Origin of the sequence: Streptomyces sp. NPDC006743 (assembly GCF_040703815.1) — a bacterium.
Lineage (GTDB): Bacteria > Actinomycetota > Actinomycetes > Streptomycetales > Streptomycetaceae > Streptomyces.
Genome location: NZ_JBEYJA010000009.1, coordinates 171,845 through 216,274, shown reverse-complemented (window position 1 = coordinate 216,274; position 44,430 = coordinate 171,845). Strand labels below are relative to the sequence as shown.

At 71.8% G+C, this 44,430-nt stretch carries 43 protein-coding genes, 1 pseudogene and 1 riboswitch (1 of these 45 running past the window's edge); of the genes and pseudogenes, 22 read left to right on the top strand and 22 right to left on the bottom strand.

The features are described from left to right. Positions 1-235 (top strand): annotated as a pseudogene (locus ABZ719_RS11270) (IS110 family transposase); the annotation flags it as partial. A gap of 94 nt (positions 236-329) precedes the next feature. Here ABZ719_RS11270 and ABZ719_RS11265 read toward each other — a convergent pair. After that, positions 330-746 (bottom strand): Fur family transcriptional regulator, encoded by a 417-nt coding sequence (locus ABZ719_RS11265; RefSeq protein WP_037851986.1) that lies wholly within the window; start codon positions 744-746, stop codon positions 330-332. Between the two features lie 142 nt (positions 747-888). On the opposite strand from ABZ719_RS11265, the gene ABZ719_RS11260 reads away from it, so the two are divergent. Then, entirely contained in the window at positions 889-2,340 is a 1,452-nt protein-coding gene (locus ABZ719_RS11260) for a catalase (RefSeq protein ID WP_366724941.1), read from the top strand. Between the two features lie 91 nt (positions 2,341-2,431). On the opposite strand, the gene ABZ719_RS11255 is transcribed toward ABZ719_RS11260, so the two are convergent. Next, positions 2,432-2,833, bottom strand: coding sequence for a CBS domain-containing protein (locus ABZ719_RS11255; protein ID WP_366724953.1), 402 nt, complete (start codon positions 2,831-2,833; stop codon positions 2,432-2,434). Positions 2,834-3,023: 190 nt separating this feature from the next. Next, complete coding sequence (gene hisN, locus ABZ719_RS11250) at positions 3,024-3,824, bottom strand: histidinol-phosphatase (RefSeq protein WP_366724940.1); 801 nt, start codon at positions 3,822-3,824, stop codon at positions 3,024-3,026. A gap of 144 nt (positions 3,825-3,968) precedes the next feature. On the opposite strand from hisN, the gene ABZ719_RS11245 reads away from it, so the two are divergent. Beyond that, positions 3,969-4,577 (top strand): helix-turn-helix domain-containing protein, encoded by a 609-nt coding sequence (locus ABZ719_RS11245; protein WP_366724939.1) that lies wholly within the window; start codon positions 3,969-3,971, stop codon positions 4,575-4,577. Positions 4,578-4,666: 89 nt separating this feature from the next. On the opposite strand, the gene ABZ719_RS11240 is transcribed toward ABZ719_RS11245, so the two are convergent. From ABZ719_RS11240 to ABZ719_RS11225, 4 genes are all read right to left on the bottom strand, one after another. Continuing rightward, entirely contained in the window at positions 4,667-4,990 is a 324-nt protein-coding gene (locus tag ABZ719_RS11240) for a multidrug efflux SMR transporter (protein WP_366724938.1), read from the bottom strand. A gap of 106 nt (positions 4,991-5,096) precedes the next feature. Continuing rightward, a complete protein-coding gene (gene rsgA / locus ABZ719_RS11235; protein WP_366724937.1) occupies positions 5,097-6,107 on the bottom strand; it encodes a ribosome small subunit-dependent GTPase A in 1,011 nt (336 codons plus the stop codon). 17 nt (positions 6,108-6,124) lie between these two features. After that, on the bottom strand, positions 6,125-7,456 hold the full coding sequence (gene aroA, locus ABZ719_RS11230; protein ID WP_366724936.1) for a 3-phosphoshikimate 1-carboxyvinyltransferase: 1,332 nt from the start codon (positions 7,454-7,456) through the stop codon (positions 6,125-6,127). 252 nt (positions 7,457-7,708) lie between these two features. Next, positions 7,709-8,431, bottom strand: a complete 723-nt coding sequence (locus ABZ719_RS11225) for a M50 family metallopeptidase (protein WP_366724935.1) — start codon at positions 8,429-8,431, stop codon at positions 7,709-7,711. Between the two features lie 50 nt (positions 8,432-8,481). Between ABZ719_RS11225 and ABZ719_RS11220 the strand changes: the two genes are divergently transcribed. The 10 genes from ABZ719_RS11220 to ABZ719_RS11175 all read left to right on the top strand — a co-directional run bounded on the left by ABZ719_RS11220 (position 8,482) and on the right by ABZ719_RS11175 (position 18,629). Beyond that, positions 8,482-9,297: an SOS response-associated peptidase gene (locus ABZ719_RS11220; RefSeq protein ID WP_366724934.1), complete on the top strand. Its 816-nt coding sequence runs from the start codon at positions 8,482-8,484 to the stop codon at positions 9,295-9,297. Between the two features lie 59 nt (positions 9,298-9,356). Then, on the top strand, positions 9,357-9,995 hold the full coding sequence (locus tag ABZ719_RS11215; RefSeq protein WP_366724951.1) for an alpha/beta family hydrolase: 639 nt from the start codon (positions 9,357-9,359) through the stop codon (positions 9,993-9,995). A 257-nt stretch (positions 9,996-10,252) separates the two neighbouring features. After that, positions 10,253-10,948, top strand: a complete 696-nt coding sequence (gene sigR, locus ABZ719_RS11210; protein ID WP_366724933.1) for an RNA polymerase sigma factor SigR — start codon at positions 10,253-10,255, stop codon at positions 10,946-10,948. Next, positions 10,945-11,277, top strand: a complete 333-nt coding sequence (rsrA, locus tag ABZ719_RS11205; protein WP_366724932.1) for a mycothiol system anti-sigma-R factor — start codon at positions 10,945-10,947, stop codon at positions 11,275-11,277. Before sigR ends, rsrA begins: the two co-directional genes overlap by 4 nt. A gap of 113 nt (positions 11,278-11,390) precedes the next feature. Continuing rightward, complete coding sequence (locus ABZ719_RS11200) at positions 11,391-12,803, top strand: HD-GYP domain-containing protein (protein WP_366724931.1); 1,413 nt, start codon at positions 11,391-11,393, stop codon at positions 12,801-12,803. Then, complete coding sequence (locus ABZ719_RS11195) at positions 12,803-14,026, top strand: HD domain-containing protein (RefSeq protein WP_366724930.1); 1,224 nt, start codon at positions 12,803-12,805, stop codon at positions 14,024-14,026. The genes ABZ719_RS11200 and ABZ719_RS11195 overlap by 1 nt, the downstream gene beginning before the upstream one ends. 104 nt (positions 14,027-14,130) lie before the next feature. Continuing rightward, positions 14,131-15,111, top strand: coding sequence for a hypothetical protein (locus ABZ719_RS11190; protein ID WP_366724929.1), 981 nt, complete (start codon positions 14,131-14,133; stop codon positions 15,109-15,111). Positions 15,112-15,185: 74 nt separating this feature from the next. Next, positions 15,186-15,836, top strand: a complete 651-nt coding sequence (gene def, locus ABZ719_RS11185; protein WP_366724928.1) for a peptide deformylase — start codon at positions 15,186-15,188, stop codon at positions 15,834-15,836. 322 nt (positions 15,837-16,158) lie between these two features. Beyond that, on the top strand, positions 16,159-17,256 hold the full coding sequence (gene cyc1 / locus ABZ719_RS11180) for an epi-isozizaene synthase (RefSeq protein ID WP_366724927.1): 1,098 nt from the start codon (positions 16,159-16,161) through the stop codon (positions 17,254-17,256). Further along, complete coding sequence (locus ABZ719_RS11175) at positions 17,253-18,629, top strand: cytochrome P450 (protein WP_366724926.1); 1,377 nt, start codon at positions 17,253-17,255, stop codon at positions 18,627-18,629. Before cyc1 ends, ABZ719_RS11175 begins: the two co-directional genes overlap by 4 nt. A 26-nt stretch (positions 18,630-18,655) precedes the next feature. Here the strand turns inward: ABZ719_RS11175 and ABZ719_RS11170 are convergent, their stop codons facing one another. Then, positions 18,656-19,621, bottom strand: a complete 966-nt coding sequence (locus tag ABZ719_RS11170) for a helix-turn-helix domain-containing protein (protein WP_366724925.1) — start codon at positions 19,619-19,621, stop codon at positions 18,656-18,658. 93 nt (positions 19,622-19,714) lie between these two features. Between ABZ719_RS11170 and ABZ719_RS11165 the strand changes: the two genes are divergently transcribed. Further along, complete coding sequence (locus ABZ719_RS11165) at positions 19,715-19,987, top strand: hypothetical protein (protein ID WP_366724924.1); 273 nt, start codon at positions 19,715-19,717, stop codon at positions 19,985-19,987. Here the strand turns inward: ABZ719_RS11165 and ABZ719_RS11160 are convergent. The 6 genes from ABZ719_RS11160 to ABZ719_RS11135 all read right to left on the bottom strand — a co-directional run bounded on the left by ABZ719_RS11160 (position 19,900) and on the right by ABZ719_RS11135 (position 27,128). Next, positions 19,900-20,913: a ribonucleotide-diphosphate reductase subunit beta gene (locus tag ABZ719_RS11160; protein WP_366724923.1), complete on the bottom strand. Its 1,014-nt coding sequence runs from the start codon at positions 20,911-20,913 to the stop codon at positions 19,900-19,902. The genes ABZ719_RS11165 and ABZ719_RS11160 overlap by 88 nt on opposite strands. Then, a complete protein-coding gene (locus ABZ719_RS11155; protein ID WP_366724922.1) occupies positions 20,913-23,285 on the bottom strand; it encodes a ribonucleoside-diphosphate reductase subunit alpha in 2,373 nt (790 codons plus the stop codon). The genes ABZ719_RS11160 and ABZ719_RS11155 overlap by 1 nt, the downstream gene beginning before the upstream one ends. A gap of 121 nt (positions 23,286-23,406) precedes the next feature. Continuing rightward, positions 23,407-23,587, bottom strand: a riboswitch (cobalamin riboswitch). A 119-nt stretch (positions 23,588-23,706) separates the two neighbouring features. Further along, on the bottom strand, positions 23,707-24,213 hold the full coding sequence (locus tag ABZ719_RS11150) for a GNAT family N-acetyltransferase (protein WP_366724921.1): 507 nt from the start codon (positions 24,211-24,213) through the stop codon (positions 23,707-23,709). A gap of 76 nt (positions 24,214-24,289) precedes the next feature. Beyond that, positions 24,290-25,918 (bottom strand): monocarboxylate uptake permease MctP, encoded by a 1,629-nt coding sequence (gene mctP / locus ABZ719_RS11145; protein ID WP_366724920.1) that lies wholly within the window; start codon positions 25,916-25,918, stop codon positions 24,290-24,292. Then, positions 25,915-26,193 (bottom strand): DUF3311 domain-containing protein, encoded by a 279-nt coding sequence (locus ABZ719_RS11140; protein WP_366724919.1) that lies wholly within the window; start codon positions 26,191-26,193, stop codon positions 25,915-25,917. The genes mctP and ABZ719_RS11140 overlap by 4 nt, the downstream gene beginning before the upstream one ends. A 170-nt stretch (positions 26,194-26,363) precedes the next feature. After that, positions 26,364-27,128 carry a GntR family transcriptional regulator gene (locus ABZ719_RS11135; protein WP_366724918.1) on the bottom strand — a complete coding sequence of 255 codons (765 nt, stop codon included), beginning with the start codon at positions 27,126-27,128 and terminating at the stop codon, positions 26,364-26,366. Between the two features lie 465 nt (positions 27,129-27,593). On the opposite strand from ABZ719_RS11135, the gene ABZ719_RS11130 reads away from it, so the two are divergent. From ABZ719_RS11130 to ABZ719_RS11115, 4 genes are all read left to right on the top strand, one after another. Then, entirely contained in the window at positions 27,594-28,877 is a 1,284-nt protein-coding gene (locus tag ABZ719_RS11130) for an extracellular solute-binding protein (RefSeq protein WP_366724917.1), read from the top strand. A gap of 141 nt (positions 28,878-29,018) precedes the next feature. Next, positions 29,019-30,005: a sugar ABC transporter permease gene (locus ABZ719_RS11125; protein ID WP_366724916.1), complete on the top strand. Its 987-nt coding sequence runs from the start codon at positions 29,019-29,021 to the stop codon at positions 30,003-30,005. Further along, complete coding sequence (locus ABZ719_RS11120; protein WP_366724915.1) at positions 30,002-30,868, top strand: carbohydrate ABC transporter permease; 867 nt, start codon at positions 30,002-30,004, stop codon at positions 30,866-30,868. Before ABZ719_RS11125 ends, ABZ719_RS11120 begins: the two co-directional genes overlap by 4 nt. A 9-nt stretch (positions 30,869-30,877) precedes the next feature. Then, a complete protein-coding gene (locus ABZ719_RS11115; protein WP_366724914.1) occupies positions 30,878-32,416 on the top strand; it encodes a glycoside hydrolase family 3 protein in 1,539 nt (512 codons plus the stop codon). A 450-nt stretch (positions 32,417-32,866) separates the two neighbouring features. Here the strand turns inward: ABZ719_RS11115 and nagB are convergent, their stop codons facing one another. Both nagB and ABZ719_RS11105 read right to left on the bottom strand, forming a co-directional pair. Beyond that, the gene (gene nagB, locus ABZ719_RS11110; protein WP_366724913.1) at positions 32,867-33,652 is read right to left on the bottom strand and encodes a glucosamine-6-phosphate deaminase; all 786 of its coding nucleotides are present in this window, start codon (positions 33,650-33,652) and stop codon (positions 32,867-32,869) included. A 251-nt stretch (positions 33,653-33,903) separates the two neighbouring features. Further along, positions 33,904-34,704 carry an SDR family oxidoreductase gene (locus ABZ719_RS11105; protein ID WP_366724912.1) on the bottom strand — a complete coding sequence of 267 codons (801 nt, stop codon included), beginning with the start codon at positions 34,702-34,704 and terminating at the stop codon, positions 33,904-33,906. A 93-nt stretch (positions 34,705-34,797) separates the two neighbouring features. Between ABZ719_RS11105 and ABZ719_RS11100 the strand changes: the two genes are divergently transcribed. Continuing rightward, on the top strand, positions 34,798-35,448 hold the full coding sequence (locus ABZ719_RS11100; RefSeq protein WP_366724911.1) for a TetR/AcrR family transcriptional regulator: 651 nt from the start codon (positions 34,798-34,800) through the stop codon (positions 35,446-35,448). Positions 35,449-36,096: 648 nt separating this feature from the next. Continuing rightward, complete coding sequence (locus ABZ719_RS11095) at positions 36,097-37,563, top strand: PAS domain-containing sensor histidine kinase (protein WP_366724950.1); 1,467 nt, start codon at positions 36,097-36,099, stop codon at positions 37,561-37,563. A 350-nt stretch (positions 37,564-37,913) separates the two neighbouring features. Here ABZ719_RS11095 and ABZ719_RS11090 read toward each other — a convergent pair whose 3' ends face one another. Together ABZ719_RS11090 and ABZ719_RS11085 are read right to left on the bottom strand one after the other, a co-directional pair. Then, entirely contained in the window at positions 37,914-38,171 is a 258-nt protein-coding gene (locus ABZ719_RS11090; protein WP_016639615.1) for a WhiB family transcriptional regulator, read from the bottom strand. A 317-nt stretch (positions 38,172-38,488) separates the two neighbouring features. Continuing rightward, entirely contained in the window at positions 38,489-39,457 is a 969-nt protein-coding gene (locus ABZ719_RS11085) for a diacylglycerol kinase family protein (RefSeq protein WP_366724910.1), read from the bottom strand. Between the two features lie 135 nt (positions 39,458-39,592). Between ABZ719_RS11085 and ABZ719_RS11080 the strand changes: the two genes are divergently transcribed. After that, positions 39,593-40,048: a hypothetical protein gene (locus ABZ719_RS11080; protein WP_366724909.1), complete on the top strand. Its 456-nt coding sequence runs from the start codon at positions 39,593-39,595 to the stop codon at positions 40,046-40,048. A gap of 253 nt (positions 40,049-40,301) precedes the next feature. Here the strand turns inward: ABZ719_RS11080 and ABZ719_RS11075 are convergent, their stop codons facing one another. The 3 genes from ABZ719_RS11075 to ABZ719_RS11065 form a co-directional block, all read right to left on the bottom strand. Continuing rightward, complete coding sequence (locus ABZ719_RS11075) at positions 40,302-41,504, bottom strand: SigB/SigF/SigG family RNA polymerase sigma factor (protein ID WP_366724908.1); 1,203 nt, start codon at positions 41,502-41,504, stop codon at positions 40,302-40,304. A 17-nt stretch (positions 41,505-41,521) separates the two neighbouring features. Continuing rightward, positions 41,522-41,938 carry an anti-sigma regulatory factor gene (locus tag ABZ719_RS11070; protein WP_009190566.1) on the bottom strand — a complete coding sequence of 139 codons (417 nt, stop codon included), beginning with the start codon at positions 41,936-41,938 and terminating at the stop codon, positions 41,522-41,524. 258 nt (positions 41,939-42,196) lie between these two features. Beyond that, entirely contained in the window at positions 42,197-42,457 is a 261-nt protein-coding gene (locus ABZ719_RS11065; RefSeq protein WP_366724907.1) for a UBP-type zinc finger domain-containing protein, read from the bottom strand. Positions 42,458-42,536: 79 nt separating this feature from the next. Here ABZ719_RS11065 and ABZ719_RS11060 point away from each other — a divergent pair, with 79 nt between their 5' ends. After that, a complete protein-coding gene (locus ABZ719_RS11060; protein ID WP_366724906.1) occupies positions 42,537-44,129 on the top strand; it encodes a Na+/H+ antiporter in 1,593 nt (530 codons plus the stop codon). Positions 44,130-44,219: 90 nt separating this feature from the next. Here the strand turns inward: ABZ719_RS11060 and ABZ719_RS11055 are convergent, their stop codons facing one another. Then, positions 44,220-44,430, bottom strand: partial view of a pyridoxal-phosphate dependent enzyme gene (locus tag ABZ719_RS11055; RefSeq protein ID WP_366724905.1) — the final stretch only. It continues 710 nt past the right edge of the window; 211 of the gene's 921 nt are visible here — the last part of the coding sequence; its start codon lies off the right edge, out of view; it ends in the stop codon at positions 44,220-44,222.

Here is a 44,430-nt window from a genome sequence, read left to right as displayed (position 1 = left end):
CCACGGCGAACACGCCCCCAGAGGCGGGAACCGCCAGCTCAAACGCGCGATGTTCCTCTCCGCGTTCGCCGCCCTCCACGATCCCGCCTCCCGCGGCTACTACGACCGCTGCCGAGCCCGAGGCAAAACCCACACCCAAGCCCTCCTCCGCCTCGCCCGCCACCGCATCAGCGTCCTGTTCGCCATGCTCCGCGACGGCACCTTCTACGAACCCAGAACCCCACGCCTCGCTTGACGAAAGACATAGAGGCACTCCCCGTATCCCGTACAGCAGTCGGCCCCGGCGCCAGGAGAGGCGTCGGGGCCGAGGGCTGTGCGTAAGCGGGCCGTCAGGCGGACGAGCAGTTCGGGCAGAGGCCGCGGTACGTCACCTCGACGTCCGAGACCGTGAAGCCGAAGCGCTCGGAGTCCGGCAGGTCGGCCAGCGGGTTGCCGCTCGGGTGCACGTCGCGGATCGCGCCGCAGCCCGCGCAGACCAGGTGGTGGTGCGGCCGGTGCGCGTTGGGGTCGTACCGCTTGGCGCGCTTGTCGGTGCTGACCTCCAGCACCTCGCCCAGCGTGACCAGCTCGCCCAGCGTGTTGTAGACGGTGGCGCGGGAGATCTCCGGCAGCTTGGCCACGGCCCGCGCGTGCACCTCGTCGGCGGTCAGATGTACGTGCTCGCCGTCCAGGACCTCGGCCACGACGCGACGCTGCGCGGTCATGCGCCAGCCGCGTCCCCGCAGCCGTTCCAGAAGGTCACTCATACACACCAGCCTAACAGCAAGGAGAACAGATCCCGAACAAGTGTGACTTTGGAGCCTTACTTGACTTAGACATTGTCCATTGTAGGATCGGGACTGGCTCAGGCCAAGCGACAGGACCGCAGAAAAAGCCGCAGGAGGCGACGTGACCCAGGGGCCGCTCACCACGGAGGCCGGTGCTCCGGTAGCCGACAACCAGAACAGCGAGACCGCGGGCGTCGGCGGCCCGGTTCTCGTCCAGGACCAGCTCCTCCTGGAGAAGCTCGCCCACTTCAACCGGGAGCGGATCCCGGAGCGTGTGGTGCACGCCCGCGGCGCCGGCGCGTACGGCACCTTCACGGTCACCGCCGACGTCACGCGCTACACGCGTGCCAAGTTCCTCTCCGAGGTCGGCAAGGAGACGGAGACCTTCCTCCGCTTCTCCACCGTGGCCGGCAACCTCGGTGCCGCGGACGCCGTCCGTGACCCGCGCGGTTTCGCGCTGAAGTTCTACACCGAGGAGGGCAACTACGACCTCGTCGGCAACAACACCCCGGTGTTCTTCATCAAGGACGCCATCAAGTTCCCCGACTTCATCCACACCCAGAAGCGCGATCCGTACACGGGTTCCACCGAGCCGGACAACGTCTGGGACTTCTGGAGCCTGTCGCCGGAGTCCACGCACCAGGTGACCTGGCTCTTCGGCGACCGCGGCATCCCCGCCTCCTACCGGCACATGGACGGCTTCGGCTCGCACACGTACCAGTGGAACAACGAGGCCGGCGAGGCCTTCTGGGTCAAGTACCACTTCAAGACGGACCAGGGCATCAAGTGCCTGACCGCCGAGGAGGCGGACGTCCTGGCGGGCAAGGACCCCGACTCGCACCAGCGCGACCTGCGCGAGGCGATCGAGCGCGGCGAGTTCCCGTCCTGGACGGTGTACGCGCAGATCATGCCCGTGGCGGACGCGGCGGGCTACCGGTTCAACCCGTTCGACCTGACCAAGGTGTGGCCGCACGCGGACTACCCGCTGATCGAGTTCGGCAAGCTGGAGCTGAACCGCAACCCGGAGAACGTCTTCGCCGAGGTCGAGCAGTCGATCTTCACCCCGGCGAACTTCGTGCCCGGCATCGGCCCCTCCCCGGACAAGATGCTCCAGGGCCGTCTGTTCGCGTACGGCGACGCCCACCGCTACCGCGTCGGCATCAACGCCGCGCACCTGCCGGTGAACCGGCCGCACGCCACCGAGGCGCGCACCCACGCCCGTGACGGCCACCTGTACGACGGCCGCCACAAGGGCGCGAAGAACTACGAGCCGAACAGCTTCGGCGGCCCCTTCCAGACGGACCGCCCGCTGTGGCAGCCCGTCGAGGTGGCGGGTGCCACCGGTGACCACGCGGCTCCCTCGCACGCCGAGGACGACGACTTCGTCCAGGCGGGCAACCTCTACCGGCTGATGACGGAGGAGGAGAAGGACCGGCTGATCGGCAACCTCGCCGGTGCCCTCTCCCAGGTCTCGCGCGAGGACATCGTCGAGCGCGCGATCGGCAACTTCCGTCAGGCCGACGGAGACTTCGGCAAGCGGCTGGAGGCCGCCGTGCAGGCGCTGCGCGGCTGACTCCGGCACTGGACCGTTTGCCGACACCGGCGGGCCGGGTTCCTTCGGGAACCCGGCCCGCCGCCGTGTCCCCGCCGTGAGCCGTGCGCGCTCAGGCGGGCACCCGTGCCGCGGGCTGCCGGGCCGGCGCCCAGCAGCGGATGATGTCGCGGACCGAGACGATGCCGGCCGGTTCGCCGCGCTCCAGGACGATGAGGTGGCGGAAACCGCCGTGCGCCATGGCCCGTGCCGCCTCCTCCACGGTCCACGACGGCGCCGCGAAGACGACGTCGGTGGTGGTGTGGGCGTGCGCGGGCTCGGTGTCCGGACTCTGGCCCAGACCGACGGAGTTGAGGATGTCGCGTTCGGTGAGGATGCCGATGCCGCCGGCGTCGGGGTCGTGGACCACGGCCGCGCCGACGCGGCGGGCCGACATCAGGGCGGCTGCCTGGCGGAGGGTGTGGTCGGGGCCGATGGTGAGGACCACCGTGCTCATGGCGTCGCGGACCAGCAGGGGGACGGGCATGGGATGGAGCCACCTCCTCAAGGAATCCACGCGGGCGCGGCGCCCGGGAGGGGCCGGCAGCGCGTGAGGGTTGGATTCACTTGTTCACAAGTGGGGCTTCCCAGAGTCGCAGGCAAGGCCGCGGTCAACAAGGGGGCGCGCGTGCGGTGCCGGGTGGTGCGGGAGTGCCGGCAGATGCTCAGGTGCGCCGGTTGAGATACCCCAGCATCTCGTCGTGCAGCAGCCCGTTGGACGCCGCCGCGTTCCCGCTGTGCGGGCCGGGCCGCCCGTCCAGACCGGTGAAGGTGCCGCCGGCCTCGGTGACGACGATCGCGTTCGCGGCCATGTCCCACAGCGACAGCTCGGGCTCGGCGCAGAAGTCCACCGAACCCTCGGCCACCATCATGTACGGCCAGAAGTCGCCGTACGCCCGCGTGCGCCACACCTCGCGGGTCAGGCCGAGGAAACCGTCCAGCCGTCCCTGTTCCTCCCAGCCGCTGAGCGAGGAGTACGCGAAGGAGGCGTCCGCGAGCCGGGACACGCGGGAGACCTGGAGCCGGGACGCCTGCGCCAGACTGCGGCCGGCGAACGCGCCGTATCCCTTCGCGGCCCACCAGCGGCGCCCGAGGGCGGGCGCGGAGACGACGCCGACGACCGGCTCGTACCCGCCCTCGCCGGCCTCCATCAGGGAGATCAGCGTGGCCCACACGGGCACACCGCGCACGTAGTTCTTGGTGCCGTCGATCGGGTCGACGACCCAGCGGCGGGGGCCGCTGCCCTCGATGCCGTACTCCTCCCCGAGGACCGCGTCACGGGGGCGGGCGCGCTGCAGCTGACCGCGGATCAGTTCCTCGGCCGCCTTGTCCGCCTCACTGACCGGGGTCATGTCGGGCTTCGTCTCGACCTTGAGGTCGAGCGCCTTGAAGCGGTCCATGGTGGCCGCGTCCGCCGCGTCCGCGAGGACGTGGGCCAGACGCAGATCGTCGAGGTAGTCGGGCATGTACGGAACGGTATCCGTCCGAGGGGAATCCGGGCCACAGGGGGTGCTGAACACCAGGTGGGCACGGCAAGCCGCCGCGGACCCTTGACAGTGCCCGCGCCCGCGTCAAACCTGTCCCCACAGCTGCTCCCCCGGGAGGCGACGATGCCCGCAGCGCGGGAATCCCTGCTGGACGCCGCTCGTTCGGCGCTGGCCCGGCGGCCGTGGTCCGCGGTGCGGATGGTGGACGTGGCCGCGGCGGCCGGCGTGTCGCGGCAGACGCTGTACAACGAGTTCGGCGGCAAGGACGGGCTGGCGCGGGCGCTGGTCAGGAGGGCGGCGGACGGCTGGCTCGCGGGCGCCGAGCGCGCCCTGGACGGTCCCGGCGACCCGGTGCGGCGACTCACCGCGGCCGCCGAGTGGACCGCCTCCGCCGCGCGTGGCGACCCGCTGGTCAAGGCCGTGCTGACCGGCTGCTGGAGCGAACGGCTGCCCTCCCCGGCACGGCCGGCGGCCCCGTCCTGCGGTGGCCTGCCGGCCCAGCGCGCGGCGGACGGCGCGCTGCCCTCGCCCGCCGCCCTCCTCGCCACCGTCCGAGACCGCGCCGTGGCGGCCGTGTGCGCGCCGGGCGCGACGGAGGCGGACCGGGCCGAGCTGGCCGGCGTCTGCGAACTGGTGTTCCGCCTCGCGCTGTCCTGCGTCACGGCCCCGCCCCAGGAGAGGGGGATGGCCGCTCTGGTGCACGTCCTGCTGCACCCCGGCCGGCCCGGCTGAGCGGCACGGGGGCCGGTGTCCGCACCCCGCGGTGGATCTCCCCGGCCCCGCCGACCGGCCGCACCGACCGGCCCCGCCGGCACGGCGGTTCAGTGCGTGGAGCCCGACAGCTGGAGGCCGATCACGCCGAGGATGACGAGGCTGATGGAGACGATCTTCAGGGTCGACACCAGGTCGCCGAGGAAGATCATGCCATAGATCGCGGTGCCCGCCGCGCCGATGCCGGTCCACACCGCGTACGCCGGACCCACGTCGAGTTTGCGCAGGGACAGGGTGAGCAGACCGAAGCTGCCGAGGGCGAAGCAGGCGAAGGCGATGGTCGGCCACAGCCGGGTGAAGCCGTGCGAGAGTTTCAGACAGACGGCGAAGCCGGTCTCGAGCAGTCCCGCGACGATGACCAGCAGCCACGCCATGTGCTGTCCTCCCGTGTGTCCGCGTTCCGTGGCCGCTCCGGCTCGGTGCGATTATGCACTTACCTGCCCACGGGTGCGGCAAACAACGCGGGCGCCCGGCGCCCGGTCAGTCGCCCTCCGTGCGCTCCCGCGTGGCCAGCAGGCGGCGCAGCGAGTACAGCCGGGCGGGATCGGCGTGACCCTCGGCCACCCAGGCGTCCAGCGCGCAGTCCGGCTCGTCGTGACTGCACGCGCGCGGGCAGCCCTCGGTGCCGGGCTCCAGGTCGGGGAAGGCGTGGATGACCCGGGACGGGTCGATGTGGGCGAGCCCGAAGGACCGCACGCCCGGGGTGTCCACGACCCAGCCGTCGCCGCCGGCCAGCGGCAGCGCGAGCGCCGAGGTGGTGGTGTGCCGGCCCCGGCCGGTCACGGCGTTCACGTGCCCCGTCGTCCGCTGCCGCTCGGCGGGGACCAGGGCGTTGACGAGCGTGGTCTTGCCGACGCCGGAGTGCCCCACGAACGCGGTGACCCGGCCGCCCAGATGCGCCCGCACCCGGTCCGCCGCGTCTCCGGCCTCCAGCTCCTCGCGGCTGGTGACGACGTGCGGGATGTCCAGCGCCCCGTACAGCTCCAGGAGCTTGTCCGGCGGCGCGAGGTCCGATTTCGTCATCACCAGGAGCGGGGTGAGCCCCGCGTCGTACGCCGCCACCAGGCAGCGGTCGATCAGCCGGGGGCGCGGCTCGGGGTCGGCGAGCGCGGTGACGATGGCCAGCTGGTCGGCGTTCGCCACCACCACGCGCTCGTAGGGGTCGTCGTCGTCGGCGGTACGGCGCAGCACGGAGGTGCGTTCGCCGATGCGGACGATGCGCGCGAGGGTGTCCTTCTTGCCGGACAGGTCGCCGACGAGGGCCACCTGGTCGCCCACCACGGCGGCCTTGCGGCCCAGTTCGCGTGCTTTCATCGCCATGACCGTGCGGCCGTCGACCAGGCACGTCAGCCGTCCCCGGTCGACGGTGAGCACCATGCCGTCGGCGGCGTCCTCGTGCTTGGGGCGGATGTGCGTACGCGGCCGGTTGCCCCGGCGGTTGGGCCGGGAGCGGATGTCGTCCTCGTCGGTGTGCTTGCCGTAGCGGCGCATGACCTGTTCCCCGTGTCCTACGCCCCGAGCATCCCGGTCCACAGGTCGGGGAAGTCCGGCAGGGTCTTCGCCGTCGTCGCCACGTTCTCGATCTGTACGCCCTCGACCGCCAGGCCGATGATCGCACCGGCCGTCGCCATGCGGTGGTCCTCGTAGGTGTGGAAGACGCCGCCGTGCAGCGGGCGCGGCCGGATGTGCAGGCCGTCGGCCGTCTCCGTGACGTCACCGCCGAGTTCGTTGATCTCCTTGGTGAGGGCGGCCAGCCGGTCGGTCTCGTGCAGCCGCAGGTGGGCCACGCCCCGCAGGGTCGAGGGGGAGTCCGCGACCGCGGCGACCGCGGCGATGCCGGGGGTCAGCTCGCCGACCTCGCCCAGGTCCACGTCGATGCCGTGCACCGTTCCCGAGCCGGTGAACACCAGCCCGTAGTCGGTCAGTTCGCAGGAGCCGCCCATCTCGGTGAAGATCTCCCGCAGCCGGTCGCCCGGCTGCGTGGTCCGCTCCGGCCAGTCCGGGACGACGACCTTGCCGCCGGTCACCAGCGCCGCCGCCAGGAACGGCTGCGCGTTGGACAGGTCCGGCTCGATCGTCAGGTCCCGGCCGAGCAGGGCACCCGGGGTGACACGCCAGACGTTCGGCTCGCCGCCCGACTCCGGGGTGTCCACCTGGGCGCCGACCGCGCGCAGCATGTCCACCGTCATCCGGATGTGCGGCATCGACGGCAGCGTCGACCCGACGTGGCGGACCTCGACGCCCTGGTTGTAGCGCGGCCCGGACAGCAGCAGGGCACTGACGAACTGGGAGGACGAGGAGGCGTCGATCTCGACCGGGCCGCCGTCCAGCGCGCCGCCGCCGTGCACGGTCAGCGGCAGCGCGCCGCGCCCGTCGTCGTCGATCCGGGCACCCAGCGCGCGCAGCGCGTCGATCACGCCGTGCAGCGGACGCTCGTAGGAGCGGGGGTCGCCGTCGAAGCGGATCGGGCCGTCGGCGAGCGCGGCGACCGGCGGCAGGAAGCGCATCACCGTGCCCGCGTTGCCCACGTCGACGGTGGCCGGGCCGTGCAGCCCCGCGGGGATGACCCGCCACGCCTCGCCGGAGCCGCCGGAGCCGGAGGAACTGGAGGACACCGTCTCCTCGATGCCGACGCCCATCGCCCGCAGCGCACCGGCCATCAGCAGGGTGTCCCGGGAGCGCAGCGGGCGGCGCAGCCAGCCCGGCTCGGAGGCCAGGGCGGCCAGCACGAGGGCACGGTTGGTGACCGACTTGGACCCGGGCACGTGGACCGTCGCGTCGACGGCTCCGCTCGCGTGCGGGGCGGGCCAGAGGGCGGTGTGGGCGGGGTTCGGGGCCATGGGCCCACTCTATAAGGAGGGGGTCGCGCCGGCCCTCCTTCCGTGCGCCGGTGCGCGGAGGTGACCTCTACGGCGCCCGCCGGACTCCGGGAGGCGACCGGTGCGGTGCCCGCAGGGCTCCGCGAGGGAACCGGCAGGGCGCCCGCCGGACTCCGGGTGGGCCGGTGCGGTGCCCGCCGGACTCCGCGGACACCGGCCGGTCCCGCCGGTGTCCGCCGCCGGCCGGCCCGGGACCGCCGCGCGGCGGGAGGGTCACACGCCGAGCAGCCAGCGGCCCCCGCCCATCAGCGAGCACAGCGACACCGCGTGGAAGAGGAACAGCCACAGGGCCGCCGGTACGTGCGTCAGCCGGGCCAGCTGGTCCGCGTCCGAGTCCCCGGCGCCCCCGCGCGAGCGCTTGAGCTGGAGTTCGAAGGCCGGACGCACCCCGCCCAGCAGCAGGAACCACACCACCGCGTACGCGAACGCGGCCTGCACCTGCGTCCCGGCCAGCCAGGACACCAGCAGGAACGTGCCGCCGGCGAGGACCACGGTCAGCACGCCGTACGCGTTGCGGATCATCACCAGCATGGCCACCAGCAGTGCCGTGGCCGCCCACAGCAGCAGGGTCACGCGCCCGGCGGCCAGCAGCGCGGCGCCGCCGAGGCCCAGCAGCGGGGGAGCGGTGTAGCCGGAGGCCGCCGTGAGGATCATGCCGAGGCCGTACGGCTTGCCGCGGCTGACGGTGAGGCCGCTGGTGTCGGAGTGCAGCCGTATCCCGGTCAGCGTGCGGCCGGTGAGCAGCGCCACCAGGCCGTGGCCGCCCTCGTGGGCGATGGTGATGGCGTTGCGGGAGACGCGCCACAGGGTGTGCGGGACCACCACGGCGAGGGCGGCGGCCGCGGTGGCCAGCACCACCCACAGGTCGGGTCCCGGCTGGCTGCCGACGAGCCGGTCCCAGAGGCCGGGCAGCGCGACGGAGGCGAGGCTGTCCATGTTTGCGAGCGGCTCCCTCTTGTCGTACGGAGTCTGGCAGTGTGGCACGTATGTGCGGACGGTATGCAGCCAGTCGCGGGGCCGAGGATCTCGCGGGAGTCTTCGAAGTGGAGAGGTGGGAGCCGGAGGAGGCCCTGGAGCCCGACTACAACGTGGCTCCCACCAAGGAGGTCCACGTCGTCCTCGACCGCCCTGTGAAGGACGCGCAGGACGCTCGCCCGGTTCGCCAGCTGCGGAAGCTCAGGTGGGGACTGGTCCCGTCCTGGGCGAAGAACCCGGAGGGCGCCGCCCGGATGATCAACGCCCGCGCGGAGACGGTGCACGAGAAGCCGTCGTACCGCCGCGCCTTCGCCGCCCGGCGCTGCATCGTGCCCGCCGACGGCTACTACGAGTGGGTCACCGGCACCGAGGAGCGGGAGCTGGAGGTCGAGGGGAAGCGGAAACGCCCGCGCAAGCAGCCGTACTTCGTGACGCCGGCGGACGGATCGGTGTTCGCGATGGCGGGGCTGTACGAGTTCTGGCGGGACCGCACGCTGCCCGACGACCATCCGCGGGCCTGGTGGGTGACCTGCTCGGTGATCACCACGGAGGCCGAGCGGGCCCCGCTGGCGGTGGCGCCGGACAGGGGACCGCGGTCGCTGGCCGACATCCACCCCCGGATGCCGCTCATGCTCACCCCCGACCGCTGGGACGCCTGGCTGGACCCGGCCCGCACGGATCCGGAGGACCTGCGGTCCCTGCTGGCCCCGCCGCCCGAGGGGCTGATGCGCGCCTATCCCGTGTCCACGGCGGTGAGCAACGTCCGCAACAACGGCCCCGAGCTGCTGAAGGAACTGGCGGCGCCGGAAGAGGGCACCCTCTTCTGACCCGCCCTCGCGGCCGCCTTCCGGCCTCCTCTTCTGGCATCCTCGGCCAGGTGACCCCTGTGATCCCTGACACCCGTGAGACCGTCGAGACGGAGGCGGGACCGGCCCGCGTCACCTGGCACCTGGCCTCCGGCGCACGCCTCGTCCTCGCCGTCGGCCACGGCGCGGGCGGCGGGATCGAGGCCCGCGACCTCCAGGCTCTCGCGGGCACGCTCCCCGCCCACGGGGTGACGGTCGCGCTCGTCGAGCAGCCCTGGCGGGTGGCCGGGAAGAAGGTGGCGCCCGCGCCGAAGACCCTGGACACCGGCTGGCGCGGCGTCTGGCCCGCGCTCGCCGCCCCGGGACTGCCGGTCGTCTCGGGCGGGCGCAGCGCGGGCGCGCGCGTCGCCTGCCGCACGGCCGCCGCACTGGGCGCGCACGCCGTGCTCGCCCTCGGCTTCCCGCTGCACCCGCCGGGCAGGCCGGAGAAGTCGCGCGCCGCCGAACTGCTCGGCGCCGGCGTGCCCACGCTCGTCGTCCAGGGCGGCAACGACCCCTTCGGAAGGCCGCAGGAGTTCCCCGAGGGCCCCTTCGAGCTGATCACCGTCCCGCACGGCGACCACGGCTTCGCGGTGCCGAGGCGCGCCGAGATCACCCAGGAACAGGCCCTCGGCATCCTCACCGACGGTGTGCTGCGGTGGACCGCGTCACTCGGGTGACGCCCCGGGAATGCGGGCCGTGCGCGCACTGTTGAGCCGGACAGAAGCGCTGGTGCCCCAGTGCCGACGTCATGGGAAAGGGAGTCCGCCGCATGGGTTCGACCATCTGCCCGGCCCGCAGCAGCCGTACTGACCTGGACTGGTCGGTGCTGCACGCGGCCCGGACCGCCCCTATTCGGGCGGCGGGCGGACCGGATCGTCGTCTATCCTCCGAAACGAGTGGGACCGCCTTCGGTCCCACGACGTCGCTTGAGGAGGTGGGTCCGGTTCCCGGTACCGACGCAGGGACCGACAACGGCCAGGCGGAGCTGCCCGAGGGCCAGGGCACGGGTGCGGACGCGCCCGCGGAGTCGACCGCCGCGCGCAGCGCGCGCTTCGAGCGGGACGCCCTGGAGTTCCTGGACCAGATGTACTCGGCGGCGCTGCGCATGACGCGCAACCCGGCCGACGCCGAGGACCTGGTGCAGGAGACGTACGCCAAGGCGTACGCGTCCTTCCACCAGTTCCGCGAGGGCACCAACCTCAAGGCGTGGCTCTACCGGATCCTCACCAACACCTTCATCAACTCCTACCGCAAGAAGCAGCGTGAGCCCCAGCGCAGCGCCGCGGAGGAGATCGAGGACTGGCAGCTCGCCCGTGCCGAGTCGCACATGTCGACGGGTCTGCGCTCCGCGGAGTCGCAGGCGCTCGACCACCTGCCCGACTCGGACGTCAAGGAAGCGCTCCAGGCGATCCCCGAGGAATTCCGCATCGCCGTGTATCTCGCGGACGTAGAGGGCTTTGCGTACAAGGAGATCGCGGACATCATGGGGACACCCATCGGCACGGTGATGTCCCGGCTGCACCGGGGCCGCCGTCAACTGCGCGGCATGCTCGAGGACTACGCCCGCGAGCGGGGACTGGTCCCGGCCGGCGCCGGAGAGTCGAACGAAGCGAAAGGCTCGGGCTCATGAGCTGCGGAGAGCCGCACGAGACGGACTGCAGTGAGGTCCTCGACCACCTGTACGAGTTCCTCGACAGCGAGATGCCGGACGTCGATCGCGACAAGTTCCGGCAGCACTTCGAGGAATGCTCCCCGTGCCTGGAGAAGTACGGCCTGGAGCAGGCCGTGAAGAAGCTGGTCAAGCGGTGCTGCGGCCATGACGACGTCCCCTCGGACCTGCGCGCCAAGGTCATGGGCCGGCTCGACCTGATCCGGTCGGGCGGCCAGCCCGCCACCGGCCGCTCCGTACCGTCCGACCGTGACGTGACCACGGCACCGGTGACTCCCCAGGAGTCCTGAACCTCCGGTTCACCCGTACGTGCTAATGCGCGGGTTATCGGCCCGCGCCCTCCCCTCCTGGCGCCCTAGGCTCGGCCCACTGGCTGTGGACGGGCACGACCGGGAGGGGCGTCATGGAGGCGGTTGCGCCACGCGCCCGCGCGTACGTCACCTGCGTCGCCCTCGGCGCCCTGGTGTGCCTGCTGCCCCTGCCGGTGATGCCGGCGCCCTGGTGGGCGGTGTGCGCGCTCGCCGCGGTCTACGCCGGCTGCGGCCGGCTGCTCGTCCGCCGGCACCTCGCGGGACCCTTCTACCCCGTCCTGCTGGCCGCCGCCTTCCTGCTGCCGCCGCCCGCCGCCGCGCTCGTCCCGCTGCCCGGCGCCCTGCTCACCGCGGCCGGACGGCGCCCCGAGGCCCTGCGCCGCGTCTGGCGGGCGGCGCAGCTCACCCTCGCCGTGTGGGCGGCGGCCCGCGTGCACTGGGAGCTGGGCGGCCGCGACGCGGTCGTCGGCCGCGACTTCCCCTACGCCCTCGTCCCCGCCGGTGCCGCCGTGACGGCGTTCTGCCTGATGCTGACGGTGCTGGACGGGGGCATCCTGCTGCTGGCCGCCGGCGGACCGGCGGGGACGCTGCGGCGGCCGGGGCGGCCGTCGGTGCGCCGCGCCTGGTGCGGCCTGTTCGTCCGCTCGCTCGCGCCGATCGGCGTGCACGGACTGGGCGGCCTGATGATGGCGGTCCTGTGGCGCAGCCCGTACGGGCCGGCCGCGGCCCTGCTCGTCCTGCTGCCCATGTGCGTGTCCTGGTGGGTGTACGCGCAGTACGACCGCGAGCGCGCCGCCCACCGGGCGACCATCCGCGCCCTGGTGCAGGCCGTCGACCTCAAGGACGGGTACACGCGCGGGCACAGCGAACGCGTCGGACAGGCCTCCATGATGATCGCCCGGGAACTGGGCATGGACGACGACCGCGTGGAGGTGCTGCGCTTCGCCGGGATCCTGCACGACGTCGGCAAACTGGGCGTGCCCACCCGGCTGCTGCGCAAGGACGGCCCGCTCACCGCAGAGGAGCGGCGCGTGATCGAACTGCACCCCGAGTACGGGCACGAGATGGTGCGCGGGATCTCCTTCCTGGGCGAGGCCCGGTCGGCGATCCTGCACCACCACGAGCGGCTCGACGGCAGCGGCTACCCCTACGGCCTGCGGGGCGCCCAGATCCCCGAGTGCGCGCGCGTGGTCGCCGTCGCCGACGCGTTCGACGCGATGACGTCCACCCGCTCCTACCGGCGTGCCCGGCCGGTGGGGGCCGCCCTGACGGAACTGGAACGCTGCGCGGGCGCGCAGTTCGACCCGCGCATGGTCGCCGCCCTGGTACGGGCCCTGGACCGGGACGGCTGGCACCCGGAGGTCACCGCCGCGGACGACACCCGGCAGGGCCCGCCCCGCCCGCCGGCCGGCCCGGCCGCGCGCACCGGCCCCGGCACCGCCGCCGGTGACCGCGCGAGCGCCGTCGCGAGTGCCGGCCCGGGCACCGGCACACCGGCGTCCTGATGGTGGTCCTGCGCGCCGCCGCCGTCCTGGTCGCCGCGCTCTGCCTGGCCCTCACCCTGTGGACCGGGCTGCAGGCGCCCGGGACCGCCCTGGCCTTCGGCGCGCTCGTGCTGGCCGGCGAGCTGACCCGGTGGCCCGGCACCGAGGCGGGCGAGGCCGCGCCGCTGGGGGCCGCCGGAGCGCTGTCGTACGCCCTGCTCGGCGAGGACGCCGGCCGGCCCAGCCACCACACCGCCTGCCAGGTGGTCGCCGTGGTGCTCGCCGCCTCGCTCCTGGGCGCCGTGCCGCACATCGCCCGCGGGCGGAGCCGGACCCTCGACCACCTGGTCCGCCGCGTCCTCACCGTCTCCTTCGCCGCCGTCTGCTTCCAACCGCTGTACAACGCCGGTGTGTTCCGGGCATGGGGCGGCACCGCGCACGCGCTGCTGCTGGTCGCCCTCCTCGTGCTCACGTCGCTGTGCGGCGCCGTGCTCGCCGCCGCACAGGCCCACCGGCGCGCCCGGTGGCCGTTCGGCCCGCTGCTGCGCGAGGAACTGCGGGGCCTGCTCGGCATCGGGTCCGCGGTGTGCGCCACAGGCGCGGTGATGGCGCTGGGGGTCGCGGTGGCGGGCCTGTGGGCACTGCCCGTCTTCTGCGTGCCGCTGCTGCTCACCCAGCTCTCCCTGCGGCGGTACGCGTCCGTGCGGGACACCTACCGGCAGACCATCGCCTCGCTGGCCCGCGCCACCGAGGTCGCCGGGTACACCCCGGCCGGGCACGCCCGGCGGGTGGCGGCGCTCAGCCGGGCCGTGGGCCGGGACCTGGGCCTCGCGGAGCCGGAGCTGACCGTGCTGGAGCACGCGGCCCTCATGCACGACATCGGCCAGCTCAGCCTCGTCGACCCGGTGCCCGCGGGCGCCACCGCGGGACTGCCCGCCGCCGAGCGGCGGCGGATCGCGCTGCTGGGCGGCGCCGTGGTCCGGCAGACCGGGGTGGACCGGGAGGTCGCGGTGGTGGTGGAGCGGCAGGCCGACCCGTGCGCGGAGCAGCCGCTGTCCGCGCGGATCGTCCGGGCCGTGAACGCCTACGACGAGAAGGTGCGCGACGCCGGGCCCGGCGGTTCGCTGAAGGCGCTGGAGGAGCTGCGGCTGGCCACCGCGGGCGAGTACGCCGCCGAGGTGGTGGAATCCCTGGCCCGGGTCCTGGCCCGGGGGGATTGTCTGACTCCCCCCGCTGTGGGGTAACCCATGGGTAATGAGCGCCCCTCAAGCCGTACGTGGTTGGATGCGAAGGAAAGGGTGTCCGGGGGCAGAGCCAGCCCATACGACGGAACTGGCAGGCGGGAATCGTGAGGATCTTCGGCAAGGGACGGCACCGGCCCTCCGCCTCCTGGCGGCAGGCCACCGACCGCGCGTTCACCCTGATCGGCGACGGCCGGTACGAGGACGCGGGCGCGCTGCTGACGCGCGCCGCCGATCTGGAGCCCTGGCTTTCGGAGTCCTGGTTCAACCTCGCGCTGCTGCACAAGTTCCGGCACGACTGGGAACAGGCGCGGGCGGCGGGCCTGCGGGCCGTGGCCCTGCTGGAGAAGGAGACCGGGGCGCCGGACTGGTGGAACGTCGGCATCGCGGCCACCGCGCTGCAGGACTGGCCGTTGGCCCGCCGGGCGTGGCAGGCGTACGGCCTGAAGGTGCCCGGGGACGCGGCCGCCGCCGGTGAACCGGTCGGCATGGAGCTGGGCAGCGCGGCCGTGCGGCTGTCGCCGGAGGGCGAGGCCGAGGTGGTGTGGGGCCGGCGGCTGGACCCGGCCCGGATCGAGGTGCTGTCGATCCCGCTGCCCTCCTCCGGGCGGCGCTGGGGCGAGGTCGTGCTGCACGACGGCGTGCCCCACGGCGAGCGGACCACTGCCGCCGGGCACAGCTTCCCCGTCTTCGACGAGATCGAACTGTGGGCGCCCTCACCGGTGCCCACCTGGGTGGTCCTGCTGGAGGCCGCCACCGAGGCCGACCGGGACGCGCTGGAGCAGCTGGCCGCGGACGCCGGGTTCGCCGCCGAGGACTGGTCGTCCTCGGTCCGGCTGCTGTGCCGCACGTGCTCGGAGTCGCGGATGCCCTCCGACGAGGGCGACGGCGTGCACCTGGACCCGCACGACCACAGCGAGCCGGGGCACCCCGGGCCGCTGGGCCACCGCACCGACGGGCAGCTGTGGGTGCCGGAGCGGGAGTGCGGGGTGGCCGCCCCGGCCTCGCTGGTGCGCGGACTGCTGGACGGGTGGGTCGCCGACAGCCCCGATTCCCGTGACTGGCGGGACCTCGAAGAGGTCTGCTGAAGCGGGGCCCGTGCCGGTCCCCGTAGGCTGTACGGGCAGAACTTCTCAGGCTTGCAGGAAGGCGTACGTCGGTCATGGCGCAGCAGGACACCGATCAGCAGCAGGCGGGCGTGCTCCCGGTCGACGACGAGGGCTATGTCGTCGACACGGAGGACTGCGAGGCGCGCGAGGCGGCCTGGCGCGAGCGGGGCACCTCCCGGCCGATCACGGTGGTCGGCAACCCGGTGCTGCACAAGGAGTGCAGGGACGTCACCGAGTTCGGTGACGAGCTGCAGCAGCTGGTCGCGGACATGTTCGCCAGCCAGCGCACCGCCGAGGGCGTGGGTCTGGCCGCCAACCAGATCGGCGTCGGCCTCAAGGTCTTCGTCTACGACTGCCCCGACGACGAGGGCGTGCGGCACGTGGGCGTCGTCTGCAACCCGCGCCTCGTCGAGCTGCCCGCGGACCGGCGCCGCCTGGACGACAGCAACGAGGGCTGCCTGTCCGTGCCCACCGCCTACGCGCCGCTCGCCCGCCCCGACTACGCCGAGGTGACCGGCCAGGACGAGCGGGGCAACCCCGTCAAGGTGCGCGGCACCGGCTACTTCGCACGCTGTTTGCAGCACGAGACCGACCACCTCTACGGCTACCTCTACATCGACCGGCTCTCCAAGCGGGAGCGCAAGGACGCGCTGCGGCAGATGGCCGAGAACGAGCCGCGCTACCCCGTGGTCGCCAACGACTGAGCACCCCTGGCCGCTCCAGGGCCGCCCCCGGCACCGCCGGGCGCGCCCGGCGCGCGCACGGCGCCCGTCCGCACACCGGCCGGGCGCCGTCTTTGTGTTCATGGCACGGCCACTCACCCGGTCGGGTCTTTGTGCTCTGCGCAACTGTTGAATCAGAATCAGTCACACAAGGGGATATTCTCCGCATCCCAGCCGACGAGTGGGCCAAATCCGTTCCCAGGACGGTCAGTTGTGGTGCTGAATGGGAGTACGGGGATGCGTGACGGCGTGCGCCGGGCACAGCGAAGGGGCGGGCGCCACTGGCGGCTGAGAGGGGTTGTTCGTGCCAGCTTTCCCATACAGCACCACATCGACGTCCACATCCACACCGACAGCGGTCGCGGTGCCACCGGCACTCGCTCTTCCGGTGATCGAAGCGGCGTTTCCCAGGAAGTTGCACGCCTATTGGCCCGAACTCCAGGAGAAGACCCGCGGTTGGCTGCTCGAAAAGCGGCTCATGCCGGCGGACAAGGTGGAGCAGCACGCCGACGGCCTGCGCTACACCGACCTGATGGCCGGGTACTACCTCGGCGCCCCGGATGAGGTGCTGCAGGCCATCGCGGACTACAGCGCCTGGTTCTTCCTCTGGGACGACCGGCACGACCGTGACATCGTCCACGGCCGTCCCGTCGCCTGGCGCAGGCTGCGAAGGGCGCTGCACACGGCGCTCGACGCCCCGCAGGAACACCTGCACCACCCGGACGCGCTGGTGGCGGGGTTCGCGGACAGCGTGCTGCGGCTGTACTCGTTCCTGCCGGGCACCTGGAACGCCCGCTTCGCCCGGCACTTCCACGCGGTGATCGACGCGTACGACCGGGAGTTCCACAACCGCGGCGAGGGCGTCGTGCCCCCGGTCGAGGAGTACCTGGCCCTGCGCCGGCTCACCTTCGCCCACTGGATCTGGACGGACCTGCTGGAGCCGAGCGCGGGACGTGAACTCCCGGACGCCGTCCGGAAGAATCCCGCCTACCGGCGTCCGGCCCTGCTGAGCCAGGAATTCGCCGCCTGGTACAACGACCTGTGCTCCCTGCCGAAGGAAATAGCGGGTGACGAGGTGCACAACCTCGGGATAAGTCTCGTCAAACACGAAGGGCTGAGTCTCGAGGAGGGGATCGCGGAAATCCGCCGTCGTGTCGAGGAATGCATAGCAGAATTCCTTGTCGCGGAACAGGAAGCATTGCGTTTCGCCGACGGCCTTGCGGACGGGACGGTACGCGGAAAAGAACTGAGTTCCACCGTGCGGGCCTGCGTCGGCAATATGCGCAACTGGTTCAGCTCCGTCTACTGGTTCCACCACGAGTCCGGCCGGTACATGGTCGACAGCTGGGACGACCGGTCCACGCCCCCCTACGTCAACAACGAAGCGGCAGGTGAGAAATGACCGTCGAGTCGGTGAAGCCCGAGGACAGGTCGCGGACGGGCGGGCCACGGCGTGAACCGCCCCTGGCCGGCGGCGCGGTCCCGCTCCTGGGCCACGGCCTGCGGCTGGCACGCGACCCGCTGGCCTTCCTGAGCCGGCTGCGCGAGCACGGCGACGTCGTCCGTCTCAGGCTCGGCCCGAAGACGGTGTACGCCGTCACCGCGCCCGCCCTCACCGGGGCCCTGGCGCTCAGCCCCGACTACATCATCGCGGGCCCCCTGTGGGAGTCCCTGGAGAGTCTGCTCGGCAAGGAGGGCGTGGCCACCGCCAACGGCCCGCTCCACCGCCGCCAGCGGCGCACCATCCAGCCCGCCTTCCGGCTCGACGTCATCCCCGAGTACGGGCCGATCATGACCGAGGAGGCGCACGCCCTGGTGGAGCGCTGGCGCTCGGGCGAGGTGCTCGACGTGACCGCGGAGTCCTTCCGCGTCGCCGTGCGCGTCGCCGCCCGGTGCCTGATGCGCGGCAGCTACATGGACGCCCGCGCCGACCGCATCTGCGCCGCGCTGGCCACGCTGTTCAGCGGCATGTACCAGCGCATGGTCGTGCCGCTCGGACCCCTTTACAAGGTCCCGCTCGCCGGGAACCGGGAATTCAACCGCGCATTGGCCGATTTGCATCTCCTGGTCGACGAGATCGTCGCCGACCGCCGGGCAAGCGGTCAAAAACCGGACGATTTGCTGACGGCTTTGCTGGAGGCGAAGGACGAGAATGGCGAGCCTATTGGGGAGCAGGAGATCCACGATCAGGTCATCGCGATACTCACCCCGGGCAGCGAAACCGTCGGATCCATGATCATGTCGCTGCTTCTCGTCCTCACCGAGCACCCGCACCTCGGTGACAAGATCCGCGACGAGGTGAAAACGGTGGTGGGCGACCGCCCCGTCACATTCGACGACGTCCGAAAACTGAGGTACACGGCGAATGTCGTCGTGGAGACAATGCGGCTCTATCCCGCCGTCTGGATTCTGACCCGCCGGACGGTCGCCGACACCGAGCTGGGCGGCTACACCATTCCGGCGGGCGCGGACGTCATCTACAGCCCGTACGCCATCCAGCGCGACCCCCGCTCCTTCGGCCGGCACGAGGAGTTCGACCCCGACCGCTGGCTCCCGGAGCGGTCCGCCGAGGTCCCCAAGTACGCGATGAGCCCGTTCAGCGTGGGCAACCGCAAGTGCCCCAGCGACCACTTCTCGATGGCCGAACTCACGCTGCTCACCGCCGCGATCGCCGGCGCCTACCGCTTCGAGCAGGCGCCCGGCTCCGACCCGAGGCCCCGTATCGGGATCACGCTGCGCCCGCGCCGCCTGCTGCTGCGGGCCCTGCCCCGCTGACCGGCGGCCCGTCTGCCGGCGCGCGTTCAGGCGGCCTCGGGGCCCCTGAACGCGCGCCGGTAGGCGTTCGGCGTGGTGCCCAGGGCGCGGACGAACTGGTGCCGCAGCGCCGCCGCGGTGCCGAACCCGGCCCGGTCCGCGATCGCGTCCATCGTCTCTTCCGTCGCCTCCAGCAGGCCCTGCGCCAGCAGCACCCGCTGGCGCAGGAGCCAGCGGTACGGGGTGGTGCCCGTCTCCTGCTGGAAGCGGCGGGCGAAGGTGCGCGGCGACATGTGGGCGCGGGCGGCGAGCTGCTCCACGGTGACCTCCTCGCCCAGGTGCCGCTCCATCCACACCAGCACCTCGCCCACCGTGTCGCACCGGGACCTCGGCAGCGGACGCTCGATGTACTGCGCCTGGCCGCCGTCCCGGTGCGGGGGCACCACCATCCGCCGGGCGATCTTGTTGGCGACCTCCGGGCCCTGCTCCTTGCGCACCAGGTGCAGGCAGGCGTCGATACCGGCGGCCGTGCCGGCCGAGGTGATCACCGGGTCCTCGTCGACGTAGAGCACGTCCGGCTCGACGGTGGCGTGCGGGTACTGCCGGGACAGCTCCGCCGCGTGGTGCCAGTGCACCGCGCAGCGCCGCCCCTGAAGCAGCCCGGCCGCGCCCAGCACGAACACCCCCGAGCACACGCTCAGCACCCGCGTGCCCCGGTCCACGGCCCGGCGCAGAGCGGCCAGCAGCTCGGGCGGGTACACGCGGGTGGCGAAGTCGTTCCCGGCGGGCACGGCGATCAGGTCGGCCTCGTCGAGCCGGTCGAGCCCGTACGGGGTGGTGACGCTCAGCCCGCCGACATGGGTGCCGAGCGACGGTCCCTCGGCGGAGACCACCGCGAAGTCGTACACCGGCAGTCCGTCGTCGCTGCGGTCGATGCCGAAGACCTCGCACACCACACCCAGCTCGAAGGGATGTACACCGTCCAGCAGGACGGCCGCCACGTTCTGCAACATGCCGCCAGTGTGCCTCGGAAGTGGCAGGAATTTGAAGGTCTACGGCAGTCCTGCCACTCACGGTCACGAGTGTCCGGCGCGACAGTGGTGTACATGAACGCAAACCAGACAGAAGCCCTGATCGGATTGCTCTTCACCTTCGGACTCCTGGTCCTGATGGCCCTGCCCTCGGTGCTCGGCATCGTGCGCGACAAGCGCGTCGACCGCAGCATCCGCGAGGCACAGAAGGCACACCAGGAACAGGAGTACCGCGAGGCTCAGCAGGCGAAGGAGCGGACTCAGAAGTCCTCGTCCAGGTCGACGGTGCCCTCCACCGCCACCTGGTACGCCGACGGACGCCGCTCGAAGAAGTTGGTCAGCTCCTGAACGCCCTGCAGCTCCATGAAGGAGAAGGGGTTCTCGGAGCCGTACACCGCAGCGAAGCCCAGGCGGGTCAGCCGCTGGTCGGCCACGCACTGGAGGTACTGCCGCATCGAGTCGGTGTTCATGCCCGGGAGGCCGTCGCCGCACAGGTCGCGCGCGAACTGCAGCTCGGCCTCGACGGCCTCCCGCAGCATGTCGGTGACCTGCTGCTCCAGCCCGTCGTCGAAGAGGTCCGGCTCCTCCTTGCGGACGGTGTCCACCACGTCGAAGGCGAACGACATGTGCATCGTCTCGTCCCGGAACACCCAGTTGGTGCCCGTCGCCAGGCCGTGCAGCAGGCCCCGGCTGCGGAACCAGTAGACGTAGGCGAAGGCGCCGTAGAAGAACAGGCCCTCGATGCAGGCGGCGAAGCAGATGAGGTTGAGCAGGAAGCGCCGGCGGTCCGCCTTCGTCTCCAGCCGGTCCAGCTTCTCCACCGAGTCCATCCACTTGAAGCAGAACCCGGCCTTCTCCCGGATGGACGGGATGTTCTCCACGGCCGCGAAGGCCGCCGCCCGGTCCTCCGGGTCGGGCAGGTAGGTGTCGAGCAGCGTCAGGTAGAACTGGACGTGCACGGCCTCCTCGAACAGCTGCCTGCTCAGGTACAGGCGCGCCTCGGGTGAGTTGATGTGCTTGTAGAGCGTGAGCACCAGGTTGTTGGCGACGATCGAGTCACCGGTCGCGAAGAACGCGACCAGACGGCCGATGAGGTGCTGCTCGGCCGGGGTGAGCTTGGCGAGGTCGGCGACGTCGGAGTGGAGGTCGACCTCCTCCACGTGCCAGGTGTTCTTGATGGCGTCCCGGTAGCGCTCGTAGAAGTCCGGGTAGCGCATGGGGCGCAGGGTCAGTTCGAAGCCCGGGTCGAGCAGGTTCTTCGGGTGGTCGTTCATCACTGGCAGGCCTCGCAGGACTCGGGGTTCTCAAGGGAGCAGGCGACCGCGTCGGAGTCGGCCGGCTGCTGGACGGGGACGGTGGCGGGGGTCTGCGCGCGGGCCGCGCGGGCGATCCGGGTCGCCGGGCGCGAACGCAGGTAGTACGTCGTCTTCAGGCCCTGCTTCCAGGCATAGGCGTACATCGAGGAGAGCTTGCCGATGGTGGGCGTCTCCAGGAACAGGTTCAGCGACTGGGCCTGGTCCAGGAACGGCGTGCGGGCGGCGGCCATGTCGATCAGGCCGCGCTGCGGGATCTCCCACGCCGTGCGGTACAGCCGCCGTACGTCCTCGGGGATCCACGCGAGGTCCTGCACCGAGCCGTTCGCCTCGCGCAGCGCCTCCCGGGTGCGGGCGTCCCACACGCCGAGCGTCTTGAGGTCGCGCACCAGGTAGGAGTTGACCTGGAGGAACTCACCCGAGAGCGTCTCGCGCTTGAACAGGTTGGAGACCTGCGGCTCGATGCACTCGTAGACGCCCGCGATGGAGGCGATGGTGGCGGTCGGCGCGATGGCCAGCAGCAGCGAGTTGCGCATGCCGACGGCGGCGATCCGCTCGCGCAGCGCCGCCCAGCGCTCGGGCCAGGCCGGCTCCACGTCGTAGTGGTCGGGGTGCAGCACACCGCGGGCGGCGCGGGTCTTCTCCCAGGCGGGCAGCGGGGCGTTCCGTTCGGCGAGGTCGGCGGAGGCCTCGTAGGCGGCCAGCATGATCCGCTCGGCGATCCGGGTGGACAGCGCCTTCGCCTCGGGCGAGTCGAAGGGCAGCCGCAGCCGGAAGAAGACGTCCTGCAGCCCCATCACGCCCAGACCGACCGGCCGCCAGCGGGCGTTGGAACGGCCCGCCTGCTCGGTCGGGTAGAAGTTGATGTCGACCACACGGTCCAGGAACGTGACGGCGGTGCGGACCGTCTCGTCCAGCCGCTCCCAGTCGAGGTCCCCGCGCTCCGGGTCGGCGAAGGCGCCGAGGTTGACCGAGCCGAGGTTGCAGACCGCCGTCTCGCCGTCGTCGGTGACCTCCAGGATCTCCGTGCAGAGGTTCGAGGAGTGGATGACGTGGCCCGGTTCGGCAGTCTGGTTGGAGGTCCGGTTGGCGGCGTCCTTGAAGGTCATCCAGCCGTTGCCGGTCTGCGCGAGGGTGCGCATCATCCGGCCGTACAGCTCACGGGCGGGCAGGGTCTTCTTCGCGAGCCCGGCGGCCTCGGCCGCGCGGTAGGCCGCGTCGAACTCCGGGCCCCACAGGTCCACCAGCTCCGGCACGTCGGCCGGGGAGAACAGCGACCACGTCCCGTCGGCCTCGACGCGGCGCATGAACTCGTCCGGTACCCAGTGCGCCAGGTTCAGGTTGTGGGTGCGGCGCGCGTCCTCGCCGGTGTTGTCGCGCAGCTCCAGGAACTCCTCGATGTCGGAGTGCCAGGTCTCCAGGTAGACGGCGGCCGCGCCCTTGCGCCGGCCGCCCTGGTTCACGGCGGCCACCGAGGCGTCCAGGGTCTTCAGGAACGGCACGATGCCGTTGGAGTGCCCGTTGGTGCCGCGGATCAGCGAACCGCGCGAGCGGACGCGGGAGTAGGCGATGCCGATGCCGCCGGCGTGCTTGGAGAGCCGCGCCACCTGGTGGTAGCGGTCGTAGATGCTGTCCAGCTCGTCCTTGGGGGAGTCGAGCAGGTAGCAGGAGGACATCTGGGGGTGGCGGGTGCCGGAGTTGAAGAGCGTGGGGGAGGAGGGGAGGTAGTCGAGGCGGCTCATGAGCCCGTAGAGCGCGGCGACCTCGTCGGCGGCCCGGGGGCTGTCGTCCTGGGCGAGACCGGCGGCCACCCGCAGCATGAAGTGCTGGGGCGTCTCGATCACCTTGCGGGTGATCGGGTGCCGCAGCAGGTAGCGGCTGTAGAGGGTGCGCAGCCCGAAGTAGCCGAAGCGGTCGTCGGCGGCCGGGTCGGCCAGCGCGTCCAGGCGCGCGGCGTGGAGGCGGACGAACGCGGCGGTCCGGTCGGCGATCAGCCCCTCCCGGTGGCCCACGGCCACCGACTCGGTGAAGGCCGTGACGCCCTGCGAGGCGGCCTCGGCGCGGAGGGAGAGCGTCAGCAGGCGGGCGGCCAGCCGCGAGTAGGCGGGGTCCTCCGAGATGAGTCCGGCCGCCGCCTCGGTGGCCAGCTCCCGCAGCTCCGCCTCGTCCGCGTGGGCCGAACGGCCGCGCAGCGCGGCGGCGGCGACCCGGCCGGGGTCGGCGTCGGGGAGGTCGGCGGTCAGCTCGGTCAGGGTCCGCAGCAGCGCGGTACCGGGACCGTCGTTCTCCGAATTGCCTTCGGCTGAGACCGGATCGGCGGGCGCGATGGTCACGTGTGGCTCTCCCTCGCTCGGCACGGGGCCTCACCGAGGGCAGGGGGCAGCACACGAGCGCACGCGGCGCCGCGTCCACCGGCCCATTCCGCGAGGCCCGGACGTCAGGCACCCGGACCGGACGGCCGGGTGCACTGTCGGCAGGTCCTCGGACTGACGCCCGTACACGGCCTCGAGGGCATGTGTGTACGGGTACACCGTTGCGGGACAGTTCCGGATTCGCACCGGATTCCCCTGCGACGACAGCGAGCATGAGCATACATCTTGTGCCGGGTGAGGGAACCACCCCCATATGTTGTGCCGCGCCGATCGCGGAAGATGTCAGCGGCCGTCAGCGACTGTCACGGCCGTCAGTGGCTGCCCGACGGCTGTCGGCGGGCCTCCACGGGTCTCGGCGGCTGCCGGCGGGTCCCGGCGGGTGTCAGAGGGCCAACGCGTAGGTGAGCAGCGAGATGTCGTCCAGCTCCGGCAGCGGGTTCCAGTCCCGCTGCGGGGTGCGGACGAAGCCCAGGCGCTCGTAGAGGCGGTGGGCGGCGTGCATGGTGGGCTGGGTGGACAGCACCACGCGCACGCATCCCTCGGTGGCCCGCGCCCGCTCCAGGCAGGCCCGTACCAGGGCCTCGCCCGCGCCCCGGCCGCGCGCGGCGCGGGCGACCGCCAGCATGCGTATCTCGGCCTCGCCGGGACCGGCGATGTCCGCCATGGCGCCGCCCGACGGCACGAAGGCGACCCCGCCGGCCACCGCGTCGTCCGCGACAGCCACCAGCACCTCGGCTGCGGCCGCCCGCCCGGCCACGTCACGCAGCGCGCCCAGGTACGGATCGTCCTGTCCGAAGTCCAGCAGTCCGTCCTGGAGATAGGCCTGGGCGGTGATCTCACCGAGGATGCCGTACTCGCCGGGCGCGGCCGGCCTGATCACGAGGTCCATGGAGCCGAGTGTGCCGCACGGGTACGGCGACGGGCCGCCGGTTTTCCCGGCGGCCCGTCGGTGTGGGTGCGGCGGCTCAGTGCGCGCTGCCCGCCGTGGCCGGCGGCAGTTCGACCGCGACGCCGGGGTCGCCCGCGTCGGCGGTGTAGTCCTGCGGGCTGGTCTCGTCGACGCCGTCGGGGGCCTTGAGCGCCTTGAGGACGAAGGTCAGGACGACGGCGACGATCACGTTCAGGGCGAACGCCGTCATGCCGATGTAGCCGATCTCGCCGATGCCCGGGATCTCCTTGGCCGAGCCGCCGAAGTGCTTCTGCGTCGGGGAGGCGACCCCGTAGGCCGCGACCGTGCCGTAGACCATGCCCACGGCCCAGCCGGCCAGCAGCGCCCAGCGGTGGAACCAGCGGGTGAACAGACCGCCCACCAGGGCCGGGAAGGTCTGCAGGATCCAGATCCCGCCCAGCAGCTGGAAGTTGATCGCCACGGTCTTGTCCATGGTCAGGACGAAGACCAGCGCGCCCACCTTCACCAGCAGGGACACCAGCTTGGAGACCTTGGTCTCCTGCGCGGCCGTCGCGTCCGGCCTGATGAAGTCCTTGTAGATGTTGCGGGTGAACAGGTTCGCCGCCGCGATCGACATGATCGCCGCCGGGACCAGTGCCCCGATGCCGATCGCCGCGAAGGCGATGCCGGTGAACCAGTCGGGGAACATGTCCTCGAACAGCTGCGGGATGGCGAGCTGCCCGTTCTGGACCTTCACGCCCGCCGCGATGGCCATGAAGCCCAGCAGTGCCAGCAGACCCAGCATCAGCGAGTACAGCGGCAGGATCGTGGTGTTGCGGCGGATCACCTCACGGCTCCTGGAGGAGAGCGTCGCGGTGATCGAGTGCGGGTACATGAACAGCGCGAGCGCGGAGCCCAGGGCGAGGGTGGCGTAGGTCCACTGGCTCGCCTCGCCCGGCACCACCGCGCCGCGCGGTTTGCCGGTGGCCGGGTTCGTCTGGCCGAACGCGTCGGCGGCCTTGGCGAAGATGTCGTCGAAGCCGCCCAGCTTGATCGGGATGTAGATGATCGCGACCGCGATGACGATGTAGATGAGCGCGTCCTTCACGAACGCGATCAGCGCCGGGGCGCGCAGACCCGAGGAGTACGTGTACGCCGCCAGGACACCGAAGGCGATCAGCAGCGGCAGGTCCTTCACGAACCAGTTGGTGTTCTCGCCGCCGCCCACGCCCATCACGTCGAGCACCGCCTGGATGCCGACGAGCTGGAGCGCGATGTACGGCATGGTGGCGAGGATGCCGGTGAGCGCCACCGCCAGCGACAGGCCCTTGGAGCCGAACCGGCCGCGCACGAAGTCCGACGTGGTCACGTACCCGTGCTTGTGCGAGACCGACCACAGCCGCGGCAGGAAGGTGAAGATCAGCGGGTACACCAGGATCGTGTACGGCACCGCGAAGAACCCGGCCGCGCCGGTCGCGTAGATCGCCGCGGGCACGGCGACGAAGGTGTACGCCGTGTACAGGTCGCCGCCGAGCAGGAACCAGGTGATCCAGGTGCCGAACGACCGGCCGCCCAGGCCCCACTCGTCGAGGCTGTGCTCGTTCTCCGCCCGGCGCCAGCGCGCGGCCAGGAACCCCATGACGGTGACCAGCAGGAAGAAGAAGATGAAGACGCCGAGCGCGACGCCGTTGACGCCGTCCTTCACCGGGTCGCACCGCCCTTCGCGGAGGCGGTGCCGGCCGTGCGGCGACCGCGCTGGTCGTGCTGCCACAGCCGGTAGGCGATCACCGTGAGGACCGTGGAGATGACCACCCACAGCATCTGGTACCAGTAGAAGAACGGGATGCCGATGAACGTGGGGCCGACCTTGGCGTACGAACCGACCCACAGCATCGCCACGAACGGCGCGACGAGGCAGAGGCCGATGACGACCCGCAGGGGTGTCACCACCCCTTTGCCCACTCCTGGCTCATCTGACATGTGCGGCTCCGTCCCCTCGCTGGTCAGCCGTGCGATTGCGCAGGCAATCTAGGTCACGGTGACAGGTAACGGAACCCCTTGTCCGCATACCGGTTCCGCATACGGCCGCGCGGGCCGTGCCGGGGGGCCGGCCGCAGGGGCAGCGCGGGGCCGGTGAGGGGGCCGCGCCGTCAGTCCATCGGCCGCTTGAGCCGCGCCACGAACTTGTAGCGGTCGCCGCGGTACACCGAGCGCACCCACTCCACGGGCTGGCCCGTGCGGTCCTGGGAGTGCCGGGAGAGCAGCAGCATCGGCAGGCCCACGTCGGTGCCGAGCAGGCCGGCCTCGCGCGGGGTGGCCAGCGAGGTCTCGATGGTCTCCTCGGCCTCGGCGAGGTGGACGTCGTAGACCTCGGCGAGGGCGGTGTACAGGGAGGTGTACTTCACCAGGCTGCGGCGCAGCGCGGGGAAGCGCTTGGCCGACAGGTGGGTGGTCTCGATGGCCATGGGCTCGCCGTTGGCCATGCGCAGCCGCTCGATACGCAGGACGCGCCCGCCGGTGGTGATGTCGAGCAGGTCGGCGAGCCGGTCGTCGGCGGTGATGTAGCCGATGTCCAGCAGCTGGGAGGTCGGCTCCAGGCCCTGGGCGCGCATGTCCTCGGTGTAGGAGGTCAGTTGCAGCGCCTGGGAGACCTTCGGCTTGGCGACGAAGGTGCCCTTGCCCTGGATGCGTTCGAGCCGGCCCTCGACGACCAGTTCCTGCAGCGCCTGGCGCACGGTCGTGCGCGAGGTGTCGAACTCGGCCGCGAGCGTCCGCTCGGGCGGCACGGGGGTCCCGGGCGTCTGCGTCTGGGTCATGTCGAGCAGGTGCTTCTTCAGGCGGTAGTACTTGGGCACGCGCGCGGTACGGACGGTCGCCCCACCCTCGTTCTCCGCACTGCTGACGTCGGTGCTCATGCTCCGCCTTCCCGGCTCCGGTGCCGAAGCGGCCGACGTCCCGTCGGCCACGGCTCACATCGTGGCACGGCTTCTTGTGCGGGGTGCTCTCCCGCACGCTCCGTGATCTCCTCTGTATACCGCCGTGACCCCTGCTGGTCTAGTCCATCGTCCGTCCTTGGGACGGGTGGTCCACACGAACAGGCGTCCGGCCAGGGGGAAATGACGGCCGGTGGTCCAGTGGAGCGGGGACGTCCGTTTGACCGCTTGAGCAATGAAAGGTCCCTGCATATCGCGGTCCCATAACGGAGCAGTTGAGCGGGTCGGCGCACCCTTGACAGCCCTATTGGTCTGGGCCAAGCTCCCCCTACTGGTCTACACCATTGGTCCAGGTCCCAGCCCCATGGGCGGTATGCGCTGACGCTTCCACTGTCGCTCAACCGCGGGGAGGCAGGGGGGTTTGTGGCATCCCTTGAGGAGGGTGGCGTGAAGCGCAAGCTGGTTGCTGCGATCGGTATCGCGGGCATGATGGTCTCCATCGCGGCGTGTGGCGGCAGTGACGACAAGGACGGGGGCTCGAAGGGGGCCGACGCCAAGGAGCTGACCGTCTGGCTCACCGTCGACGCGCAGAACAACTGGCCGGACCTGGTCAAGGCGGCCGACGACGCGGTCGCCAAGAAGCACCCGGGCCTGAAGGTCAAGCACGAGTACTACGGCTGGCCGGACAAGAACACCAAGCTCGACGCGGTGCTCGCCACCGACAAGGCCCCCGACGTGGTCGAGATGGGCAACACCGAGATGCTCGGCTACATGGTCAAGGGCGCCTTCGCCCCCCTGGACGCGTCGAAGTTCGACAACTCCTCCGGCTGGCTGGACGGCCTCAAGGCCTCGGTGACCTACGAGGACAAGACCTACGGCGTCCCCTACTACGCCGGCGGCCGCGTGGCCAACTGGCGCAAGGACGTCTTCGCCCAGGCCGGTGTGAAGACCACCCCGAAGACGTACCAGGAACTGCTCTCCGACCTGGACAAGGTGCAGACGAAGCAGGGCGACAAGTTCAGCGCCTGGTACCAGCCCAGCCGTGACTGGTACGCCGCCATGTCCTTCGTCTACGACGCCGGCGGCTCCATCGCCAAGGAGGAGGGCGGCCAGTGGAAGGCCAACCTGTCCTCCCCCGAGTCCCTCAAGGGCCTGAACGACTACAAGGCCGTCCTCGACAAGTACATGCACGGTGACAAGACCAAGGACGAGGCCGACCGGCCGATCGTCTACGGCCAGGGCAAGTCCGGCATGATCTTCGCCGCCGCCTGGGAGGGCGCGACCGCCGCCGACCCGAAGAACGACAAGGTCGGCAAGCTCGCGGACAAGGTCGAGAACTTCGTGATGCCCGGTCCGTCCGGCAAGAACATGCCGGTCTTCCTGGGCGGTTCGGACCTCGCCGTGCCGGTCAAGTCCAAGGCGCAGGCGCTCGCCGCCGAGTGGATCAACGCCTTCACCGGCTCGGGCGGCCAGAAGGGCCTGATCGCCAAGGGCAACCTGCCCAACAACAAGACCGACCTCGCGACGCTGAAGAGCGACCCGAAGACCGCGGTCCCGGCCACCGCCGCCGAGTCCAGCTGGTTCGTCCCGATGGCGCCGGGCTGGGGCCAGGTCGAGAAGGCCCAGGTGCTGCAGACCATGCTGCAGAGCATCGGCACCGGCAAGAAGTCGGTCGAGGCCGCGGCCAAGGACGCGGACGCCGCGATCGACAAGGTCATCAACACCAAGTGACCCGGCCGCAGGGCCCCGCCGCGCGCGGGGCCCTGCTCCTGGCACGGCCGCCGGCCGGGGCCCGGCCCCCGCGCGGCCGCGCACGGCTTTGGCCTGCTTCGCCTTCGTACCACCTGATGAGGGACCGCTGAGGAGCGCGCGATGAGTGCCGCAGACACGACCACCCCTGCCAAGGTGCCGCCGCCGCGGCAGGCGCCGCCGCCCGCCGCGGTGAACCGGCCACGCAGAAACCGGACGTCCGGCGGCGCGGCGACACCCTGGCTGCTCCTCGCGCCCTGCCTGCTGGTCCTCGCCCTGGTCATGGCCTATCCGCTGGTCCGCCTGGTCACCCTGTCCTTCCAGAAGTTCGGGCAGCCCCAGCTGTGGGGCTTCCAGGGCGCCGAGTGGGTCGGGTTCGACAACTTCAGCAAGGTGCTGAGCGACGGCGACTTCTGGGCCGTCGTCGTGCGCACCATCGTCTTCGCCGTCGGTTGCGTGGTCCTCACCATGGTCATCGGCATGGCGCTGGCCCTGCTCCAGCAGCGGGTCTCCGGCTGGGTGAAGACACTGATCAACATCGTGCTGGTGGCGAGCTGGGGCATGCCCGTCATCGTCGCCACCACCGTCTTCAAGTGGATCTTCGACGCCGACTACGGCATCCTCAACGCGCTGGTCAGCAAGTTGCCCGGGGTCGACATGATCGGCCACAACTGGTTCGCCAGCGGCCCCCAGGGCCTCGCGGTGATCATGCTCCTCGTGGTGTGGGGGGCCGTGCCCTTCGTCGTCATCACGCTCAGCGCGGGCCTCACCCAGGTGCCCAAGGAGATGGAGGAGGCCGCCCGGCTGGACGGCGCCGGCGCGTGGGGCGTCTTCCGTTACGTCACGCTGCCCATCCTCAAGCCGATCATCGTGATGCTCACGACCCTGTCGGTCATCTGGGACATGGGCGTCTTCCCGCAGGTGTTCGTCATGCGCGGCGGCCACCCCGAGGCGGAGTTCCAGATCCTCAACACCTACTCCTACGACCGCGCCTTCGTGGTCAACGACTACGCGCAGGGCTCGGCGATCGCCCTGATCACCGTGTTGCTGCTGCTGGGCGTGGTCGCCGTGTACATGCGCCAGATGCTGAAGATCGGAGAGGTCGAATGAGCACCCTGAGCGGCACGACCACCGCCACCCCTCCGGTCCGCCGCCGCCGGTCGCCGAAGCTCGGCTGGAACCTGCTCGGCCTGCTGGTCTTCCTCGTCCTGGGCTTCCCCCTCTACTGGATGCTCAACACGGCGTTCAAGCCGGCCAAGGACGCCATCGACCCGGACCCGAGCCTGCTGCCGACCGGCCTCACCTTCGACAACTTCAGACGCGCCCTGGACATCGCGGACTTCTGGGGCCCCGTCGGGCGCAGCCTCGTCGTCTCGCTGGTCGTGGTGGTCGTCGGCATGATCGTCGGCACCCTGGCCGCGCTCGCCATCTCCCGGTTCGCCTTCCGCGGCCGCAAGATCGTGATCGTCGGCATCCTGGCGGTGCAGATGGTGCCGCTGGTCGCGATGATCATCCCGATCTTCCTGCTCCTCAACGACCTGGGGCAGTACGACAAGCTGACCGGCCTCATCATCACGTACCTGACCTTCATCCTCCCCTTCACGGTGTGGACGCTGCGCGGCTTCATCGTCAACATCCCCAAGGAGCTGGAGGAGGCCGCCATGGTCGACGGATGCACCCGCACCGGCGCCTTCGTCCGGGTCGTCTTCCCGCTGCTCGCCCCCGGCATGGTCGCCACCTCCGTCTACGGCTTCATCCAGGCCTGGAACGAGTACCTCTACGCCCTGATGCTGATGAGCCAGGAGCACGAGACCGCTACCGTCTGGCTCGGCAACTTCACCACCAAGCACGGCACCGAATACGCCCCGATGATGGCCGGAGCCACCATGATGGCCGTACCGATCGTCGTTCTGTTCCTCCTCGTACAGCGCAAGATGGCCGCGGGCCTGACCGCGGGCGCCGTGAAGGGATAACGCCACCCGATGACGACATTCGCCAGCGGCACCACCGCGTCCGGCTCGCACAACGACGCACTCGCCCGGGACGCGCTGACCGTCCTCCAGCCCGGCTTCACGGGGACCACGGCCCCCGACTGGCTGCTGCGCCACCTCGGCGAAGGACTGGCCTCGGTCGCCCTGTTCGGCCGCAACGTCGCCACGGCCGGGCAGCTGAGCGCCCTCACCGCCCAGCTCCGCGCCGAACGCGAGGACGTCCTGGTCGCCATCGACGAGGAGGGCGGCGACGTCACGCGCCTGGAGGTGCGCACCGGCTCCAGCTTCCCGGGCAACCACGCGCTGGGCGCGGTGGACGACGTGGAGCTGACCGAGCACGTCGCCCGGGAGCTGGGCCGGCGGCTCGCCGAGTGCGGCGCCAACTTCAACTGGGCGCCCTCGGCCGACGTCAACTCCAACCCCGGCAACCCGGTCATCGGCGTCCGCTCCTTCGGCGCCGCCCCGGACCTGGTCGCCCGGCACACCGCCGCCTACGTCACCGGACTGCAGGCGGCGGGCGTCGCCGCCTGCACCAAGCACTTTCCCGGGCACGGCGACACCGCGGTCGACTCCCACCACGCGCTGCCGCGCATCGACGTGGACACCGACGTGCTCCACGAACGCGACCTGGCACCGTTCCGCGCGGCGATCGCCGCCGGCACCAAGGCCGTGATGAGCGCGCACATCCTCGTACCGGCCCTGGAGCCGGAACTTCCGGCAACGTTGTCCCGGCGCGTCCTGACCGACCTCCTGCGCGGCGAACTCGGCTACGACGGCCTGATCGTCACCGACGCCGTGGAGATGAAGGCCATCGCCGACACCTACGGCATCGAGCGGGGCAGCGTCCTCGCCGTCGCCGCCGGTGCCGACGCGATCTGCGTGGGCGGCGGCCTCGCGGACGAGGAGACCGTACGCCGGCTGCGCGACGCCCTGGTCGCCGCGGTCCGCTCCGGGGACCTGCCCGAGGAGCGGCTCGCGGACGCCGCCGAACGGGTCCGCGCCCTGGCCCGCTGGACCGCCTCCGCGGCGGCCGCCGCGGCGCGGACCCCCGCCGACCCGGAGGTCGGACTGCGGGCGGCCCGCCGCGCCCTGCGGGTCACCGTCGCTGAAACGTTCACCCCCCTCACCCGGCCGCCCTATGTCGCCGCCCTCGCCCCCGTCGCCAACATCGCCGTCGGCACCGAGACCCCCTGGGGCGTGGCGGCGGAACTCGGCCGCCTCCTGCCCGGCACGGAGACCGGCAGCTTCAGCGGTCCGGACGCCGGGCAGGCGGCCCTGGAGGCGGCGGCCGGCCGCAGGGTGGTGGCGGTCGTCCGCGACGAACACCGTCACCCCTGGATGGCGGCGGCCCTCGACACCCTGATCGCGGCGCGCCCCGACACCGTCGTGGTCGAGATGGGCGTCCCCCAGGCTCCCTCCAGGGGCTCCCTCCACATCGCCACCCACGGCGCGGCCCGCGTATGCGGCCGGGCAGCGGCGGAGGTCATCGCGGGGGAGGCCGTCGCGACGGAGGTCATCGCGGGGGAGTGAGCGGCGCAGGACGGTGGTTCCTGCGGCGCGCGCTCTGCGGGGGCGCCTCGATCCGCACACCGGCGCCCCGCCTGTGACGGGGGCCCCTCCGCCCGGCAGCACCCTGCCGGGCGGAGCCCGTTCATCCCCGGCCCCGGAGGGCGCCCGGCTGGGGATCTGACCCGTTCATGGACGCCGGCGGGCGCGGGCCGGGAGGCGGCACGGGCCGGCCGGGGGCCGCCTGCGGGCGAGGGGGCCCTGGGCTCCGGGGTTCGGTTGTCCGCCGTGGCCGTGGGGAGGTCCGCGCACGGCGCCCCGGTGATCGGGCGTCACCGCCGACGGCTCGGCCGCCGACGGGAGGCACGGGGCCCGAGGCGGGCTCGGCCGGGCCTCGGGGGGCGTACGGCGAAGGCACCGGTCGCGCCCTCCAGCGCACCGGCGCCTTCGCCTGCCGCGCGGGCGCGGCGGGCCCTAGATGCCCTGCCACTCCGGCTTGTGGGCGTAGGTGTGGCGGAAGTAGTCGGCGAGCTTCAGCTTGGAGGCGGCGGCCTCGTCGACGACGACGGTGGCGTGCGGGTGGAGCTGCAGCGCCGAGGCCGGGCAGACCGCCGCTACCGGTCCCTCGACGGTTGCGGCGACCGCGTCCGCCTTGCCCTCACCCGTCGCCAGCAGCACCAGGTGCCGGGCCTCCAGGATCGTTCCGATGCCCTGGGTGATGACGTGGTGCGGGACCTGGTCGACGTCGCCGTCGAAGAAGCGCGCGTTGTCCACGCGCGTCTGCTCGGTCAGCGTCTTGATGCGCGTCCGCGAGGCGAGCGACGAGCACGGCTCGTTGAACCCGATGTGCCCGTCGGTGCCGATGCCGAGCAGCTGGAGATCCACACCCCCCGCCTCGGCCAGCGCCTTGTCGTACGCCTCGCAGGCCGCCTGCACGTCCTCGGCGGTTCCGTCGGGTCCCAGGAACGCCTCCATATCGATCCCCAGCGGCTCCAGCACCTCCCGGCGCAGCACGGAGCGGTAGGACTCCGGGTGATCGGCGGGCAGCCCCACGTACTCGTCGAGCTGAGCGATCCGCGCCCGGGAGGTGTCAGTGGCGCCGGAACGCACCTTGGCCGCCAGCGCTTCGTAGATGGGCAGCGGAGTGGAACCCGTGGCAACGCCGAGCAGGGCGTCGGGCTTCCGCCGCAGCAACTGCGCCATGGCCTCGGCGATGAGCTCGCCGCCCGCCCTGGCATCCGGAACGATGACAACTTCCACGCTGGGCCTGCCGATCTGAGGAGAGCCGAGAAGGGGACCGGACCCGGAAAGGAGGGGTCGTGTGGTTTAGACCAATCTAGCAGAATCGGGTTCCCAGGACCCGTCCCGCGCAACCCCCGGCCCTCGGCTTCAGGGCCTCGCCACCCGGCCGTCACCTCCCCGCCGCTGCCGCCTTTCCACCCGTCACTTCCCGGCCCCCGTCCGCCCCGGCGACCCCCCCTGCCCTCACGTGTCCCGGCGCCTGCCCGCGCCTACATCAGCGAACCCCCCGTCGCGTCCACCCAGCTCCCCGTCACCCACCGTCCCCCGTCCGAGGCGAGGAACGCCACCACGTCCGCCACGTCGGCGGGTGTGCCCACGCGCCCGAGCGCGGACATCGCCGCCCCCCGCTCCCAGCCGCCCGGTGTCCGGTGCAGCAGTCCGGCCGTGTTGTCGGTGTCGATGAGGCCCGGCCCCACCGAGTTGACCGTGATGCCGCGCGGACCCAGCAGCTTCGACAGGTCCCGGCTGAACACGTCGAGCGCGGCCTTCGTCATCGAGTAGGCCACCTTGTCCGGCATGACGGCGTCGCGAGCGAGGCCGGTGGAGATGTTGACGATCCTGCCGCCGTCGCGCAGGCGGCCCAGGCCGTGCTGGACGATGAAGAACGGTGCCTTGGTGTTCACCGCGAAGACCCGGTCGTACTGCTCCTCGTCGATCTCTTCCAGCGGCGGTGACGTGCCGATCCCGGCGTTGTTCACCAGGATGTCCACACCGTCCGCGTGCCGGTCGAACTCCGCCCAGAGCGCCTCGGCGTCGCCGGGCCGCCCCAGCTCGACGCCGATGGCGAAGGCCGAGCCGCCCGCCGCCCGGATCGCGGCGACCGTGTCCTGCGCCGCCGCCTCGTTGCTCCCGTAGTGCACGGCGACGCGCGCGCCGTCCCGTGCCAGCCGCTCGGCGACGCCTCGCCCGATACCCCTGCTCGCCCCGGTGACCAGCGCGGTCCTCCCCGCGAGCGAGCCCGCGGCCCCGTCCGTCCCCCCGGTGGCGCCCGAGCGCTCGTCCGTCCCCATGGCAAGCCCCTCCGAATTTCCCTAGCGGTCGCTACAGAAAGACCGTACCGCACGCGGCTGTCATTTCTCTAGTGTCCGCTATAAAATCACCCCATGGTGGTGAAGCAGGCGACAGAAGAGCAGGTCAGCGCCGGTGCGGCAGGCGTGCCGGGCGCCCGGCGCCGTGGCCGGCCCCGCTCGTTCGACCGGACGACCGCACTGGAGAAGGCCGTTCTGGCCTTCTGGGAGCACGGGTACGAAGGCACCTCCGTCTCGGACCTCACCCGAGCCATGGGCATCGGCGCTCCCAGCCTTTACGCGGCCTTCGGCGACAAGCAGGCGCTCTTCGCCGAGGTGGTCCGCGACTACGGCGAGCGGTACGGGTCCTTCGGCGCCCGCGCCCTGACGGAGGAGCCCACGGCCCGCGCCGCCGTCGAACGGATCCTGCGCGAGGCGGCGGCCGAGTACACCGCCCCGGGCCGTCCGCACGGCTGCCTGGTCATCCACGCGGCCACCAACTGCACGACGCCCGAGGTCGAACAGTCCCTGCGGGCGCGGCGCAACGAGAACATCGCGGCCTTCGAGAGCCGCATCAAGGCGGACGTGGCCGCCGGCACGCTGCCCGCGGACACCGACACCGGCGCGCTCGCCCGGTACGTCGGCGCGCTGGTCCAGGGGATGTCCCAGCAGGCCCGCGACGGTGCGAGCCGCGAGGAACTGGAGGCGGTGGCGGAAATTGCCATGACCATCTGGCCCCGTGGCTGAGCCGGGCGGGCTAGGCTGCTCCGTGACGAACGCCCGGCGTCCGGCCCCTGACGGCCGACGGCCGGTCCGGCACGTCCGGTCGGCCGGGCAGTCCCGGTCGGTCACCGCCCAGCGGGCGCGGCCGGTGGGCTCGGCCGCCGGCCCCGGCCGGTCTCGAGCCGGTCGTTCGACGAAGAAGGCACAACGAAGTGCTTCCCGCTCATGGACAGGCGCAAGTGGTCTAGTCCAGAATCGAGAGGGATCCAGAACGAAGGCCTGTGCGCCGCGCACGCGCGTCACAGGCACACGAGGTGAACACGTGAACCTCCGTCCTCCCCGCACAGGAGGGCGGACCGAGGAACCGGTGCTCTCTGCCCTGACTGCCCCGGCTCCTCACCCTTCGGCCGACCGGGACCGCACACCCCACGGCCGATGTTGCTCCGGGCTGCGGTGCCGGGAGGGTTGAGGGTCCCTCTCAGGCGCCGCGGCCCGCGGGTGTCTCCGGGCCGGGCCGCACCCGGGCCCGGGGCCCGCATGCTTCGGGCAGTCGCAGGGCCTAGCCCCTCGCGGCGCCCCACCCCACCCGGCCCCCCCGCGGACCCGTCCCCCGTGCCCCCGCGTATTTCGAAACCGTACAAACGCCCGGGTACGCTCGCAGACGTGCCCTCCATGAACGAACTCGTACGCCAGCACACCGCCCTCGACGACTCCGATCTCGAATGGCTCCACCTGCTGGTCTCGGAGTGGCAGCTGCTCTCCGACCTCTCCTTCGCCGACCTGGTGCTGTGGGTACCCACGCTGGACGGCACCCGTTACGTCTCCGTCGCCCAGATGCGGCCCAACACCGGCCCGACGTCCTACCAGGACGACATGATCGGCCACCTCGTCCCGCGCGGCCGCCGCCCGATGCTCGACGCCGCGCTCGACGAGGGGCGGATCGTCCGCGAGGGAGACCCGGAGTGGCGCGAGGAGGTACCGGTCCGGGTCGAGTCCATCCCGGTACGGCGCCAGGGACGCGTCCTCGGTGTCATCGCGCGCAACACCAACCTCCTCACCGTCCGCACCCCGAGCCGGCTGGAGCTGACGTACCTGCAGAGCGCCTCCGACCTGGCGCAGATGATCGCGGCCGGCTCCTTCCCCTTCCCCGACCAGCAGGTCGACATGGACGCCTCGCCGCGCGTCGGGGACGGCCTGATCCGGCTGGACGCCGACGGCGTGGTCACCTACGCCTCGCCGAACGCGCTGTCCGCCTACCACCGGCTCGGTCTGGCCGCCGACCTCGTCGGCCATCATCTCGGCGAGGCCACGGCCGAACTCGCCCCGTCCCGCGCCCCGGTGGACGAGGCACTGGTGAAGCTGGCGAGCGGCTGGGCGCCGCGCGAGTTCGAGATCGAGGCGCACGACGGGGTGATCCAGTTCCGGGCCATCCCGCTCAAACCCAAGGGGACCCGCATCGGTTCACTGGTCCTGCTCCGCGACGTCACCGAACTGCGCCGCCGTGAGCGTGAGTTGATCACCAAGGACGCGACCATCCGGGAGATCCACCACCGGGTCAAGAACAACCTCCAGACGGTGGCCGCGCTCCTGCGGCTCCAGGCCCGGCGCATCGACTCCGAACGCGGCCGAGAGGCACTGGAGGAGGCGGTTCGCCGGGTCGGCTCGATCGCCATCGTCCATGAGACGCTGTCTCAGAACCTGGACGAGCGGGTGGAGTTCGACGAGATCGCCGACCGGGTGCTGGCGATGGTCGCAGAGATCTCGCCGGGCAAGGTCGCCGGCCGGCGCAGCGGCCGGTTCGGGATCCTGGACGCCGAGGTCGCCACGCCGTTGTCGATGGTCCTGACCGAGGTCCTGCAGAACGCCCTGGAGCACGGCTTCCTGGAGGGCGACACCGGAACCGTCGAGGTGTCGGCGGTCCGCGGCGGCACCACGCGCGAGGGCCGTCTGCTCGTCACCGTGCAGGACGACGGAGTGGGGCTGCCCGAGGGCTTCGATCCGCACAGCTCGGGCAATCTCGGCCTGCAGATCGTACGGACCCTGGTGGAGGGCGAGTTGGGCGGCACCTTCGACATGGTCCCGGCGCCCGAGCGGGGCACGCGCGTGGTGCTCGACATCCCGGTGGGGACGCCCAAGTAGCCGGTGGCGGGGAGCCGTTCCGCACGGCGAACCGTTCCTCACGTCGAACCTTCTTCCCAGCGAACGGTTTCGCGGTGACCGTTCCTCACGAGGGTCGCCCCCCATCATCACCGCTCCCGCGGGATCCGCCCGCCCGGTCCGCCCCGCCCCCGTCGTCGGCACAGCAAAAAGCCCCGGACCTTGGCAGGTCCGGGGCCAGTCGCTCGTTGCTGCCCCATCGGAATGGGGGTACCCCGTGCTCGAAGAGCCTGGGGGAGCATCGGGGGTACTGCGCGCTGCGGCTCGGGGGCGGGGGATGCGTGCACGCTGCACGCGCCGCCAAGCTCAGGCTGTCAGCGGGGTGGCTGTGGTCAGGCGGAGGCCTGACGGGCCCGGTTGCGGGCGGCGCGGCGCTTCATCGCACGGCGCTCGTCCTCGCTGAGACCACCCCAGACGCCGGAGTCCTGGCCGGACTCGAGCGCCCACTGCAGGCACTGCTCCATAACCGGGCAGCGACGGCAGACGGCCTTGGCTTCCTCGATCTGCAGCAGCGCAGGACCGGTGTTGCCGATGGGGAAGAAGAGCTCGGGGTCTTCCTCGCGGCAAACGGCGTTGTGACGCCAGTCCATGGCTGCTACCTCTCCTTGGTATTACGTGCAAGTGCTTGTGAATGTGAACGCTTTCACGAATCCCTCAACAAGTGAAGGGCCGACCGTCAGGTTTCCCTGGCGTGGTCCTGTGGATTGAAGAGGGGTTCCGGCGATCTCCGGGGCCCGGTGTGGGGCCGTCCCGATCGCCATGTAGAGATTCGCAAACCTCGGCGGCGGATACAACCCCTTCCGGAAACTTTTTTTGGATTCCTCGGTGTCGACTAGGTCACAGCCGTACTTCCATGGGGTGGATCCTGGCCTAAACGTTCGAGTGAAAGGACTTTAGGCCCTTCCGCTCACACAATCACACGCAGTGCACGGCGTACGCCTGTGAACGTCACGCTCGTACGCAGCCCCAGGTGGTCACCGTCCATCTGGAGGGGGAGCGGCGCCTTCGAATGCAAGGTGAAGCTGCTCAGGTCGTGCAGCGACAGGGCGTGCCTGCCCTGCGGTCCGCGCTCCGGGGACGAAGTGAGCAACTGGGTGCCGTACCGGGCGACCGCGGCCGTGGACAGACGGCTGAGACCGAGCACGTCGAGGCCGGTGTCGAACGACGCCTTGGGGGACGTGTACATCGGGCGATTGCCCAGGTAGGTCCACGGCGAGGTGTTCGAGACTATCGCCACCACCAGGTCGGCGACCGGGTCCTCGCCCGGCTGCTCCAGGGTGATCGCGCCGTGCCGGCGGTTCGGCTCGCCGAAGAACTGGCGCAGCACCTGGCGCACGTACAGGGCGTGCGTGGACTTCTTGCCGCGCTCCCGCTGCTGCTCGACGCGGCCGACGACACCCGCGTCGAATCCGAGTCCGGCGTTGAAGGTGAACCAGCGTTCGGGGACCGCCGCGTCGTCGGTGCCCGGCGTCCCGGACGCGAGTCCCAGCCCGACCGTGCGCTCGCTTCCCTCGCGCAGGGCGTCCAGGATCGCGCCGGTCGCCTCGACCGCGTCGTTGGGCAGGCCCAGGGCGCGGGCGAAGACGTTGGTGGAGCCTCCCGGCACCACCGCGAGGAGGGGCAGGCGCTCGGGGTCGGGGCCCCGGTGCAGCAGGCCGTTCACCACCTCGTTGACCGTGCCGTCGCCGCCGAGGGCCACGACCAGGTCGACGTCGTCGCTGTCCGCCGCCTGCCGGCCCAGATCGCGGGCGTGGCCGCGGTACTGGGTGGTGACCGCGTCCAGTTTCATCTCACTGGCGAGGGCGTGGATCAGGACGTCGCGCGTACGTGCGCTTGTGGTGGTTGCCGCCGGATTGACCACGAGAAGTGCACGCATGGTCAGCAGCGTACCTACTGAGGAGTACTCGGCCCAGGCCGAGGTAGGGATCGGGTAAGAGGAGCGGGCGTGAGCCTGGACACGGCGGTCGGCTCCGCGAGGGCCGCTCCGCGGGGCTGAGGCTACCCTTCTGGGGTGAGCAGTGAGCAGAACTCCCGGACCGACTCCACGGACGCCTCCGGCCCGCGCCCAGGACGGCTGACCTCCGCGGCGGCGCTGTGCGCGCTGGAGGGGCTCGCACTGCTCGTCGGCGGCGTCTGGATGCTGGCCCTCGGCCTCACGGGCGACGGTGACCGGCAGCAGGCGGTCACCGGCGGGATCACCGTTCTCGTGCTGGCGCTGCTGCCGCTGCTGGCCGCCCGCGGGCTGCTGCGCCGGCGCGGCTGGAGCCGGGGGCCGGCGGTCATCACCCAGATCATGGCGCTGCCCGTCGCCTACAGCCTGCTGCAGGCCGACAGCGTGGCCGTCCCGGCGGGCATCGCGCTCGCGGCCGTGGCCGTGGCCTCGCTGGTCCTGCTCGTGCACCCGGCGACGAACCGCGCCCTCGGCATCAGGGGCCCGGGCCGCGCGCACGAGAGCGAACAGCGCTAGGGAAGCGGTTGGTGCCGCGGGCGGGGGGTGCCGCACGCGCATCAGCGGCGCTGCCGCGGGACGCCCGGCTCCCTGGCGCCGGGGCGCGCATCCGCGGCGCCCCCGCTGGAGGCCCGGCTCCCTCGCGCCCGGCTTCGCTCACGCGGCGGGCCGCCGTCGCGCGGAGGCTCCGCCCCGCCGTGCGCCGCACGCATCCCACGGGCCGCCCGGCGGACTGCGTCCCGCGCGGGCGCACCACCGCTCGCGCGCGGGGCTACTCCTCCACCAGCAGCTTCTCCCGCAGCTGGGCCAGGGTGCGGGCCAGCAGGCGGGAGACGTGCATCTGTGAGATGCCGACCTCCTGCGCGATCTGCGACTGCGTCATGTTGCCGAAGAAGCGCAGCAGCAGGATGCGCTTCTCGCGCGGTGGCAGGTCCTCCAGCAGCGGTTTCAGCGACTCGCGGTACTCGACGCCCTCCAGCGCCTCGTCCTCCGCGCCGAGGGTGTCCGCGACCGCCGGGGACTCGTCGTCGGTGTCGGGGACGTCCAGGGACAGCGTGGAGTAGGCGTTGGCCGACTCCAGGCCCTCCAGGACCTCCTCCTCCGAGATGGCGAGCTTCTCCGCCAGCTCGTGCACCGTGGGGGAGCGGCCGTGCAGCTGGGACAGCTCGGCCGTCGCCGTGGTGAGGGAGAGCCGCAGCTCCTGCAGCCGGCGCGGCACCCGCACGGCCCAGCCCTTGTCCCGGAAGTGCCGCTTGATCTCACCGACGACCGTCGGGGTCGCGTAGGTGGAGAACTCGACGCCGCGGTCGGGGTCGAACCGGTCGACCGACTTGATCAGCCCGATGGTGGCGACCTGGGTGAGGTCGTCCAGCGGCTCGCCCCGGTTGCGGAAACGGCGCGCGAGGTGCTCGACGAGCGGCAGGTGCATCCGGACCAGCTGGTTGCGCAGCTCCGCGTACTGCGGGCTGCCCTCCGGCAGCGCGCGCAGCTCCACGAACATCGCGCGGGCGCCACTGCGGTCATGAGGGTCGTGCCGCGTGCCGTGCACGCTCGGGGCGCCCTGCGCGGCGTCCTCGGAGTATCGCTCGTGCTCGCTCATCGTCCCGCCCGTCGCCCTTCCCCGAGCCCCTGCCCGCTCCTGAGCCCCCGGCTGCGGGGGCCGGACGGGGGGACCCCCGTGGCCGGCGGAGGCATCGCTCCGCGCTGGCGGAGGCGTGCCCTGCACGGCGTCGTCCCGCTCCCGCGGCCCCTCGCCGGCACGACCGGGCCGCGGGGTCTCGTCGTCCGGGTGCGGTCTGGCCTGCTCGGGGATGCCGTCGATGCCCTCGATGCCGCCCGCGGGCCGCGAAGGCCCCGCCGGCGCGCCCGGCCCGCCCCCGGAAGGACTTCCGGAAGGAGTCCCCGCCGCCTCGGCGCGGGGCGCGATGGCGCCCTCGGCCGGCAGCTCCCGTGTGCCGCGCTCTTCGTCCCGCACCGGCCCGTCCCCGTTCCTCACGCCGGCCCGGGTCCCGCGCCGCGCTGTTTGTAGAGGCTGATCGAAACGGTCTTGTCCTCGTCGACGGCGGAGGAGACCTTGCCCGCCAGGGCCGACAGGACGGTCCAGGCGAAGGTGTCCCGCGAGGGGGCGTGACCGTCGGTGGTCGGGGCCGAGACGGTGACCTCCAGGGAGTCGTCGACCAGCCGGAAGACACAGCTGAGCACCGAGCCGGGCACGGCCTGCTGGAGCAGGATCGCGCAGGCCTCGTCCACCGCGATGCGCAGGTCCTCGATCTCGTCGAGGGTGAAGTCCAAACGGGCCGCCAGGCCGGCCGTGGCCGTCCGCAGCACCGACAGGTAGGCACCCGCAGCCGGCAGCCGGACTTCCACGAAGTCCTGGTTCGCCGCGGGCTCGCCTGCGATCTGGGACACCCTCACCTCCAAGGTGGTACAAGCTCTACAAGCTCTCTCGGGCCGAGGGTCGCCCCCCGGGGCACACGATTCATGGTCCAGCGGTGACGCTACCGCGCGCTCGACATTCCTGTCCCCGGGACCCCAACCCCGTTCTGTCACTCATAGTAAACCTACGGACACGCTCCGTGGCTAGGGGTTGGGCGGATCCAAATGGGAGCGACACGCGCCGGGTTGACGTACCCACACGTCAGACGGTCGAACCGTCCGAAAGTCGGGTCACACCAGGACGTGGTCCACGAAGCACCAACGCCAGTCTTCCCCGGGTTCGAAGGTTCGCATCACCGGGTGGCCGGTCTCCTTGTGGTGCTTCGTGGCGTGCTGCCCGGGCGACGAGTCGCAGCATCCCACGTGGCCACAGGTCAGGCACAGCCGCAGCTGCACGGGGTGTGTACCGTCCCGCAGGCACTCCGGGCACGTCTCGCTGCGGGGACCGGGCTCCGGATGCGGCAGCGCGTCGGTGTGCGTGCACTGTTTCATGATTGCCAGATTACGACGTCCGCGCGGAAGACCGCGCGGGGCGATCCGGGCGGGACGAGACGATGGGTGGGCGAGGACGATGGACGTGATGCCGCTGCTGTTGCTGGTGGCGGGCAGCGCCGTGGTGGCCGGGGCCGCCCGGCGCACCCCGGTACCGGCACCGCTGCTGCTGGTCGCCGCCGGGCTGGCCGTCTCCTACGTCCCCGGGGTGCCGGACTACACCCTCGACCCCGAGGTGGTCCTGCCGCTGCTGCTGCCCCCGCTGCTGTACACGTCCGCCGCGGACAGCTCCTACCTGGACCTGCGCGCGCAACTGCGGCCCGTGGCGCTGCTCTCGGTCGGGTACGCGCTGTTCGCGACCTTCGTGGTGGGCTGGGCCGCGTACCTGATCGTTCCGGGGCTGCCGCTGACCGCGGCCCTGGTGCTCGGCGCCGTGGTGGCCCCGCCGGACGCGGTCGCGGCCACGGCGGTGGCCCGCCGCGTCGGGCTCCCCTCGCGCATCACCACGATCCTTCAGGGGGAGTCCCTGCTCAACGACGCCACCGCGATCACCGCCTACAAGGTGGCCCTCGCCGCGGCCGTCGGCGAGGGCGCGACCTGGTCCGGGGGAGTGGAGGAGTTCCTCGTCGCCGCGGTCGGCGGTGTCGGCGTCGGACTCGTGCTGATGGCGCCGCTGCACTGGCTGCGCACCCACCTGAAGGAGGCGCTGCTGCAGAACACGCTCTCCCTGCTGATCCCGTTCGTCGCCTACGGCGTCGCCGAGCAGGTGCACGCCTCCGGGGTCCTCGCGGTCGTCACCGTCGCCCTCTACCTCGGTCACCGCGCGTGGGAGGTCGACTTCGCCACCCGTCTCCAGGAGGAGGCCGTGTGGAAGATGGTCGCGTTCGTGCTGGAGTCGGCGGTGTTCGCCCTCATCGGCCTCCAACTGCCGGTCGTCCTGCGGGGACTGGAGGAGTACGCCGGAGCGGCGGCGGCCTGGTACGCGATCGCCGTCTTCCTGGTGGTCGTGGCCACCCGGTTCGTGTGGGTGTACCCGGCGACGTTCCTGCCGAGGCTGCTGCGGCGGGTGCGGGAGCGGGAGGAGAACCCCACCTGGAGAGGTGCCATGGTCACCGCGTGGGCGGGCATGCGGGGCGTGGTGTCCCTGGCCATCGCCTTCTCGATCCCGCTCACGGTGCACGGCGGGGGGCCCTTCCCGCAGCGGAACCTCATCCTCTTCCTGACCTTCACCACGGTCATCGGGACGCTGGTCGTGCAGGGCCTGACCCTGCCCCCGCTGATCCGCCTGCTGAAGTTCCCCGGCCACGACACGCAGGCCGCCACGCTCGCCGAGGCGAACGCCCAGGCGCAGGCCTCCCGGGTGGCCGAACAGCGCCTGGAGGAACTGCTCACCGACGAGCGCAACGCCCTGCCGCCACCGCTGGCCGACCGGCTGCGCTCGGTCCTGGAACGCCGCCGCAACGCCGTGTGGGAACGCCTCGGCCAGACCAACCCGGTCACCGGCGAGTCGGTCGACGACACCTACCGCAGGCTGTCGCGGGACATGATCGGTGCCGAGCGCGCGGTCTTCGTGCGCCTGCGGGACGGCCGCTACATCGACGACGAGATGCTGCGCACGCTGCTGCGCAGGCTGGACCTGGAGGAGGCGGCCGCCTACCGGGAAGCCGCGTAGCCGCACGCGCACGGCCCTCGCGCCGCCGCCCGGCCCGCGGCCGGGCCCGGGGGACCCGGCTCGTCGAGCCGTGGCTCGGTGTGGACCCGGCTACGACGGGAACGGCCGGCCCGTCACGACGGCGGCGATCGTCGTCCCGCGCGCGAAGGCACCCTCCTCGGCCAGCGTGAGCAGCCCGTACAGCATCTTGGCGACGTACAGGCGCTCGACGGGCAGGCCGTGGCGCGCGCCGAAGTCCTCGGCGAAGGCGTCGAGCCGGGGGGTGGTGCGGGCGTAGCCGCCGAAGTGGAAGCGGTCGTCG

What these genes read in the sequence shown, in the direction of transcription:
- ABZ719_RS11265 (WP_037851986.1), bottom strand. Translation starts at nt 746, where the DNA reads ATGAGTGACCTTCTGGAACGGCTGCGGGGACGCGGCTGGCGCATGACC.
- hisN (WP_366724940.1), bottom strand. Translation starts at nt 3,824, where the DNA reads ATGCCCGACTACCTCGACGATCTGCGTCTGGCCCACGTCCTCGCGGAC.
- ABZ719_RS11245 (WP_366724939.1), top strand. Translation starts at nt 3,969, where the DNA reads ATGCCCGCAGCGCGGGAATCCCTGCTGGACGCCGCTCGTTCGGCGCTG.
- ABZ719_RS11240 (WP_366724938.1), bottom strand. Translation starts at nt 4,990, where the DNA reads ATGGCGTGGCTGCTGGTCATCGTCGCGGGACTGCTCGAGACCGGCTTC.
- rsgA (WP_366724937.1), bottom strand. Translation starts at nt 6,107, where the DNA reads ATGCGCCGCTACGGCAAGCACACCGACGAGGACGACATCCGCTCCCGG.
- aroA (WP_366724936.1), bottom strand. Translation starts at nt 7,456, where the DNA reads ATGGCCCCGAACCCCGCCCACACCGCCCTCTGGCCCGCCCCGCACGCG.
- ABZ719_RS11225 (WP_366724935.1), bottom strand. Translation starts at nt 8,431, where the DNA reads ATGGACAGCCTCGCCTCCGTCGCGCTGCCCGGCCTCTGGGACCGGCTC.
- ABZ719_RS11220 (WP_366724934.1), top strand. Translation starts at nt 8,482, where the DNA reads ATGTGCGGACGGTATGCAGCCAGTCGCGGGGCCGAGGATCTCGCGGGA.
- rsrA (WP_366724932.1), top strand. Translation starts at nt 10,945, where the DNA reads ATGAGCTGCGGAGAGCCGCACGAGACGGACTGCAGTGAGGTCCTCGAC.
- ABZ719_RS11200 (WP_366724931.1), top strand. Translation starts at nt 11,391, where the DNA reads ATGGAGGCGGTTGCGCCACGCGCCCGCGCGTACGTCACCTGCGTCGCC.
- ABZ719_RS11195 (WP_366724930.1), top strand. Translation starts at nt 12,803, where the DNA reads ATGGTGGTCCTGCGCGCCGCCGCCGTCCTGGTCGCCGCGCTCTGCCTG.
- def (WP_366724928.1), top strand. Translation starts at nt 15,186, where the DNA reads ATGGCGCAGCAGGACACCGATCAGCAGCAGGCGGGCGTGCTCCCGGTC.
- ABZ719_RS11175 (WP_366724926.1), top strand. Translation starts at nt 17,253, where the DNA reads ATGACCGTCGAGTCGGTGAAGCCCGAGGACAGGTCGCGGACGGGCGGG.
- ABZ719_RS11170 (WP_366724925.1), bottom strand. Translation starts at nt 19,621, where the DNA reads ATGTTGCAGAACGTGGCGGCCGTCCTGCTGGACGGTGTACATCCCTTC.
- ABZ719_RS11165 (WP_366724924.1), top strand. Translation starts at nt 19,715, where the DNA reads ATGAACGCAAACCAGACAGAAGCCCTGATCGGATTGCTCTTCACCTTC.
- ABZ719_RS11160 (WP_366724923.1), bottom strand. Translation starts at nt 20,913, where the DNA reads ATGAACGACCACCCGAAGAACCTGCTCGACCCGGGCTTCGAACTGACC.
- ABZ719_RS11150 (WP_366724921.1), bottom strand. Translation starts at nt 24,213, where the DNA reads ATGGACCTCGTGATCAGGCCGGCCGCGCCCGGCGAGTACGGCATCCTC.
- ABZ719_RS11140 (WP_366724919.1), bottom strand. Translation starts at nt 26,193, where the DNA reads ATGTCAGATGAGCCAGGAGTGGGCAAAGGGGTGGTGACACCCCTGCGG.
- ABZ719_RS11135 (WP_366724918.1), bottom strand. Translation starts at nt 27,128, where the DNA reads ATGAGCACCGACGTCAGCAGTGCGGAGAACGAGGGTGGGGCGACCGTC.
- ABZ719_RS11125 (WP_366724916.1), top strand. Translation starts at nt 29,019, where the DNA reads ATGAGTGCCGCAGACACGACCACCCCTGCCAAGGTGCCGCCGCCGCGG.
- ABZ719_RS11120 (WP_366724915.1), top strand. Translation starts at nt 30,002, where the DNA reads ATGAGCACCCTGAGCGGCACGACCACCGCCACCCCTCCGGTCCGCCGC.
- ABZ719_RS11115 (WP_366724914.1), top strand. Translation starts at nt 30,878, where the DNA reads ATGACGACATTCGCCAGCGGCACCACCGCGTCCGGCTCGCACAACGAC.
- ABZ719_RS11105 (WP_366724912.1), bottom strand. Translation starts at nt 34,704, where the DNA reads ATGGGGACGGACGAGCGCTCGGGCGCCACCGGGGGGACGGACGGGGCC.
- ABZ719_RS11100 (WP_366724911.1), top strand. Translation starts at nt 34,798, where the DNA reads ATGGTGGTGAAGCAGGCGACAGAAGAGCAGGTCAGCGCCGGTGCGGCA.
- ABZ719_RS11095 (WP_366724950.1), top strand. Translation starts at nt 36,097, where the DNA reads ATGAACGAACTCGTACGCCAGCACACCGCCCTCGACGACTCCGATCTC.
- ABZ719_RS11090 (WP_016639615.1), bottom strand. Translation starts at nt 38,171, where the DNA reads ATGGACTGGCGTCACAACGCCGTTTGCCGCGAGGAAGACCCCGAGCTC.
- ABZ719_RS11085 (WP_366724910.1), bottom strand. Translation starts at nt 39,457, where the DNA reads ATGCGTGCACTTCTCGTGGTCAATCCGGCGGCAACCACCACAAGCGCA.
- ABZ719_RS11065 (WP_366724907.1), bottom strand. Translation starts at nt 42,457, where the DNA reads ATGAAACAGTGCACGCACACCGACGCGCTGCCGCATCCGGAGCCCGGT.
- ABZ719_RS11060 (WP_366724906.1), top strand. Translation starts at nt 42,537, where the DNA reads ATGGACGTGATGCCGCTGCTGTTGCTGGTGGCGGGCAGCGCCGTGGTG.